General features: G+C 51.7%; 46 protein-coding genes and 2 pseudogenes (1 of these 48 cut by a window edge). 32 read left to right on the top strand and 16 right to left on the bottom strand.

What is annotated here, in order from left to right:
• The 4 genes from KP806_RS18000 to KP806_RS17985 all read left to right on the top strand — a co-directional run.
• A protein-coding gene (locus KP806_RS18000) for an immunoglobulin-like domain-containing protein (RefSeq protein ID WP_224725110.1) crosses the window boundary here: on the top strand, positions 1–2,817 show its final stretch. Its footprint begins 3,606 nt before the window's first position; only the last 2,817 of its 6,423 coding nucleotides appear in the window; its start codon lies beyond the left edge, outside the window; the stop codon is at positions 2,815–2,817.
• A gap of 123 nt (positions 2,818–2,940) precedes the next feature.
• A complete protein-coding gene (locus tag KP806_RS17995) occupies positions 2,941–6,003 on the top strand; it encodes a glycoside hydrolase family 2 TIM barrel-domain containing protein (protein WP_224725109.1) in 3,063 nt (1,020 codons plus the stop codon).
• A 685-nt stretch (positions 6,004–6,688) separates the two neighbouring features.
• Complete coding sequence (locus KP806_RS17990; RefSeq protein WP_224725108.1) at positions 6,689–8,326, top strand: AraC family transcriptional regulator; 1,638 nt, start codon at positions 6,689–6,691, stop codon at positions 8,324–8,326.
• Positions 8,327–8,632: 306 nt separating this feature from the next.
• Positions 8,633–9,586 carry an ABC transporter substrate-binding protein gene (locus KP806_RS17985; RefSeq protein WP_224725107.1) on the top strand — a complete coding sequence of 318 codons (954 nt, stop codon included), beginning with the start codon at positions 8,633–8,635 and terminating at the stop codon, positions 9,584–9,586.
• A gap of 83 nt (positions 9,587–9,669) precedes the next feature.
• On the opposite strand, the gene KP806_RS17980 is transcribed toward KP806_RS17985, so the two are convergent.
• Positions 9,670–10,056, bottom strand: a complete 387-nt coding sequence (locus KP806_RS17980) for a YmaF family protein (RefSeq protein WP_224725106.1) — start codon at positions 10,054–10,056, stop codon at positions 9,670–9,672.
• A gap of 215 nt (positions 10,057–10,271) precedes the next feature.
• Here KP806_RS17980 and KP806_RS17975 point away from each other — a divergent pair, with 215 nt between their 5' ends.
• From KP806_RS17975 to KP806_RS17925, 11 genes are all read left to right on the top strand, one after another.
• Positions 10,272–11,441, top strand: coding sequence for a styrene monooxygenase/indole monooxygenase family protein (locus KP806_RS17975; RefSeq protein WP_224725105.1), 1,170 nt, complete (start codon positions 10,272–10,274; stop codon positions 11,439–11,441).
• Positions 11,442–11,614: 173 nt separating this feature from the next.
• Positions 11,615–12,850, top strand: coding sequence for a molybdopterin-dependent oxidoreductase (locus tag KP806_RS17970; protein ID WP_224725104.1), 1,236 nt, complete (start codon positions 11,615–11,617; stop codon positions 12,848–12,850).
• Between the two features lie 121 nt (positions 12,851–12,971).
• On the top strand, positions 12,972–13,835 hold the full coding sequence (locus KP806_RS17965) for an alpha/beta hydrolase family protein (protein WP_224725103.1): 864 nt from the start codon (positions 12,972–12,974) through the stop codon (positions 13,833–13,835).
• A gap of 114 nt (positions 13,836–13,949) precedes the next feature.
• Complete coding sequence (locus tag KP806_RS17960) at positions 13,950–14,816, top strand: sulfurtransferase (RefSeq protein WP_224725102.1); 867 nt, start codon at positions 13,950–13,952, stop codon at positions 14,814–14,816.
• Between the two features lie 566 nt (positions 14,817–15,382).
• Entirely contained in the window at positions 15,383–16,414 is a 1,032-nt protein-coding gene (locus KP806_RS17955; RefSeq protein ID WP_263575761.1) for a ParA family protein, read from the top strand.
• Entirely contained in the window at positions 16,411–17,019 is a 609-nt protein-coding gene (locus KP806_RS17950; protein WP_224725100.1) for a HEPN domain-containing protein, read from the top strand. Before KP806_RS17955 ends, KP806_RS17950 begins: the two co-directional genes overlap by 4 nt.
• 1,519 nt (positions 17,020–18,538) lie before the next feature.
• A complete protein-coding gene (locus KP806_RS17945; protein WP_224725099.1) occupies positions 18,539–19,234 on the top strand; it encodes a response regulator transcription factor in 696 nt (231 codons plus the stop codon).
• Positions 19,224–20,681 (top strand): sensor histidine kinase, encoded by a 1,458-nt coding sequence (locus KP806_RS17940; RefSeq protein WP_224725098.1) that lies wholly within the window; start codon positions 19,224–19,226, stop codon positions 20,679–20,681. Before KP806_RS17945 ends, KP806_RS17940 begins: the two co-directional genes overlap by 11 nt.
• 80 nt (positions 20,682–20,761) lie before the next feature.
• Positions 20,762–21,877 (top strand): TolB family protein, encoded by a 1,116-nt coding sequence (locus KP806_RS17935; protein WP_224725097.1) that lies wholly within the window; start codon positions 20,762–20,764, stop codon positions 21,875–21,877.
• A 461-nt stretch (positions 21,878–22,338) separates the two neighbouring features.
• Entirely contained in the window at positions 22,339–22,563 is a 225-nt protein-coding gene (locus tag KP806_RS17930) for a hypothetical protein (protein ID WP_224725096.1), read from the top strand.
• A complete protein-coding gene (locus KP806_RS17925; protein ID WP_224725095.1) occupies positions 22,557–22,970 on the top strand; it encodes a PIN domain-containing protein in 414 nt (137 codons plus the stop codon). Before KP806_RS17930 ends, KP806_RS17925 begins: the two co-directional genes overlap by 7 nt.
• 155 nt (positions 22,971–23,125) lie before the next feature.
• Here KP806_RS17925 and KP806_RS17920 read toward each other — a convergent pair whose 3' ends face one another.
• Positions 23,126–24,037 carry an immunoglobulin-like domain-containing protein gene (locus KP806_RS17920; protein ID WP_224725094.1) on the bottom strand — a complete coding sequence of 304 codons (912 nt, stop codon included), beginning with the start codon at positions 24,035–24,037 and terminating at the stop codon, positions 23,126–23,128.
• Positions 24,038–24,298: 261 nt separating this feature from the next.
• On the opposite strand from KP806_RS17920, the gene KP806_RS17915 reads away from it, so the two are divergent.
• Together KP806_RS17915 and KP806_RS28020 are read left to right on the top strand one after the other, a co-directional pair.
• Positions 24,299–25,546 (top strand): MFS transporter, encoded by a 1,248-nt coding sequence (locus KP806_RS17915; RefSeq protein ID WP_224725093.1) that lies wholly within the window; start codon positions 24,299–24,301, stop codon positions 25,544–25,546.
• Positions 25,547–25,610: 64 nt separating this feature from the next.
• A pseudogene (locus KP806_RS28020) lies at positions 25,611–25,735 on the top strand (Crp/Fnr family transcriptional regulator); the annotation flags it as partial.
• A gap of 184 nt (positions 25,736–25,919) precedes the next feature.
• Here KP806_RS28020 and KP806_RS17910 read toward each other — a convergent pair.
• The 4 genes from KP806_RS17910 to KP806_RS17895 form a co-directional block, all read right to left on the bottom strand.
• Positions 25,920–26,225, bottom strand: a complete 306-nt coding sequence (locus KP806_RS17910; protein ID WP_224725092.1) for a hypothetical protein — start codon at positions 26,223–26,225, stop codon at positions 25,920–25,922.
• Positions 26,209–27,648: a radical SAM protein gene (locus KP806_RS17905; RefSeq protein ID WP_224725091.1), complete on the bottom strand. Its 1,440-nt coding sequence runs from the start codon at positions 27,646–27,648 to the stop codon at positions 26,209–26,211. Before KP806_RS17905 ends, KP806_RS17910 begins: the two co-directional genes overlap by 17 nt.
• Before the next feature lie 2 nt (positions 27,649–27,650).
• The gene (locus KP806_RS17900; protein WP_224725090.1) at positions 27,651–28,412 is read right to left on the bottom strand and encodes a prolipoprotein diacylglyceryl transferase; all 762 of its coding nucleotides are present in this window, start codon (positions 28,410–28,412) and stop codon (positions 27,651–27,653) included.
• Positions 28,413–28,560: 148 nt separating this feature from the next.
• Positions 28,561–29,574 carry a zinc-dependent alcohol dehydrogenase family protein gene (locus KP806_RS17895; protein WP_224725089.1) on the bottom strand — a complete coding sequence of 338 codons (1,014 nt, stop codon included), beginning with the start codon at positions 29,572–29,574 and terminating at the stop codon, positions 28,561–28,563.
• Between the two features lie 116 nt (positions 29,575–29,690).
• On the opposite strand from KP806_RS17895, the gene KP806_RS17890 reads away from it, so the two are divergent.
• A complete protein-coding gene (locus tag KP806_RS17890; protein ID WP_397376414.1) occupies positions 29,691–30,086 on the top strand; it encodes a winged helix-turn-helix transcriptional regulator in 396 nt (131 codons plus the stop codon).
• Positions 30,087–30,208: 122 nt separating this feature from the next.
• On the opposite strand, the gene KP806_RS17885 is transcribed toward KP806_RS17890, so the two are convergent.
• On the bottom strand, positions 30,209–30,754 hold the full coding sequence (locus KP806_RS17885; protein WP_224725087.1) for a DUF1697 domain-containing protein: 546 nt from the start codon (positions 30,752–30,754) through the stop codon (positions 30,209–30,211).
• 205 nt (positions 30,755–30,959) lie between these two features.
• Here KP806_RS17885 and KP806_RS17880 point away from each other — a divergent pair.
• Positions 30,960–31,133 (top strand): annotated as a pseudogene (locus KP806_RS17880) (small acid-soluble spore protein H); the annotation flags it as partial.
• A 388-nt stretch (positions 31,134–31,521) separates the two neighbouring features.
• Positions 31,522–31,857: an antibiotic biosynthesis monooxygenase family protein gene (locus KP806_RS17875; protein WP_224725086.1), complete on the top strand. Its 336-nt coding sequence runs from the start codon at positions 31,522–31,524 to the stop codon at positions 31,855–31,857.
• A 17-nt stretch (positions 31,858–31,874) separates the two neighbouring features.
• Here the strand turns inward: KP806_RS17875 and KP806_RS17870 are convergent, their stop codons facing one another.
• The 8 genes from KP806_RS17870 to KP806_RS17835 form a co-directional block, all read right to left on the bottom strand.
• Positions 31,875–32,579 (bottom strand): DUF4386 domain-containing protein, encoded by a 705-nt coding sequence (locus KP806_RS17870; RefSeq protein WP_224725085.1) that lies wholly within the window; start codon positions 32,577–32,579, stop codon positions 31,875–31,877.
• Entirely contained in the window at positions 32,576–32,797 is a 222-nt protein-coding gene (locus tag KP806_RS17865) for a helix-turn-helix transcriptional regulator (RefSeq protein WP_224725084.1), read from the bottom strand. The genes KP806_RS17870 and KP806_RS17865 overlap by 4 nt, the downstream gene beginning before the upstream one ends.
• A 1-nt stretch (position 32,798) precedes the next feature.
• Positions 32,799–33,245, bottom strand: a complete 447-nt coding sequence (locus KP806_RS17860) for a hypothetical protein (protein WP_224725083.1) — start codon at positions 33,243–33,245, stop codon at positions 32,799–32,801.
• A gap of 156 nt (positions 33,246–33,401) precedes the next feature.
• The gene (locus KP806_RS17855; protein ID WP_224725082.1) at positions 33,402–35,015 is read right to left on the bottom strand and encodes a glycoside hydrolase family 13 protein; all 1,614 of its coding nucleotides are present in this window, start codon (positions 35,013–35,015) and stop codon (positions 33,402–33,404) included.
• Positions 35,016–37,097, bottom strand: a complete 2,082-nt coding sequence (locus tag KP806_RS17850) for an amylo-alpha-1,6-glucosidase (RefSeq protein ID WP_224725081.1) — start codon at positions 37,095–37,097, stop codon at positions 35,016–35,018.
• Positions 37,098–37,113: 16 nt separating this feature from the next.
• The gene (locus KP806_RS17845; RefSeq protein ID WP_224725080.1) at positions 37,114–37,950 is read right to left on the bottom strand and encodes a carbohydrate ABC transporter permease; all 837 of its coding nucleotides are present in this window, start codon (positions 37,948–37,950) and stop codon (positions 37,114–37,116) included.
• Positions 37,950–38,825, bottom strand: a complete 876-nt coding sequence (locus tag KP806_RS17840; protein WP_224725079.1) for a carbohydrate ABC transporter permease — start codon at positions 38,823–38,825, stop codon at positions 37,950–37,952. Before KP806_RS17840 ends, KP806_RS17845 begins: the two co-directional genes overlap by 1 nt.
• A 113-nt stretch (positions 38,826–38,938) precedes the next feature.
• The gene (locus KP806_RS17835) at positions 38,939–40,198 is read right to left on the bottom strand and encodes an ABC transporter substrate-binding protein (RefSeq protein WP_224725078.1); all 1,260 of its coding nucleotides are present in this window, start codon (positions 40,196–40,198) and stop codon (positions 38,939–38,941) included.
• A gap of 301 nt (positions 40,199–40,499) precedes the next feature.
• Here KP806_RS17835 and KP806_RS17830 point away from each other — a divergent pair, with 301 nt between their 5' ends.
• A complete protein-coding gene (locus KP806_RS17830) occupies positions 40,500–41,471 on the top strand; it encodes a LacI family DNA-binding transcriptional regulator (RefSeq protein ID WP_224725077.1) in 972 nt (323 codons plus the stop codon).
• Between the two features lie 608 nt (positions 41,472–42,079).
• Here KP806_RS17830 and KP806_RS17825 read toward each other — a convergent pair.
• Entirely contained in the window at positions 42,080–42,916 is an 837-nt protein-coding gene (locus tag KP806_RS17825; protein ID WP_224725076.1) for an AraC family transcriptional regulator, read from the bottom strand.
• A gap of 195 nt (positions 42,917–43,111) precedes the next feature.
• On the opposite strand from KP806_RS17825, the gene KP806_RS17820 reads away from it, so the two are divergent.
• The 11 genes from KP806_RS17820 (at position 43,112) to garR (ending at position 57,562) form a co-directional block, all read left to right on the top strand.
• Positions 43,112–44,851 (top strand): glycoside hydrolase family 2 protein, encoded by a 1,740-nt coding sequence (locus tag KP806_RS17820; protein ID WP_224725075.1) that lies wholly within the window; start codon positions 43,112–43,114, stop codon positions 44,849–44,851.
• A gap of 100 nt (positions 44,852–44,951) precedes the next feature.
• Entirely contained in the window at positions 44,952–46,562 is a 1,611-nt protein-coding gene (locus KP806_RS17815; RefSeq protein WP_224725074.1) for an extracellular solute-binding protein, read from the top strand.
• A gap of 70 nt (positions 46,563–46,632) precedes the next feature.
• Entirely contained in the window at positions 46,633–47,595 is a 963-nt protein-coding gene (locus KP806_RS17810; RefSeq protein ID WP_224725073.1) for an ABC transporter permease, read from the top strand.
• A gap of 18 nt (positions 47,596–47,613) precedes the next feature.
• Positions 47,614–48,495: a carbohydrate ABC transporter permease gene (locus KP806_RS17805; RefSeq protein ID WP_224725072.1), complete on the top strand. Its 882-nt coding sequence runs from the start codon at positions 47,614–47,616 to the stop codon at positions 48,493–48,495.
• A 369-nt stretch (positions 48,496–48,864) separates the two neighbouring features.
• Positions 48,865–49,758, top strand: coding sequence for an ABC transporter permease (locus tag KP806_RS17800; protein ID WP_318153685.1), 894 nt, complete (start codon positions 48,865–48,867; stop codon positions 49,756–49,758).
• A gap of 20 nt (positions 49,759–49,778) precedes the next feature.
• Entirely contained in the window at positions 49,779–50,660 is an 882-nt protein-coding gene (locus tag KP806_RS17795) for a carbohydrate ABC transporter permease (RefSeq protein WP_224725070.1), read from the top strand.
• A gap of 56 nt (positions 50,661–50,716) precedes the next feature.
• The gene (locus KP806_RS17790; protein ID WP_224725069.1) at positions 50,717–52,252 is read left to right on the top strand and encodes an extracellular solute-binding protein; all 1,536 of its coding nucleotides are present in this window, start codon (positions 50,717–50,719) and stop codon (positions 52,250–52,252) included.
• 79 nt (positions 52,253–52,331) lie between these two features.
• Positions 52,332–54,578, top strand: a complete 2,247-nt coding sequence (locus KP806_RS17785) for an AraC family transcriptional regulator (protein WP_224725068.1) — start codon at positions 52,332–52,334, stop codon at positions 54,576–54,578.
• A 37-nt stretch (positions 54,579–54,615) separates the two neighbouring features.
• Positions 54,616–55,761, top strand: coding sequence for a glycoside hydrolase family 88/105 protein (locus KP806_RS17780; protein ID WP_224725067.1), 1,146 nt, complete (start codon positions 54,616–54,618; stop codon positions 55,759–55,761).
• A complete protein-coding gene (gene dapA, locus KP806_RS17775) occupies positions 55,742–56,632 on the top strand; it encodes a 4-hydroxy-tetrahydrodipicolinate synthase (protein ID WP_224725066.1) in 891 nt (296 codons plus the stop codon). The genes KP806_RS17780 and dapA overlap by 20 nt, the downstream gene beginning before the upstream one ends.
• Positions 56,633–56,677: 45 nt before the next feature.
• Entirely contained in the window at positions 56,678–57,562 is an 885-nt protein-coding gene (gene garR, locus KP806_RS17770; protein ID WP_224725065.1) for a 2-hydroxy-3-oxopropionate reductase, read from the top strand.
• The last annotated feature ends 109 nt before the right edge of the window (positions 57,563–57,671 follow it).

Raw genomic sequence — 57,671 nt, 5'->3', positions numbered from 1 at the left:
CGCTGGAATCCGACTGCGCTTATGAACTCGCAGTACATTTGGCTTCCGCTGCAATTGGACAACGGCGTTGCGGAAATTAGCTATGCAGGCGACTGGGACTTGAATGCGCAGACGGGCCGTTTCGAAACGTCGAAGGATTTGCTCGTATCGGAAGGCAAGCCGGTTGCCGCAAGCGCGGGAACGAATCCGGCGGCGGCTAACGACGGCAATTATTTGAATTATTACGAATTTGGCGGCACCTTCCCGGTTACATGGCGGGTTGACTTGGGCCGCGAATACGATTTGAGCCGCATCGATCTGAGCTGGCGGGAATGGAACGGCTCGGAAGTGTACGTTACGTACAAAATCGAAGGCAGCAACGACGATAAAAACTATGATCTGTTAATCGATCAGAGCGCCAACCGTACGACTTCCTTCAACAGCCATAAGCTGAAGGACAAATACCGTTACGTCCGTGTGACGATTCTCGGCCAATTCGGCCATACGAACAATGCGGACCGTCCGGTAACCTGGTATACGGGTCTTCATGAGGTGAAAATTTATTCGTCGGATATGAAGCTGGATACGCCGCAGGGCATTACGGCGATGCCGTTCGTCACGTCCGTGGGCGCCAAAGAGGCGACTAACGTGAACGTGAAGTGGAATGGCGTTCCGAATGCAGCGGGCTACATCCTGTACCGTTCGACGGAGGAAAACGGAACGTATGCCGAGGTATACAACGGCAGAGCAAACGAATTTGCCGATCACGGCTTGAAGGTTAATCAAACCTATTATTACAAAGTGAAGGCCGTGCATCCGGGCGGGGAATCCGAAATTTCGGTAACGGCTGCCGCTAAAACCTTTGCCGTGCCGGGCAATCTTGAGCTGTACGACAATACGGTTAAGATGAACTGGCTGGATGAAGAAGGAAACGCCCGGATTTTCCCTACACTGAAAGCGGGCTCGACTTATTACTATTATCAATACGAGAGCGATGCGAACGGCTTTAAGCAGATCAACGTTCAAACGTCGCAGGACGGAAAGACATGGTCGGAGAAAAAGGTCGTTCTGGACCGCACCTCGCATCCGGATCTGGCTGCCTGCAAATTCGAAGGGCTGTATTTTACCTACAACGAAGCAACGGGTAATGTCGTAGCGTGGATGCACTATGAGAACAACAAGGACTACTCGCTCGGAAGAGCGGCTTCGATGTCGGGAGATCCGGGCGAGGCGTTAACCTTCAACGGCAGCTTTAGGCCGGAAGGCAACGATTCAAGGGACATTACGTTCTTTAAAGACACGGACGGCAAAGCGTATATGATTTCGGCGGGCAATACGAACAGCGATTTGTTCATGTACGAGCTTAACGCCGAATATACCGACGTCGTAAGGCAAGTGGCCAAAATCCATGAAGGCCAGCACCGCGAGGCGCCGAGCATGATCGTGAAGGACGGCTACTACTACCTGTTCACTTCGGAAGCGGCCGGCTGGTATCCGAGCAAGGCGATGTATTCCTCCGCTCCGTCGGTGGAAGGACCGTGGTCGGAGCTGCGTCCGATCGGCAGCACCTCGACCTTCTCCGCGCAGTCGGGCGGAGTATGGACGATCGAAGGCACGGAAACAACCTCCTCCATGATGCATGCGAACCGATGGCTGCACGGGTGGGCGAGCGGCGCAACGGGCTCGACGCAGCGCTGGCTGCCGATTGCTTTTAACAACGGTTATGCTTCCTACGATTACTACAATAAAGTTCTCTTTAACAGAGAGACGGGAGTTGTCGTTCCGGTGCAGGACGGGCTGCTTTTGTCCGAAGGAAAACCTGCTTACGCGCAGGATTGGCTGGACAACGGCAAAGCCTCCAAAGTGAACGACGGGGATTACTATACAAACTGGGTGTCCGCTAATGCGACTTGGCCGAAGTGGTGGACCGTTGATCTTGGAGATGTCTATAACCTGAGCAATATCCAGATTTCCTGGTATCTGCATAAGGGCTCGGAAGGTTATCCGAAGTACAAAATCGAAACGAGCACGGACGGAGTCAGCTTTACGACGGCTTTGGACCGTACGGACAACCTGGATTACGGCTTCACAACGGACAAGCTGACCGGAGAGGCCAGATACGTTCGGGTCCAGCTGATCGATGCGAAGCTGCACAACAATCCGACGAACTGGTACACTCCTCAGCTGGGCGAGGTGAAGGTGTTCGGGACGCCGCTGGATAAAACGGCACCGGTTACGACGGCCGCAGCGGCCTCCGAGCATCCGGAAAACGGCAGCGGATGGTACAAATCCGATGTGACGCTGACGCTGAATGCGGCAGATGACGGCGCAGGCGTAAAGCTGACGGAGTACCGGTTGAATGGCGGCCAATGGAAGGTTTATGACGGGCCGTTCATTATCTCGGACGAAGGAAAATCGGTGATCGAGTTCCGGAGCACGGATTTGGCCGGCAATGTCGAAGCGGTCAAAACCTTTACGGTGAACATCGACAAGACGAAACCGGTGTTGAAGCTTAGTCCAAGCAAAACCGTACTCGGAACGCCGAATCACAAAATGATTCCGGTTCATATGTCGGTATCGGCGGAAGACGGCGGTTCCGGCGTGGCTGGGATCAAGCTTGTGTCCATCACCAGCAATGAACCGGACGATGGAGAGGACGACGGCAACACAACGGGCGATATTCAGGAAGCCGAGTCAGGTACGGACGATGTCGACTTTTTGCTCCGGGCAGAGCGCTCCGGCACAGGAAACGGAAGAGTGTATACGATCACTTATTCCGTTACCGACTTGGCAGGTCATGAAACGTTAGGCTCGGCAGAAGTGAAGGTAGCGAAATAACATGCTTGAAAAGCAGCGATCGCTTTCCGTCATTTGATGGGGAGCGGTCGCTGAGCTTTGTTTAACGATAAAAATTATAAGCTTCATATTTACAGAGATATGATTGGCATGGAGGAGAAGAGAATGGAAGCAAAGAAGCCGGAGCTGGCTTGGTTAAGCGACGTAAGCGTATTTAGGGTGAACAGGCTGGACGCCCATTCGGACCACCGGTATTACCGGACGATGGAGGAGGCCGAGGCCGGAGCTCCTATGGAGCTGCGGCAGGAGCTGAACGGCAGCTGGAAGTTTAGCTATGCGGGGACCTCGGAGGAACGTGAAGCGTTATTTTATGACATAAATTATGATTGCAGCGGTTGGGCGGACATTCAGGTGCCGGGCCATATTCAGCTGCAGGGCTTCGGCGCGCCGCAGTATGTGAACACAATGTATCCGTGGGACGGACTGGATCCGGTCCGGCCGCCGCATCTGCCGCAGGATAATCCCGTCGGCAGCTATGTGAAGCACTTCGAGCTGCCGGAGCTGATGCAGGGGAAGCCTGTCTACATTTCGTTCCAGGGAGTGGAGTCGGCCTTCTATGTATGGCTGAACGGTGAGTTCGTCGGTTATGCGGAGGATAGCTTTACGCCTTCCGAATTTGAGCTGACGCCATTTATCCGCGAAGGGGAGAACAAGCTGGCCGTCGAGGTGTATCAGCGGAGCACCGGAAGCTGGCTGGAGGATCAGGATTTTTGGCGGTTCTCGGGTATTTTTCGCGATGTGTATCTGTATACGGTGCCGGACCTTCATGTAAGGGATTTGCGGGTGCGGGCCGATCTCGACGATTCGTATTCGAAGGGAACGCTGACGGTCGATTTGGAGCTGCTGCAGCAGGAGCACCCGGGTGCCTTCGCACGGCTTGAGCTGAAGGATGCTTCGGGGCGGACGGTGATGATGGAGAGCGGCAGGTTCCAGGACGGGACATTACGCATGAGCGCTTCGGCGGGAGCGGTCAAGCTTTGGAGCGCGGAGCTCCCGTATTTGTACAAGGCGTACATCTCAATCATGAACGGTGACGGCGAGCTGGTTGAGGCGATCGTGCAGAAGATAGGTTTCCGCCGCTTCGAAATGAAAAACAAATTAATGTGCTTAAACGGCAAGCGGATCGTATTTAAGGGCGTTAACCGTCATGAGTTCAACTGCCGCAGCGGACGTACGATCACGAAAGAGGATATGCTTTGGGACATTGCGACGCTGAAGCGGAACAACATTAACGCGGTCCGGACCTCGCATTACCCGAACCAGACGCTGTGGTACCAGCTTTGCGACGAGTACGGCGTGTACGTGATCGACGAGATGAATCTGGAATCGCATGGCTCGTGGCAAAAGATGGGCGCGGTCGAGCCTTCCTGGAACGTTCCCGGGAATCTGCCGGAATGGCAGCCGATCGTTATGGACCGGGCGGTATCGATGCTGGAGCGGGATAAAAATCATCCGTCCATCCTGATCTGGTCGTGCGGCAACGAGTCGTACGCGGGAGAGGTGATCCTTAACGTGTCGAACTATTTCCGCAAGGCGGATCCGGGGCGTCTGGTCCATTACGAGGGTGTTTTCCACAACCGCGACTATAATGAGACGAGCGACATGGAAAGCCGGATGTACGCGAAGCCGGCGGATATTGAGGCATACCTGCAGGCGAACCCGGAGAAGCCGTACATCAGCTGCGAATATATGCATGCGATGGGCAACTCGGTCGGGGGGCTGCATAAGTACACGGAGCTTGAGGATCGTTATCCGATGTACCAGGGCGGCTTCATCTGGGATTATATCGATCAGTCGCTCGTGAAGCAAAACCGTGTCGGCCGCGAATATTTGGCTTACGGCGGCGACTTTGACGACCGTCCGACGGACTACAGCTTCTGCGGCAACGGCATTGTGTTCGCAGACCGCACGGTTACGCCGAAAATGCAGGAGGTCAAGTTCCTCTATCAGAACATCAAGCTTGTGCCGCAGCGAGACGGGGTACGGATTGTGAACGGAAATCTCTTTGAGGGAACGGACCGGCTGCTGCTTCAGGCAAGGCTGTACCGCGAAGGCGAAGAGGTGTTTGCTTGGCTGACGAAGGTGGATGTTCAGGCGCAGAGCGAAGGGTTCGTCAAGTTTATGCTGCCGAATCTGGAAGGCAAAGGCGGCGAGTATTGCCTGCATGCGGCGCTTGTGCTGAAGTCGGACGAGCTGTGGGCGGAAGCGGGCTTCGAGGTTGCTTTCGGACAGCATGTGTTCCGGCTTGAGGATGAGGCAAGCGGAGAGGACGCTGACGCATGCGCCGGACAAGTGAAGGTCGTCGAGGGAGACGTCAATATCGGCGTGACGGGCGAAGGTTTTGCGGCGATATTCTCCAAGCAGGCGGGTTCCTTGGTGTCGCTGCGCTACGGCAGCCGCGAGCTGATCGCCGCGCCGCCGACCCCGCTGTTCTGGCGGGCAACGACGGACAACGACAAGGGCTTTGCGCTTGGTTATGAGGCAGGTGCGTGGTACGCGGCAAGTCTGGCGCGCCGCTGCGTGGCGGCGGAGCTCAGCCGGAACGAGGCGGAGGGCAGTGCGACGGTCCGTTACGACTACTCGTTCAGCATCCACGCCGGAATCGGCGTCAGCATGACGTACACGGTGTATCCGGACGGGCGGATCCGGGTGCTTACGGAATACAAAGGGGCGCAGGGCTTGCCGGAGCTGCCGATTTTTGCGGTATCGTTTAAGCTTTCGGCCGATTACGCCTCGTCGGAATGGTATGCGATGGGACCCGAGGAGAACTATATCGACCGCGCATTCGGCGCACGTCTCGGCGTGTTCCAAAGGAAGGTTGCGGATCTGCCTTCGCCGTACCTCGTGCCGCAGGAGTCGGGCAACCGCACCGGCGTCCGCCGCGTGAGCCTGACGGAGAGCGGGGGCAGCGGTCTGCAGATTGCCGCGGCGCCGGATGCGCCTCTCGAGATGAACCTGTCGCCTTATACCGCGTTTGAGCTGGAGCATGCCGCACATGCCTGGGAGCTGCCGGAGGTGCATTACACGGTCGTCACCGTGGCCGGCAGACAGATGGGCGTCGGCGGCGACGACAGCTGGGGCGCTCCGGTGCATCCGGAATACCGGATCCCGTCCGATGCGGATATGGCGTTTGAGTTTTATTTGTCCGGTGTTCGCGGAAAGAAATAGATGGACTGTTCTTAAGCGAGTGAATGTCCCGTCATGACCGGTAAGGGAGAGTATCCTGACATCCTGTCATGCGTGACGGGCAAGGGAATATAATACGATCATGCGTGACAGGCAAGATATATCCGCAAGATACATCGCAGGGGACATCGGCAGGGGACATCGGCAGGGGAGAAGCGGCTCGAGGCATGGAGGCATGCCCGGAGCCGCTTCTTCTTTTTTTCAATTCTAAGAATTTATAAGTTCACACTTATATCGGCTTAGAATTCTCCGCGAAACGAAGCTTCGCCGCCAGAGGACGGCGAAGCCGTTTCCGCTTGTCCAACTGGAAAGACAATCGGCGGAATGGTAATCTGGATTATGAATACGGGGCGTTTATTGATCGCCATTTGGATCGGAGATATGGAAGCAGGTAGAAGACGGGACGGACGGCTTCCACTGCATTATTGCAGCAGGGAGCCGGAATCAGATTGGGCTCGGCGGCTTCCGATGCATATTTTACATCAGACTACGGGAGAATGCGGAAAGAATGCCTGGTTAGGCATGATTCTGATGTAAAGAGTACATTGGAGCAAGGATGTCGGAGATGGACGAGGGCGTTCTGAGGCACAAAGTGCATTGTAGATAGCTCGCGGAGTAGAACGTAGATATCTGAACAAGCAAAAAAGGGGCAAAGGAGGAATGAGGGATGAGCGGGCCGGCTGAAAGTAACGATTCGTGGGACAGCCTGATAGCGGAGGTTTATGAAGCGGCGCTGATGGAAGCGGACGGCAGTGAAGAATGTGCGCCTGCCTCGCCGCTGTCGTCGTTTATGCTGATTTATTGCGACAAAGGGCGTGGAGAGCTTCGTTTCGGGAATCAGACGGCCTCACTCACGCGTCATGCCTTGTATTTGCTGCATCCCGGCACCGCCTACCACATCAAGCCGGAGCAAGGAGCTTCGGTCAAATGGTATATGGTGCGCTTTGACCTGTACCGGGCGGTCGAGCGCAGCGAGCAGCGCCGCTTGTATGAGCGCCAGCTGCATTGGGCCGCGGAAGGCAGCTGCGGCGGGCCGCACAGCCGGATCAAGCAGCAGCTTGTCCTGCTCACGAGACAGGAGCGGGAGATGTCCGCGCCGATCCGGCGGCTGCAGCGGCAGCAGTATGTGATGGAGCTGCTCCAGCTGATCGAGCCCGCGGATACGGCAGGGGGCAGCGGCGAGCCGCAGGAGCTGTGGCTGCAGCAGGCGCTCCGCTACATTCAAGAGCATTACCACCGGGAGATCCGGGTGGAAGCGCTGGCGGAGATCGCCGGCCTGCATCCCGTTTATTTCTCCCAGCAGTTCAAGCGGCATATGCACAAATCCCCAAGCGCTTATATGACGGAGCTGCGGATCAACCGGGCCAAGGAGCTGCTGCTGGTCACGGACAAAAACATGCGCGAGGTCGCCCAGTTCGTCGGCTATCGCGATGAGTTTTATTTTAGCCGCCGGTTCAAGGAAAGCACGGGAGTTCCCCCGACGGCTTATGTCAAACAGGCAAGCCCCAGCGTCATTTCGCTTTCTTATCCGTGCACGGACCATCTCTACACGCTCGGGGTGCATCCCCGCGCCGCCCAGCTGCATGAAAGCTTTGACTTTCATACGGAGGAGCTCCGGCTCCCGATGCACGGCTCCGAAGCCTGGGAGGCCGGCCGCGACACGTTTCTGGCATTGCGCCCGGATCTGATCCTGTGCAAGGATAACCTGCTGAGAAAAGCTCGCGAGCACATTGGGGATATCGCGCCGATTTTGTCCATTCCGTGGGTGAACATGGATGTGTTCGGGCATTTGAAGCAAATTGCGCTTATGGTCGACCGCAAGCTGAACGCGCAGCTGTGGCTGGACCGTTTCAGGCAGCAGGAGGAGCAGGGACGCAAAGCGATCCGGCAGAAGGCGGGCGGCGCCGTGCTTGCCATCTGCGTGCTGAGGGAGAATGGCCTGCGGATGTACAGCACGCGCAATGTCGGCCACGTCTTTTACCGCTCGCTGCAGCTGCAGATGCCCGACCGGATCCGCCGGGAAACGGAGAAGCACGAGCCTGGCACCGGCTTCAACTGGTTGAAGCTTGAGCCGGAGGAGCTGACGGATTATGATGCGGATATTTTGCTGCTGCTGGTCCGTTCGGATGGCGAGAAAGCCCGGATGGAGCGGGTGCTGGCCGAGGATCCTGTGTGGCGGCGGCATACGGCGGTGCGCACGAAGCGTTATTTGATTCTGGATTGGAATCAATGGATGGTCTATGCGCCGAGCTCGCTTGAACGGCAGCTGGAATCGGCGGTCAGGCTGCTGACCGGCATGAGCTGAGGGGCTGAGGTGGCGAGCCTCCAAAGGACGGCACAGAACCGGGCTGCGCAAAGAGGTGATGCAGCTCACGGTTCGTGCGCAGCATCAGCCTTTTACGCTTGTCCGACGGTTCGGTCACCGCGGTTTCCGCCCACGCTTGAAAAGTCCAAATCAAAAATCTTGGATTCCGGCATGGACTCTCTGTATGCCTTCTTATACAATTGCTTTTATTGATAAAGATTATCATTATTAACGATTTTGGGGGACACGGAAATGAACGTTTATGCAACCAGACCAACACGATGGCTCAGACGCGGTGGAGCTCTTATGCTATTGTTGTTTCTCGTACTGGCAATAGCCGCTTGCTCGGCAAACGGGCAAACGCCTAAAGCCTCAGACGAAGCAGCGCCTCAGACGGAGGCGTCGCCTGAAGCCGCGAAATCGGGCGAGCGCGTCATTGAGCACGACGGAGGGAAAACGACGATTACCGGCGAGCCGCAAAAAATTGCCGTGCTGGATTACCGGCTCGCGGACACGTTGCTTGCGCTCGGGATCAAGCCGTATGCGATGGCTACTTATATGGGCAAAACCGATTTGCCTTATATCGACGGGGAGCAGCTCGCCGATGTCATCCCGCTGGGTGACGAGGTGAATCTGGAGGCGCTGGCGGCTGCCGGGCCGGATCTGATTATTGCCCGTTCAACGGATATGCTGGAAAATTTGGAGAAAATCGCGCCAACGATCGTAGCCGGCAAACAGGACGATTGGAAGGAAGGCTTGCGGGAGATGGGGCGATTCCTGAACCGGGAGGCCGAGGCGGAGGCATGGCTGGCCGAGTTTGACAAGAAGGCGGCGGAGCTGGGCAAGGAGATCGCCGACCGCTTAGGGCCGGACACTACTTACCTGTACCTTCGGGTAATGCCCAAGGAGGTTCGGGTGCATGGAACCGGGCAGGCGTTGTCGCAGACCTTGTTCGGAGAGCTGGGGCTGAAGCCGGTGGCCGGACTGGACAAGGTGAAGAAAATTGAAACGATTTCGGCGGAAGCTCTGCCTGATTTTGATGCGGACATCATTTTCATGGAGGTAGGGACACCGTCCGCAGACGGCGACAAGGATGCGAGGAAATACCTGAGCGGGCTGCAGGAGACGATGGTGTGGCAGGGTCTCAGCGCCGTTAAGAACGGCAAATTGTACGAGGTCCCGCAGTGGATCATCAGCGATTATCCGCATATCAAATGGAAGTCGCTGGATATTATCCGCGAGGCACTTTTGTCTGAGTAGGGACGATCAACGGAAAAGGAATAAAACGACGAGAAAGAGACCACAGGGTCTCTTTCTTTGTGCTTACTGATATAGGGCCGGTATTAAGAATTTATGGCATCTCCCGTTCTTCCGCTATAAGCATGGGAATGAGGACGTCTGCCGTTTACTGTCGTATAACCTTCAAATAAATGGTAATGTCCCCCTCCTGGAAGAGGAATGGAAGGGCCGGTCGTTCCCTGAATGAGGTGGGTGTGACCATCATCTACAGAGGTCACCGTATAATAATTGTGTACGTGAGGCACGCCGGTAGGAGCGGGAGCCGTCCAATTGACGTAATGATGGGAGTGGCCGTCGTTAACGGAAGTCATCCCTGCAAAAGAATGGATATGGACCTGCCTGCCGTTCCAATGGGTTAAATATAGTTTATGTGCATGATTGCCATCGTCGTCTTCAGAATACATAACGAATCCGGATACCGGAATGTTCATCTAAATCCCCTTTCCTAATGCCAATTCAAATACTGGATAGTCTATGTGGAGACTTATGAGACAGGAAACGGCCAATGCCCACCGTTAAAAAAATAAACCTCAAACGGCTTTTTACGGCACTTTAACCAACGTCGAAGGATAGGTAATTATTCCCTTTTTGCCCCGCGGCAATTTCGTTATTCTTAGAGGAGCTCTACAAAGGAGGAGATGACTTTATGAAAAAACGGATTGGAATTATCGGAGGCGGTACTGCGGGATTGCAGCTGGCCTATTCTTTGAAAAATGATTTTGACGTCACGCTGCATCATTACGAGGAAGCGGAAGAGCTTCGCCGCGGAAGAATTCAATCGACACAGGTACATTTTCGTCCGGCGCTGGACCGGGAGCAGCGATTTCAAATGCCGGCAGCGGATGCAGCCCCACCAATTAAAACGATCCACTTCACTTTGGGCCAGCAGAAGCTGTTTGTAGGGAGGCTGACAGGCGCGGCATCGTCTGTCGATCAGCGGATGGCCTACGCCGCGGCGTTGGAAGATTTGGCGCAGCAAGGTGTACGCTTGCACAAAGCCCGCGTATCGCGGAGCGAGATTCCGGCCTTGTCTGAAGCTTATGAGCTGTTGATCGACGCCACAGGAAAGACTGGCCCGCTCGTTGACTTCCCGGTGGAAGCCGAGCTGACGCCATTCCATTCTCCGCAGCGCAAATGCATCGTCGGTTATTTTAAAGGGGTAGCCCCGGTAGAGCCCGAGGGAGTTTCAATCACGGTGCTTCCCGGTACAGGTGAAATGTTTGAAATTCCCGCGTTAACGGAGCGGGGACCGGTCACCATTTTATTTATAGAAGCGGTGCCTGAGGGAATATTGGATGTGTTTAAAGGGGTACGAACCGCTCAAGAGTTCACGGAAAAAATGAAGAGCGTTGTGCAGCGCTATTTTCCGGAAATTGATGGGCGCGTCGATCCGGATCGGTTCTCTTTTGCGGACGAGGCGGCATATCTCCAGACGGCGATTACACCGGTTATTCGCCGGCCGTATCTGGTGCAAAGCGGTAAGTTAGTGCTGGGATGCGGGGACAGTGTTTTCCTTGCGGATCCGATTACCGGTCAAGGCTGCAATACGGCTTCCTATTGTGCGGAGCAGCTGTTTGAGACGCTTATCGCACATAAGGATTCCCCGTGGGATGAAATGGTCGGAATCGATTATTGGAACCGCACCCGCCCTTACATAACGGCAGTAACGGAATGGACCAATGCGATGACGGGGCCTCTGCCCGATCACGTAGCACAAGTCCTTATGCAGGCAGCTGCAGATCAGCAGACCGCCGACCGTGTAGCTCATTGGTTCGAGAACCCTCCGAAGGCGTATGAGGTATTTTTCAAGTCATAGATTCTTAAAGATTTTAACGAGGCTGTCAGTGATGATGCGTGGCGGCCTCTTTGTGCTGCTTGATGGGGGGGGGAGAATGGCTGCAGTCGAAACGGAACCGAATAACCATTATAATGAAGAAAAGGATGATAGAATCGCAGGATGGCTTGATCAATTTGAGGGGAGAGGGACGAATGAGCGGGATCTTCGAACGGCTGCGCAAGGGATACGGTAAAAAACTCGTTTCGCTGCATGCCTGGAACGGCTGGATTGTCGTCATTTTGGCATTGACCGGGTTAATCCTGATCGGCGGCTTCTGGCGGGGCTTTCTCGGCGAGGGGCGAGTGTGGATCAAGTGGGCGCATATCGTCGTCGGACTGGCTTCGATTTTGCCGGTTCTCTATTATTTGCTGCTCGCGGGCAAGCACTGGAAGCAGCTGAAGCAGAAGCCTTGGCAGCGCTTTAACGTGCTTGTTGTGCTCGGCCTGCTGCTTGGCTGGTTTGTATCGGGTGCGCTGCTGTGGCAGTTCAAGGCGGTCGGCCTGCGCGTATCGAATGCGGCGCTTGTCGCGCATGATTTGCTGACCTGGATCGGCCTTCCTTATATCATTTACCATTCCATCACCCGGGCAAAATGGCTCAAAGAGCCGGCCCGTCGCACCATTCGCGACGAACGGCAGGAGGAAAGCGTGCATCCGGCTGCCCCTCAGCCGGTATATACGCGGCGGGCGTTCATTCGCGGAGCGATTGGAGCCGGTCTTGCGGTGACGCTCGGGCCGTCTTTTCTGAAGTGGCTGGGCACTTCCCTCGGAAGCGCCGGCGGCAGCGAAACGATCGACAAGCTGATCGAAAACAATGCCAACGCTCTGACGCCCGACCCGCTGCCGCTTCCGGCATCCGCACCGCCTGTCGGCGGGGGAGCGCAGGGACAGTTTCGGGTGTACACGGTTACACCGATTCCAAGCTTCACGAATGAGACTTGGTCGTTTACGATTGACGGTCTCGTAGAGCGACCAGCGACCTGGAAATGGGAGAAGTTCCTGGAGCTCAGGCGCTCCGTGCAGGTGAGCGATTTCCACTGCGTGACGGGCTGGTCCGTCTACAAAAACACGTGGGAGGGCATCCCGCTGAAGGAGCTGCTGAAGATGGCCGGCGTGAAGGTGAACGCGAAGACGGTGAAATTTTATTCCGGGGACGGGGTTTATACCGATACGCTGACGCTGGAGCAGGCGGATATGGATGACGTGATGGTGGCGGTGCTGCATGACGGCAAGCCGATCCCGAGCGATCTCGGCGGCCCGGTCCGGCTCGTCGTTCCGAAAATGTACGCGTACAAGTCGGTCAAATGGCTGAACCGGATCGAGCTGATCGAGGGGGAGCATGTCGGGTATTGGGAGGCACGCGGATACTCGAACGATGCTTGGGTTTAGACGGTCAGACGCTTAGAAAGAGTGCGGCAGCAGGCGGATAGTAAAAGATGCGGAAACAGCCGGGCGGTTAGGAAGGTACTGGTTGTTTCCCTATTTTCGGAGCTGAAGGGTGGATGAGGGAATGGAAGAGCGGAAAGTACTGCAACAATCGTTCAGGCTGGAGCTGGAGGATGGCTTGTCGTTAAAGGGCGATGTCCGGGTACGGGAGGACGGGGGACGTAAGCCGGTTATTTTGTTCTCGCACGGCTTTAAGGGCTTTAAGGATTGGGGCTTTATGCCGTATGCGGCGGAGAAGCTGGCTTTGCAGGAATTTGCTGTCATTACGTTTAATTACTCCTGTAACGGTGTGGATGTGACCGACTTTGACGAGCTGGAGCGTTTCGCCCAAAATACGTATTCCCGTGAATTAGCCGATTTGGAAGCCGTGCTGTCGGCGGTGCTGGAGGAGCGGCTGCCGCTCGCAGGCTTGATGGATCGCGGGCAGGTGTTTTTGCTCGGCCACAGCCGGGGAGGCGGCAACAGCGTGCTGTTCGCGGCGGAGCACCCGGATCGGATTCATGGCGTCGTGACGTGGAACGGGATCGCCGATTGCGATTTGTTCACGGCCGAGTTTCGCGAGCAGGTGCTGCGGGAGGGTGTCGGGTATGTGGACAACGCCCGCACGAAGCAGAAAATGCCGATAGCCGCTTCGTTCTTCGAGGATCTCGACAGGAACCGGGAGCGGTTCGATATTAAGGCAAAGGCGGCGGTCATGGGGACGCCGGTGCTGTTCATCCAAGGCGACCGCGATTCGGAGCGGATTTGGACGGGCTTCGAGCAGCTGCGGGCGGCTGCGCCGCGGCACCGTTTTGCCGTGCTGGAGGGGGCGAACCACACGTTTGGGGCGGTGCATCCTTTTGCCGGAACGACGGAGGATTTGGAGCGGGCGATCGAAAGGACTGGAGCGTTCTTCGCGTCTTTGCGTGTGAAGTCGGAGGAATCTTAGAGGCAGGGGGAAATACCTGGCGGAGCGGGTTGCTCGAGGCGGCAATGCGGCTGAAAGGAAGAGCGGGCAAACGCTGCTGTGGCACTTACTATATGGATGAAGGAGCGATGGAGGATGTCATTTTATAAACCGGTTGAGTGGTTGGCGGAGCGTTTGGGACAGGAAGGGCTTGTCGTTGTAGATGCGAGGTATGCGTTAAACGATTCGGAGGCGGGCAGCAGGGCTTATGCGGAGGGACATATTCCAGGCGCGTACTATTTGAGCCTCAGCCATGATTTGTCCGGGCCGAAGCGCCCTGGAGGAGAGGGCGGACGCCATCCGCTGCCGGAGCCTGCCGCGCTGGCGGCTGTGCTTGGCCGCATCGGTATTGACCGCAGTACGACGGTCATCGCGTACGACGATCAGGGCGGTGCGATGGCTTCCCGTCTGCGCTGGCTGCTGCAGTGGACGGGACATGATGCCGATGTTTATGTGCTCGAAGGCGGTTTTGCCGCTTGGCTTGCGGCAGGATATGAGGTTAGCAAGGAAACGCCGGCTGAAGCTGCCGGAGTTGTGTACGAGCCGCAGGTGCAGGAGGGTATGCTCGTGAGCAGGGCGGAAGTGCTGGAGCGGCTGGGTCAGCCCGGCACGGTGCTGATCGACTCGCGCGAAGCGCCGCGCTACCGCGGCGAGGTCGAGCCGCTCGATCCCGCGGCCGGCCATATCCCAGGCGCGATCAACCGCTTCTGGGCCGAAGGCAAGCGCGCCGACGGCAGCTGGAAGTCGCCCACTGAGCAGGCGGAACGCTTCGCGGGCATTTCGCAGGACGATGAGATCATCGTCTACTGCGGCTCGGGCGTGACGGCCACGCCGAACGTTTTTGCGCTGCAGGATGCGGGTTTCCGCAATGTGAAGCTTTATGCGGGGAGCTGGAGTGATTGGAGTTCGGATAAGGGGAATCCGGTTGCTGTGGGGGACCAGCAAGAAACTAGAAGTGTATAACAGTACTTATTTAATGGATACATCGCCTTGTGGACTGAATGGTCAAGGCGATGTATTTTTTAGGTCGAAGTCAACGTGGGATTAACAATCGTATGCTGTAAGTAATCTCAGAAATTGCCGAGCTGAACACAAAATCGTAAACTTTTAATAGACACTATGATTTTCGGATGTCCATATCCGAGGGCTTTGTCCTCACGTTAATTCAACCCTTTGGCATCGAAGTCAACACTCTATGTGTGCGTGATTGAAATCAACATGGAGTCAACAAGTTTATTCGAATCGTAGAGAGTCATTGAAATTACAAATATTACTCATGTAGACGTTCTGACACTCAATAGGTACTGCCTGTTAGTAGTAATTTGAATAACGTCAGTTTAAAATCAATCGTGGGAAACTATACCACCAGTAACGGCGTATAATGTTAAACCAGATTAAAAAGTATTTGCAAGAAAGGGGTTATAATGGTATTTTAATCCTAATACTTTATAGTCCTAGTCTTAAAGCAAGATCAATAATTTGTTAAGATATGGATACGAAAAGGGACAGTACATAAAGGGGTGTTAGTGTTGAAGGCTAAAACTATTGTATTATTTAACCACAAGGGTGGAGTAAGTAAAACGACAACAACTTATAATTTAGGTTGGAAATTAAGCACACTTGGTAAGAATGTGCTTTTGGTTGATGCAGACCCTCAATGTAATTTGACTAGCCTATTATTAGGGGACGATTTCGATGACTTTTATACCAATGAACCTACTAACTCAGCGAATTTAAAGGATGCTGTGAAAGTAGCTTTTGAGGGTAAACCAAGACCTATCGCAGCTATTGATTGCTTTATTCCAAAACACAATCCTAATTTATTTCTTATTCCAGGTCATATGGATTTATCAGAATACGATCCATCATTGAGTCTAGCACTAAACAGCAACAATGCAATTTCAACTTTACAAAATCTACCAGGTGCTTTTTATGAACTTATTAGACTTTGCTCGGAAAAATATGATATTGACTACGTTCTCATTGACATGAACCCAGGTCTAAGTGCAATTAATCAAACGTTTTTCATGTCTTCTGATGCATTTATTATTCCTACAAATCCAGATCCATTTTCAATAATGGCACTAAAAACTCTAAAGACTGTGCTACCTCGGTGGAAGAGATGGTCACTTCAATCGAGGGAAATATTTAAAGATGCTTCCTATCCTTTACCTAGTACAGAAATGAAATTTATTGGTGAAATAGTGCAAAGGTTCAATTTGAGAAATAAAAGGGCCGCGAGACCTTATCAAGGTAAAATTGACGAGATAAAAACGTACGTTGAGGATGAGCTTGTGCCAGAACTCGAAAGACATTCAATGACGTACGATATCTCGGAACTGATACGTGGTGGCAGGCTCGAGAATCACTGCTTAGCTGAAATATCTGAATTTGGAGCATTATTACAAAAAGCAAATGTTGCAATGGTTCCAGTATTCGCTTTGACAGATCAGCAAATAGGAGAAACAGGCCCAGTTTTAGAACAGATGGCTGCTAATCGGGACAGATTTAATCAAATTTTCACTAGTATGGCTAATGTTGTTTTGGGGCTTGTAAAATGAATTCATCATTTGCGCTGTTTAAGTCACTTTTAGAAGACACAAAGAACTCAAGAGCATTGTATCAATTTTTGAAAAATGTAGTGAAGCCCCCGTATGATTATTCAGATCTATTGAGGTGGCAGTGGGCACAATCTGTCTCAGCGTTAGATAAGTTAATACATGATTTAGTTAGAGTAGGAATGGTTGAATCATTTTTAGGAACTCGCTCTCCAACCTCCAAATTTCTTGGATTTGGATTTACATTGGATACACACTTACAACTTACTCAAAATACAGCATCTGCAACATTTTTATTCGAACAAATGGTTACACAGAAGCATGGTTACCTATCTTTTCAAGAGCCCGACAAGATAGCAGATGCATTATCGAATATTTGGAATGAGCAACATAAATGGCAAAAGATTTCTTCAGAGCTTGGATTTAATGAGAACTATACGAAGACTATGTTGAAAAATATTACTATTCGCCGGAATCAAATTGTGCATGAAGGTGATTACTCAAACAGCCTTTTGCAACGACAACCTATTTCGGAAGAAGATGTTGAAATTACGCTTGATTTCATTGATAGACTAGGAGAAGTAATCTATAATTTGGTCAAGTTATAAATTAAGCAAAATAAAGATCTGAAGAATATTCAGTAACTACTCTAAAGTGCGCTCTGAGAAATAATTATGGTAATAATTATTCTTGTATTGATTGTCTTCATGGTGTAGACATTCATTGAAGAAATATTACAAGTGGTGTGCAATTTACTTATAGATTAGAAGATGTGAAGAAACGAATAGAGGAATTTAAAACTATATGGAAATGTCGAGTTATCTCTGGTTGTATTAATCAAGATATTACCGATATTCCAATTTTTAAGAGGCTTCTTCCTGAGTCAAGTATTATTTCAGGATTTTCACTTAGTAACAACACAAATCGACCCGAATTTTCTTTCTATGCTAAAGATATTAACCCAGATAAAATAGAGATTGACGGAGATACTATTACTATTTACTTGAAACCAGAAGGGAAGATTTTATTTTTCTGTACTTCACCATTTAGTTAATGCTCTACAGTACCCTATTATAGGGGTACAAAAAAGTTGGTTGAGGTAAGGATTGGCCGCAGAAGAGGCGCAACATAAACTGAAAGATAATAATCAAGTTAATTTAACAAATCGATAAGTCATTTAAAGAAGGAGTAGCCACGGTATGCTCCTTACGTGTTTTTGCCGATAGATCCTTTAAGCTGGTGCATATCACAAGTGAGGCGAAATTTTTTGGTGTCGAAGAGCAAGAAGTTTCGCCTTTACGACGATACGTAGAAACGTATCATAGTGATAGTAAAGGAATGAATTAGCCTCCGAAGGCTGAACATAATGACCACGATAGGCTAATAAAAATAGGTTCCTTAGCGCTTTCCCCAGATCAAGCCAATTGCTAGTGACACTCTCTAGTAGAATATAACAGTTGGAGCGATTGAATTTCTGAAAGCGAGAATCCGGTTGCGGTGGGGGACGAGGAAAAGGCTTAAACAGCATATTAGTATCGGCTTGAAGTACATCGCTCATCTGGCGATGTACTTCTTTGCGTTGTGCCTAGGGGCGTCGAAGTCAACACGGAGTCAACCTCAGCCTCCTGAAAATTCTTTCAGGAAGCTCTGAAGCGAGCGCTCTCTCGGCTGAAGGCAACTCCCTGCAAGCTTAAAGAAGATGTTGAGCCAACAACAAGAAACTTCTCGAAGCTTAATCAAAAGAGAATCAACCATCGATTACAGACTAGGTCGGGTCAGCAAACAAAGAAGTTTTCTGTGACTGCTTTATTATAACAGTTCTCTCTTCTCAACATACTCTGTGTAATTCTATTCTATTTTCCATTTAAGTAAGCTTATATGACGCATCTAGTACATGGCATCGAGGCGTAGTGGTGTCGCCCATCCGGTTCGTCAGCTCGTAGAATTCGCTGAAGTCGTGATACGGCACCGTCGCCGTGGCCATGGCTTCTGAAGCCGTTGTAAGCGTCTATTCTGCCGAACGTAATTACACACGTAACGATATTTTGCAAGATTGGATTTTGGTTCCAACCGGAAAGCGCTTATAATAGGAGCACACGATAACGACATGGGGCAGGTGTGAATGCCATGCAAGCAAAGATAATGGTCATCGAAGACGAAAAAGCGATCTCGGACGCGATCTCCTATGCTTTGAAGCGCGAAGGTTACGCAGTGGAGGTTATCGATCGCGGGGATACCGCCGCGAAGCGTCTTGTCGAGACTCGTCCCGACGCCATCATTCTCGATGTGATGCTGCCCGGCATGGACGGCTATGACGTGCTGAAGAAGCTGCATGACAAAGGCGGAATCGGCGTAATCATGCTGACGGCCAAGGAAGACATCGTAAATAAGGTGCTCGGGCTGGAGCTTGGGGCCGACGACTATATGACGAAGCCCTTCGACATGCGGGAGCTGCTCGCGCGGCTCAAGTCCTTGCTTAGAAGAATTCAGGCTGCCGGAGAGAAAAAAGACCCAATTGAGGTTCAGCTAGGCGGAGTGAAGGTGCACGTCGCTAGAAGAACGGTTATGGCGGGAGAACGCAAGCTGGAGCTTACGCCCAAGGAATTCGATCTGATGGCGCTGCTGGCAGCCAATCCCGACAGGGTGTACGAGAGAGAACAATTGCTGGACCTGGTGTGGGGGATGGATTATTACGGAGGTACGCGTACGGTAGACATTCATGTTCAGCGGCTGCGCAAGAAGCTGGGACCCGACTACGGCGACACCATCCAAACCGTCCATGGCATCGGCTACAGGGCGTCCGGAGGACACGGTGAGAATTAGCATCAAGCTGAAGTTCAGCCTGTTCCTCGCCGGCCTTCTGCTGCTCACGGTATTCGTTCTCAGCCTGTTAATCTTGCAGGGAATCGAGCGGAATCAGCGCGCGCAGTCGGAGGGGCTCCTCGCTCAGCAAGCCGACACGGCGAACGTTTATTTCGAGCAATCCATCATGGAGCAATCCAATAAAGTTCCCCAGACATTTTTGGAGAACAATGGTGTGGCATTCGGCAAGCAACTGGAACTGATTAGCGGGCAGCCTGTCGTCCTGTACGATTGGAGCGGCGCCGTCATAGGGAGGAGGGCCGCGGCTCCTCCATCCGGCAGTATCAAGCGGACGCTGGCGTATGCGCTGGAGAACAAGATCGCTTATTTGGTGGAAGGGGAGTCTATGTATTATTTAACCCCGCTGCGCGCGGGGGGCGAGCAGGTCGGCGTTGTTCAGTTCTATTATTCCCTTCGTGACCATAAAGACTTTTACAAGGAGATCAAGCGATTGTTCATCTACATCGGAGCGGGCGTGTTCGTGCTCAGCTTCCTTTTGGCCTACTTGTTTTTCAACTCCTTTGCTCTCAGCATCATTAAACTGAACGATACGGTAAGCCGTATCCGGGAGGGACAGTTTGCGGCGCCGGACATGAAGCGGAGGGACGAGATCGGGGAGCTCGGCGCAGGCATTGCCGCGATGAGCGAACGTATCATGGCCACGATGCGTGATAAGGACGAGGAGCGGGAAAAGCTGGCGCTTGCGGTTCGCAAGTTATCTGAGCTGGATCGGCAGCAGAAGGAGTTTATCGGCAATGTCACTCATGAGTTCAAGACGCCGCTCACTTCCATTAAAGCCTACCTTGATCTGCTCGATATGTATCCTGATGACGAGGAGTTGCTGGCCACGGCCAAAACCCATATCGCCGGAGAGACGCAGAGGCTCTACGAAATGGTGGAGAAGGTGTTGCAGTTGTCCGCGATGGAGAAATACGATTTTGAGTATAACAAGGAAAAGCTCGAGGTACGGGGTACAATTGAATCGGTGCTGCACAGCTTAAAGGGGAAAATGGAGAAGTTTGGCCTCGTCTTGGAGACGGATTTGCACGAAGCCTACATCGAAGCCGATAAGGATTATATGAATATCGTGCTTGCGAACCTGCTGGACAACGCCATCAAATACAACAAGACGGACGGCCGCATCTGCATAAGCAACTTCGTCAGGGACAATGAGGTCGTCATCGAAATATCCGACACAGGGATCGGCGTTCCTGACGAGGTCGCGGATAAAATTTTTGAAGCTTTCTACACGGTGGATAGGAACAGAGCCAGGGAGCATGGCGGTGCCGGCCTTGGGCTGTCGCTGGCGAAGCGGTATGCCGAGACGCAGGGGGGCAGCATCTCCATTGTGAAGTCGGATAACAACGGCACGACGTTCCGAATGACGTTCCGGGCTCAATCTCGATAAGATTGTTTACAACTTGGAAACAACTCTTCGTTCATTCGCAACATTCGGTTGGTATTGTAAGCATCAAGGAGGCGAACACATTGAACAGAACAAAAGTAGTAGCCATTATGGCATGCGTCCCCGCATTGCTGCTTACCATCACCGCTTGCAGCGGAGATAACGGAGAAAATCGCGAGGTCATTCGGGAGCCGGGGAAAACCATCACCGTCATTGATAAGAAGCCGGCAACCGGACCGGCCATTACGGTGGGGGGCATCAAGCGGTACGAGAAGATGGAGATATTCGGCTGGCTGGACGAGGATACGGTCATTGTATCCAAGGAGAACGAATCGTTGACGAAGATGAAGCTGGAGGAACTGGCGGATTCCTTTCCGCGCAGCTTGTACCGAGTCAATCTGAAGACGGGTGAGCTCGTGCCGCTGAAGGAACAGGAGAACGTGTTCTTGGGAGGCGCCAGCTTGTCTCCCGACAAAAAACATCTCATCTATCAGGAGTATACGCTCGGCGATCCCGCTTATTATGTCATGAATCTGGAAACGCTGAAGTCGTTCGGTCTGGCTAGTGAATCCATCGGGGGAGCCATGAGCGCTGGATGGGCGGATGATGGTAACATCATCGGTGCTTCTTATGCAGGCGGAGCTTACACGGCAACCACGAATGGCGATATCGCCGCGCTTGACGAATTGAACGAAGGCGCACTGATTATCGTAGCCAAGCTCGGCAACAGCGTCTACTACAACTCCAATGCGGATGAAGCGCTGAAGGTGCTCAATCTGGATACCAAGAAGCCCAAAGATATGGGGCTCGATTCCGTGGGCAGCGTCATTCCTTCGCCTGACGGCAATCAGCTGCTGGTGAAGCAATACGAAGGTACCAGGGTGAAGCTTGTACTTTGCGACATGGATGGAGGGAACGCGAAGACGATCGCGGAAGGAGCGGAGCTTGGCGGAATTTCCTGGTCCGCGAATCAGCGGCTGATCGCGTACAGTATGCAAGCGGAGGTTAGCGGCGCGACGGTAAAAGGCTTGTACGTCCACGATCTTCTGTCCGGTGAAGCGACCCGTATCGCAACCGACGTTGAGAACGCCGTGAGTTCCTCGTGGAGTCTTTCAGGCAACAAACTGTCCTACTCGGTATGGAACGGCAGCAGCTACGACAGCAGCATCGTCGAGATTCATACTTCCTTACAACCATAATATTACATCGTTAGGGCAATGGTGGTGGCGGTGTGGGCGGTTTTATTTGAATACAAGCCCTTGCAGGGGATTCTGGTTGGACAGGGCATATCTTTCCTTACTGTAAATAAGGTGAATCCGGTTGCGGTGGGGGAAGAGTAAAAGCCGAGAGGCATATAACAGGAATTAAGATCTGTACATCGCTTTGTGGGCCGCGCGCCCTGGGCGATGTTTTTTATGCTCCGAGACACACTCTAAAGAAAACGCTTATAAAAATCCCTGCATCGAGCGTTTGCTCGAATGGTTTCAATACATCGAACAGTGCCATGTACGCGCACAAAGATGGCCGACAGTATCCACACTTGAAGCGCAATAAAGACGCTTCTTGTACTTATTGCTTAAACGGCATTAGTGTTATAATCAAAAGAGCAGATACTGAACGAAAAAAGGAAATGATATTAAAATGGAAGGGGAAATAAGCAATGGCCAAAAAAATCGATAAGAGTACAGTAGATGCAATTAGAGATTTGCTGCGGCAGTACGATGTTAAAGAAGGCGATCGTATTGTTATCGATCTTAAAAATAACATGATCAGTGAATATGAGGAAGCCGGCATTTCTGATTTAATGAGCATTCGTGGTACCATTTCGGATGAGCGAGCTCAAGAATGGCTAAAGGAAAATGAAGACATGAGGCGAGAATGGTAAAGAGTGGAGTCATTCTCGATACCAACATCGCCATCGGCTTACTGAATGATAACCACTCGATTGTCCAGACGATTCAAAATCTTCAAGATCGCGGGTATGATTTTTATTTCTCGGTTATAACGAAATGTGAACTGCTTAGCGGTGTTAAAAATGATTCCGAGTGGCAGGCCGTTCAAAGTATTGGTTATAACCGATTCATCGATGTAGACAATGCGATTGCGACAATTGCCGGAAAAATCAGATTAGAGCAACGAAAAGAAGCAAATCGAAAAGTGAAAGCTCCTGATTCCCTAATCGTTGCTACGGCCATACATAATCAGTATGATCTTCTAACCCTTGATAAGGGGATGTGGTTTGCTGAACAGTATGGTATCAAAATAATTAAGGTTGTTAAAGAGAACGAGTAACAAATCGAAATTTTTATAATGATTATAAGTAAATGGGATGCGCTCACCTATTCGTGATGAGATGCATCCCGTTTTCATTCTGCGGCTTTTGACCTCTGGCTTCTAAGACCTGAATACATTGCCATGTGGGCCGCATGCCTTGGGCCATGTATTTTTTATTTCACCTCGAAAGTAACTGATAACTCTGTGCCGTAATCCGCAAGATCTGCACCTACACTTTTGACGATGCGGTAGGTTCCGGGCTTGAGGTCATCGGGGAGCTTGATGTTTTGCGTATAGTCGCCGACGGTAATCGGGGAGTAGCCCTCTAGCGTCATCGACGTTCCAGGTTTCCTTTCGTTAAGCAGCTCCCAACCATCTTTGTTTTTCTTCTCTAAGTCGTACCTTTTCCCGTTATGAGTCAAGTTCGTCGGTCCTAGGTTCGTAATCATTAATTGAAGCTCGTCGCCGGGTGTGTAAACTGTCTTATCCGTCGAAATCTCCGCGTGAATGACCTTGCCTGGAATGTAATAGATCTGCACGATCGAATCGGATACGGACCCGTCCTTCTCGACGAGCTCCGTTAGCAATATATACAGCGCGTCAGTTTTCTCGGGCATGACCGCGTCCACACGAAAAGGGAACTTATGCACGATATCCTTGTTGCCCCTCGGATCAGCCGACAACGTATGCACGTTCGGTGAAAGAGTATTGTGTGGGTTGAGCTGCGCGTCAACCTCGATCAGTGTTGTCCGGATCTGTTTGTCCGTAGGGAAATGCTGAAAGTACAGTCCCTGGTCTTCGCTCGGTTCCGTATGAAACGCGTAAGTGATCTCCGGTGAATTTCTTTGGAACTGATCGGGGAAAAGCGCCCTTAGCTTATCGCCCGACTGGAACGGATGTCCGATTTTCTCGAAAACGTCGCGGGTAGGCCATTTCAGTTCATAGTTCCCTTCGGGCGATTGTACAAGATGCAGTGAAACGCCATCGGCAGTGGACGCTTCGGAGGGCGTGTGAACAGCGTTTTCGTTCGCCAAACAACCGGTGGTTAATACCGCAAGCAGAAGAGTTGCAAATATCTTTCTCATAAGATCAGCTCGCAGTCTAAGTGAAGTTACCCATTAGACGCGGACCAGGAGGCAAAAGTTACTTTTCACAAGTTGGAGAATTAGTTTTGTAAACCCAGCAATCCATAAGAAACCTACCGCTCTAGTTCCTGTCATAATTAGAGTGGGGCGAACCATTTTTGATTGGAAGGAGGAGTGAGATTCATAGAAAGTGGTAATGACTTACTAGTAGGAAGCCAAGAAATCAAGAATGAATCCATTGGCTCCAGAAAGGTGTAAGAGATGACTCATTCTGAAGAAAAGAAGCACTGGAAAAGGGATATTATTCTCTTTTTGAGCAGTCAAACCGTTTCGTTGTTTGGTTCCGCTTTGGTTCAATATGCGATTATGTGGTACGTGACGCTTACTACAAAATCAGGTCTTATGATGACGATCTTTATTATCTGCGGGTTCATCCCTACGTTTCTATTATCGCCGTTTGCCGGTGTGTGGGCGGACCGCTTCAACCGAAAATATCTGATTATTATAGCGGATGCGATGATCGGTTTTGTAACGCTGCTGCTCGCCATCACGTTTTTACTGGGATATGATGCGCCATGGCTATTGTTTGTCATAGCCGCTGTCCGCGCACTCGGAGCAGGCATTCAGACTCCCGCCGTGGGAGCGATTTTGCCGCAAATTGTGCCGGAGGATAAGCTGACGAAGGTTAACGGAATAAATGGAACTCTGCAGGCGCTTATGATGTTCGTTGCGCCGATTGTCAGTGCGACTCTGCTTTCTGTGTCAACCATTGAAATCATCTTCTTTATCGATGTTGTCACCGCGGCGATCGCGATCTTCGCGTTATTTTTCTTTCTGAAAATACCTTTGCACCAGAAGGCGTCGGAGCAACAAAGGACAAGCTATTTGGACGACTTTAAGCAGGGATTAGTTTATATTAAGAATCATAGCTTTCTGAAACCGTTTTTTATTTTTTTTGCCTTTTTCTTTGTATTATTGGCGCCGGCCGCATTTTTAACGCCGCTGCAAGTCACACGCAGCTTCGGAGATGATTATTGGCGGTTGACGGCCATCGAAATTGCTTTTTCAACCGGTATGATGGCTGGCGGAGCCATCATCGCATCATGGGGCGGCTTCCGCAACAAAATATACACGATGTTTTTCGCTAACCTGATTATGGGTGTCTGCACATTTGTTTTGGGCGTTGTTCCGGTCTTCTGGATTTACTTAGTGGTGATGGCCGTATTCGGTGTTGCCTTACCAATGGCGAATACGCCGACGACCGTTCTGCTGCAGGAAAGAGTGGATCCGAATTTTATGGGGCGCATTTTCGGCGTATTCGGGATGATATCGACTTCGATGATGCCGATTGGAATGCTGATTTTTGGCCCGCTTGCGGATGTGATTGAGATTGAATGGCTGCTGGTTGGAACCGGGGTGTTAATCGTCATTTTGGCCATCTTCTTCGTTGGCAACAAACGTTTAATTGAAGCGGGAATGCCTGTAGCCAAGGAAGCTGCACAGGAGTGAATATTTGAATCCATCGCCGCTAGAGAACGGGAAGCAATCGCTTACTGGTCTCTTTTTTTTCTAGTCCAGATTAACTACTCTTACCCAAGAAGAGCAGCAGGCGATCGCCGATGAGATTGTGTTTGAACAATTCAAAAAAGGAACGGTGCTCCTCAGACAAGGAGACGTTCCTGCAAATGCTACTTCGTGCAATACGAAAAAAACGCGGCAAACGCCATGATGATCAACAATATTCCAGCTGTCAAAGCAGCTTTTCGCTGATCCGTCCGTTCCTGTACGGAGCCATCCATTCAAAATCCCCCCGAAAACGTTGATGGTTTCATTGTAATCGGGGGGTGATGGCTGTTCATTGACTAAGTCAATGTTAACGGCATTAAAGAGAAAAAGTGCCGCTAACCACGAGCCCGAAGCAGGCTGCGTTCAGCAGAATAGTAACACCGGCGCCGATCAGCAGCCCTTGGAGAATCCCGCTTTTTTTACGGAAAATAATAATAGCGGGAATCAGGTATACGATTTGTACGACGCTGATAAAGAAAAAGGCGATCGGAAACAGGAAAAGCAGCAAATGCAGCGCGGCGAGCAGGCCGATTCCGAGCCATACCTGCTTGGTATGGCCTGGCTCTTTGCCGGAAGGCTTCGCGCCTGACTGCTGATTGTCCCCATCATTCATTCCACTCATCGATTTTACCTCCCGGACGCAAGTCGTATTCTTTTCTCAGCTCGGCCAGCTTCTGCTCCTGATCACCGCGATAGAACATATTGTACGTATCAAAAGGAATAATTCGTCCGTCGGGGTGTACGATGTGAACGCAGGATTTTTTGACCGAGCGTACATCAAAATTATAGGGATCCAAAAACTGCATAATGATGACCCGGAAGACGTTTTCATAGCTGATGTTGTCAGGCACGGCGACCATCGGCAGGCAGCACAGCAGGTTTTTCAACGAAAGTGCTGAAGAAGAAGGAGAGTGAGCCCTCGAGAACAGCTCGAAAATTTTGGACTTCAGCGTCTGATCCTGCTCGAACACGATCGTGTTGCGGCCGCCCTCCAGTAAGATCTGAGGGTCCATTAATCCGGTAAGCGGCAGCACGTCCCCGCCAAGCTTTAAGGCGTAGCCCATCGCCAGGCAGTCGGGGTGGCACGGCACCGGAATGATATCCTCCGCGCGGAACACGCCCGATTGGTCAATGATCCCTTGCCGCACCTCGCTAAGGGTCAGTCGATCCTTGGCCGGATCAAAATCCTCCAGTCTGCCCGCCGCCTGGATCGGTTGAAAGGTCACGCCGCGTACGGCGGGCTGCTTCAAGCCGAACTGAATGATGTCGCCGATCTCATGATCGTTCAGTCCTTTTTTTAGCGTAACGACCAGCGTGGTCGAAATATTAAATTCGTTCAAATGCTCCAAGGCGCGGCGGCGAACGTCGCGCAGATCAACGCCGCGGAGCTCCCGCAGCGCCTTCTCCTCGAAGCTGTCGAACTGCAAGTAAATTTCAAAGCCCGGCATATATTCGGCTAACCGCTTTGCAAAGTTACGGTCTTGTGCAATGCGGAGGCCGTTGGTGTTCACCATAATGTGCTTGATGGGCTTGCTTTTGGCGAGATCCAGTATTTCAAAAAATTGCGGATGAATCGTAGGTTCACCGCCGCTAATTTGCACGATGTCGGGCTCGCCCTCGTTGCGGACGATGGCGTCCAGCATACTTTCGATCTGCTCCAGCGAGCGCCACGATTCCTTGTGCGGGGAAGACTCCGCATAGCAAATCGGACATTGCAGATTACAGCGGTCGGTGACCTCGAGCAGCGTCAGACAGCTGTGCTGTTCATGGTCGGGACATAGGCCGCAATCATAGGGGCAGCCGTAGCGGATCGGGGTGTTCCACTGCTGCGGCATTTCCGCTGGCTTCAGAAATTCGCGGCATTTCTTATAATAGGCGGCGTCGCTTGCAATCAGTACCTTTTCCCGGCCGTGCTGTCCGCAATATTTGAGCAGAAACACTTGATTGTCTTCAATAATGACTTTAGCCTCGACCTTGCGCAGGCATTTTGAACAGATACTGTTCGTAAGCTCGTAGAAAATATAAGGTCTGTTCTTAGTTGTCATCGTTAAAGCTCCTTTCGATGTGAACGCATCGGCTGCCCCAGCCACTTATAGATCAACGCAAAGTAATAGAGTAAGCCGGCGAGGCAGGCCAGCTGGATGTTATTAAGGCCGAAATATGGATGAGGAGTCGGCTTGATGAAATCGACGGACAAGCGGAACAAGAGATACCCTGCCATAAAAAGCTGGAAAATCGCTCCGTCGGGCAGCGCGGCTCTTTGTTTCCACCGGTAGAGCATCCCGCCGAGCAAAAGCAGGAAAGCTATTTCATAGAGCTGTGTCGGGTGTCTGAGAATGCCGTCGCCGAAATCGACGCCTGTGATCCAGGTTGTCTGCGTGCCGTAGGTATGGTCGTCAAGCCCGGTCATAAAGCAGCCGATGCGCCCGATCACCATGCCTACTACAATCGGCAGCGCCATGTCGTCGCCGGTGGAGCGGGTAATCCCGACGCGTTTCTTCATCCATTCCACGCCGATCAGTCCGCCAAGCAATCCGCCGACGATCGTTTTCCCCTCCATTAAATAGGTGTAGCTGCGCCAGTTGTCGATCGTCCGCATGGGATCCTCCAGCCAATACAGCACTTTTGACCCGACGGCGGCTCCCAGGATGGCCCCGACAATGACCCACATGCCCTGCGCAATCGGAAGCTTCTCTTTGCTGCGGGTGTAGAGGTACACCCGGAAGCCGATAAAATAGGCAAGCGCTTCAAAAACCGCATGCGGATGCAGCTTGATAAAGCCAAGATCGATCCAGATAGGGAAGGTCATCATATTCTCCCGTTTCGTTGTAAGTTCACTTTCTAAAGATTCGCTAGCGGAAAACGATAATCCTTTTTATCCGGCAGAGTCCACAAATAAGGCCGGCAGTCCCACTCCTTCGAGCGGCTGTCCGGCCTTATTTATAAAGATTACTCCGTTAAAATACGATAGTAACTTTCCCAAAAGAGGAGCCCTTCGCCAAATACCGGAAAGCATCGAGAGATTGGGCAAAAGGGAACGATTTGTCGATGACCGGATGCAGGGCATGCTGTTCAAGCGCAGCGTTCATTCTTTCGAACATCTCCCTGCTGCCGACGTTAATCGCTTGAAGCTTTGCTTTGCGGATGATGGCAGGGATCAGGTTGAAATTCTCGACGCCGGCGCCCGTCAGGATCCCGATAATGCTGATCTGGCCGCCGACCTTCAATGCCGAAAGCGAGCGATTAAGCGTAGCGGCGCCGCCGAGATCGACGATATGGTCCGCACCTTGACCTTCTGTATAAGCCAGAACAGCCTGATCCCACTCGGGATTCGTTGCATAGTTAATGCCGTAATCGGCGCCGAGTGCTTTCGCGCGTTCCAGCTTTTCGTCACTGCTTGAAGTAACGATCACTTTGGCTCCCAGCAGCTTGGCGAACTGCAGAGCGAATAGAGATACGCCGCCTGTGCCTTGAACGACCACCGTATCGCCGGCTTTTAAGCGTCCTTCCTCCGAGAGAGCATGCCAAGCGGTGACGCCCGCGCAAGCTAAAGTTGCCGCTTCTTCGTCGGTCAGATGCTCCGGCACGCGGACTAATCCTTCTTCAGGAAGCACGACGTATTCGGCGAGCATCCCGTCGAGAGGGCTTCCAAGTGTAGATATCCAGTTTTGTTGCGTCGGTTCTCCCGTTGTCCAGCTCTGTGCGAAAATCCCGCTTACGCGATCTCCGATCTGGAACCTGGATGCGCGATCCCCCAAAGCAATGACCTCGCCGACTCCATCAGAGACCGGAATAAGAGGGGCTGTCCGGTTGGGCTCGTAAAATCCGTCAATCACTCCCATATCGCGGGCGTTCAGGGAAACAGCCTTTATTCGAATCAGGACTTGACCGGGGCCGGGGGAAGGGATCGGCATGTCGGTCTCCTTCAGGTAATCGAGTCCAAAGCCGCCATGCAGCACAAATGCTTTCATATCCAAACTCACTCCTTCGTATGGTATAGACATACTATAGGTTACATACTAAAATTTAGTAAGAAGGCACTTTATGGTGGGATACGAACTTTAAGGTGCGTACGAGGGGAGGAACCGTGTTGAAAGCACAGCCGAATATCTCCATGGAATCATGCAGCTATAGACATGTACTCGAGATCATTTCGAATAAATGGACGGCGCTCGCCATCTATGCGATGGAGGATGGAACGATTCGTTACGGGGAAATGATGAGGCGGATCGAAGGCGTCTCGCAGAAAATGCTGACCCAAACCCTGAAGCAATTGGAACGGGACGGAGTGGTCAATCGCAAGCTCATCCCTTCGGTGCCTCCGGTCACGGAATATTCGCTATCTCCACTCGGCGAGTCACTCATTCCCATTATGCGGATGTTAAAGGTTTGGGCCGCGGACAATTATGACAGCGTTCTGGAGGCCAGAGAAGAATATGACAGCCAAAGAGTTAGAGTAAAAAATGAGGTATCTTCTAAATAAAGTTAATGACACGAAGCAAGCAAACAGCGGCAATCCTGGACAGGAGCATAAGTCCGGGATTGCCGCTGTTTAATGGAATTAACTTTCGCCATTACACGCAAAGTAAATTTACGGTTCAACTTTTAGCGCTGAGCCGCCTGCATCAGCCCGTATATTTTGCGGGCCGTATTTACGTTCCGGACGGTCACCCGCTGGTAGAGCTTGGTGCCGATCAATTTGTTCATGCCGCTTTTGCCGGCGTGCTCCCTGTCGTAAGACCATAGAATTGCGCCTTTGACGTAAAGGACGCGGTCGACCTCCGGTTTCATGACCAGCTTCTCGAGCACGGACTCCTCATCGACATCATCCCATAGGTAGAGCACGTCGCTTCTCATGGTTTGGTCATTCGACCAGTGCTCAGGCAGGTTGTCCATAATTGTTTTAATCTCGTCCAGTGTACGGATCATCACTTTAATAGAAAGGCCAAAATCCTTGAGAATAGCCTCTTCCAGCATGCCGGACAGCTCCTGCGCGGAATGGGCGCCGTCCGTGAAAATAATATTTCCTGTATTGATATACGTAACGACATCGGTTAAGCCGAGCTCTTCAAAAGTTAGCTTGAGCTGCTTCATATCGATCTTATTATTGCCGCCAACATTAATGCCACGCAATAAGGCCACAAAAACCATCGTCTACCCCCATAACCTCAAGAAAATGGTAAAGCTATGGAATTATTATACTGGGGAAGGAGGGGCAAAACAATTAATCGGATGGCTTTGGCAAAGAAGCGATGACGATGCCGGGAATTACCGGAGCTTGAATTGAGAATAGATCTAGCCTCACTCGCGCATAATAAAGTGTCAACAAGAAGCATAGGAGGCTTAGGTTAAGATGATGAATATCCAAAGAGCTCGGGAAATTTCAGAATCGCCGGTCATGGAGAATGTAGAGTATAACGGGGTTCGCATCTATATCCAGCATGTAAACGAACAGAACGAGACGGTCAGAATCTATCCTCTCGGCCAACCGGATCAAGAGCAGGAGGTTCCGGTGCGCAGCCTCGTCGAGCGTTCGTCGCAGGTGGCGATGGAAGTCGAACAAATGGCTTGCAGGGTTGACAATAGCGATACATAAGTCGAATTCAGTTTTGATGACGTAACTATAGGGCTGTCCCGGAAGGGGCAGCCCTTTTTAATGCGGTTGCCACGAAATTATTTACAGAAAGGAATATGAGACATTAAGTGGTTAACGGCATTACCTATTATTTTTATGCTAAAATAGAACCGATATTTGAAGAGAATAGGAGCCCAGCCAATAACAGCCCCATACACGATGCTGACAAATCCGCCTCAAGCAATTGCACAGGAAATTATAAGACATTCCCTAAAAGATTAAACGAAAGTTACTTGTAAAATTTTGTTACGAAAAACATTTCGTCTACGGATGGAGGATTTATATGAGCGATATTGCTAAAACGCCACAGCCGCCTTATTATGCGGTCATTTTCACTTCTGAACGAACGGAAGGAGACCATGGTTATGCTGAAACGGCAGATGAAATGGTGGAGCTTGCATCTATTCAGCCTGGATTTTTGGGAGTAGAAAGTGCGCGAGAAGGTGTAGGCATCACGGTGTCTTATTGGGATTCTCTTGAAGCTATACAAAACTGGAAACAAAACGAAAGACATCTAATTGCACAGCGTAAAGGAATGTCGGAATGGTATCTCAGATACAAAACTAGAGTTTGCAGGGTTGAACGAGATTACGGATTTGAAGCAGAAAGTAAAAATTGAATGTTTGAGCCCGGAAGCTACTGCTTTTTTGCAAAAAGCGAGGCTAGGGCAGATTTATTGAAGCCTTTCACGATAAGCCAAACGGCCAAGGTCATTTCATTCGCTGCTACAGGCAGTGACAAAATCGCGCCCCAAACGGAAAGCTGAGGAAATACGCCGAACATTTCGAACAAGGCGGCGCTAAATACGAGAGCTGCCCCGGTCATCCCCAAGATGGATATAAAGCGTGGAACGAGCCTGGTTTTATAAAAAATATAACTGTACATCATCGTATTGATCCCCAGCATGAAATTGGGACCAAGCATAAAAGTCCAGTCATGTACGGCTTTTAACAATGTGCCGGACGCTTGATAAGAGGCTGTTTCCGGCGCTCCCGCCGCTGCAAACGATTGGCTTAAGGTCAGAAGCGTTAGCACGCTGACTACGCCAACGGTTATGATGACGGCTTCAAGAAACCTGAAGCAAACATGACCGAGGGCTATGCTTTCATTGTACCTTCTCAAGTAAGGAAACATCGTAATGGAAGTACCGACCGCTGAAGCGACAAGAATTAACTCCATCAGCGCTCCCAGGATCACCCGGTTGGCGTGTTCGGCGCCGTTCGTCAGATAATCGGGACCGTTCAGGATGGGGTCATATAATAGAAGCCCCGCTACTGACGAAACCGCTGCAAGGATAAAGAGAATTCCCACCGCTTTTGATGCTTTTTTGGCCGAATTCATGTTTGACCTCCCTCATAAAAGAATACTTCTTCCAAAGGCAAATTAAAGGCATGCGCAATTCGAAAAGCCAGCTCCAGAGACGGAGAGTAGTTGCCCTTTTCCAGAGCCACGATCGTTTGCCTTGTGACGCCCGCCTTGTCAGCCAACTGCTGCTGGGTCATTTCATTATGATTGAACCGTAGTTTCCGGATGTGATTGCCGACAAGATTTTTTCCCATCTTAAACTCCTCTCCGATAATGATAAAGTTTCGTAACTGAGCCGGTGACATCGGAAATGAATCCCGAGGCGATCAGGATCACGAACATCACTTGTGACGGCTGATTGGCGGCCAGCGAGCCCATGGCAAGAAGAAAGCCGAGAATAAAGACAAAAAAAGAATTCCGGTTCGCTTTCAAGTCAATGAGTTTATCCAGTTCATCGGCAAATGCCGGTTCTTTCTCCCCGGTCGTCATCCTGAAGACGATGTTAAACATAATGCTGATCAAAATATGCGCGATGATGGAAACCAAAGTCAAGGTGAGGACGAAGGAGCCCCAGTAACGAAAGGCCTCCGCCGGCTCCAGCCCATCCTCCGGATACTGCAGGTACATGTACGCACAATAAGATACGAAAATAATTATGGCGCTGATTAACGTCACGATGCTTTTCTTTTCTTGATAGGTCATGCTTTGCACCTCCTGTTTATGATTAACTTAGTCAAATTCTATATACAAAATGTAATTTAAACCAATCACGATGTCAAGTTTATTTTACATCAAAAAGCCCGCAAGCGGTCACTTCATCCGAAGTGTCCGGCTTGCGGGCTGTTAAATATGCGTTTCTTACACCCGAAATACAACGGCCTCGTAAGGCAGCAAATCGATCGCCGTTTTCTGATTGGTTCGTTCAGGGTTATTGCCGATGACGATGTCGCCCAGCTTCTGTACGCCGAAGTCGGAGACGCTGCAGGTCGCCGGGTGCGACGAGATGTTCAGCAGCACCAGCCAGGCTTCCTCGCCGAGCGTTCTTGTATAAGCGTAAATCTGCTCGTGCTCATCCAGATAAGTCTTGAACTCTCCGTATACCATGACTTCGCTGCTTTTTCGTAAAGCGATAAGCTGCTTATAGTAATGATAAACGGAATTTTCGTCAGCCAAAGCTTGCTCGACATTAATGTCCTTGTAATTCGGATTGACGGCGATCCAAGGCTGTCCTTCCGTGAAGCCGCCTTGCGGTCCGGCATTCCACTGCATAGGGGTACGGGAATTATCGCGCGACAAATGCTGCAGCTCCTTCAGCACCGCTTCCGGATCGCGGCCTTTGCCGACTTCTTCTTTATATTTGTTTTTCATCGCAATATCGTTGTATTCATCGATAGAATCGAAGCGGATGCCCGTCATCCCGATTTCTTCGCCTTGATAAATATAAGGCATGCCCGGCAGGGTGTGGATGAGGGTGGCGAAGCATTTTGCCGACTGCTCCCGGTATTCGGTATCGTTGCCGAAGCGCGATACGACCCGTGTATGGTCATGGTTGTTCAAAAACTGGGAGTTCCAGCCTTTACCCCACAAGCCCTTGTGCCAGCGATCCTGAATTTGCTTGAAGCGGGGCAGATCCCAATGGGCCATATAGTCGCATACTTCAAAGTGGAACAGCGTATTTAATTCGCCGCGGTCCTCGCCGACGTAGAGCACGCCGTCTTCGGGAGTCACGAACGGAATCTCGCCGACCGTAAACACATCGTAATGCTTTAGCACTTTGTCGTACATTTCCTGCAAATACTCGTGAATGCCGGGATTGTTGCCCAAATACGAAATATCCTCAGGCCGCTCGGCGTCCGGGAAACCCGGGATTTTGGCAAGCAGATTGATGACATCCATCCGGAAGCCGTCGATCCCTTTGTCCAGCCAAAAACGCATCAAAGCATAAACTTCCTCCCGAACCTTCTCGTTCTCCCAGTTCAAATCCGGCTGCTCGGCCGCGAAGGAATGGAAGTAATATTCGCCCGTTGTTTCATCATAGGTCCAAGTGGAGGGGGCGAAGTAGGAACGCCAATTGTTCGGCTGCTTGCGCCAAATGTAATAATCGCGCTTCGGATGATCGATGCTGGAGCGCGATTCCTGGAACCAGGCATGCTGATTGGAGGTGTGGTTCACGACCAAATCCATAATAAGCTTCATTCCGCGGTCATGGACGGCAGCCAGCAGCTTCTCGAACGTGGCCATTGTGCCTGCCTTCGGCATGACCGAACGGTAATCCGCAATGTCGTAGCCGTTGTCGACGTCGGGCGAATCGTAGCACGGATTAAGCCAGATGACGTCCACGCCCAGGCTTTGAATATAATCCAGCTTGCTGAATACCCCCTCAAGATCCCCATAGCCATCACCATTGCTGTCATAAAAGCTGCGCCAATACACTTGATAGACAACCGCTTCTTTCCACCATGTTTTGTTCATTTAGTCACTTCCCTTTCCCACTTCAACCGCATAGCCCGTCGTATTGCGGAGCACCTTCACATGCAGGTCATGATTCGTCTTTTGTATTTCAACGCTTAAATGGCCTTCGCCAATCCGGATTCGTTCGATCTTCATTGTGTTCATTCCGCTTGGCAAAGCCGGATGAAGCCGAATCGTTCCCGATAGAGAGTCCGGGAAAAGCCCCAAAGCCGATTGCGCGAGCACGACCGATACGGCCGCCGACCAGGCCTGCGGCGAGCAGGTCGTCGGATAAGGGACGACGCCTTCGCCTTCGCTCGCATAGCCGCAGAACAGTTCGGGAAACCTTGCGTCACCAAATGAAAGAGAGGCTTCCAGCAAGCTATCCATCAGCTGCACCGCTTCCTCCCGGCAGCCGAGCCGGCTTAAGCCAAGCAAAATAAATCCATTGTCATGCGGCCATACGCTTCCGTTGTGATAGCTCATCGGATAATAACCGGCCGCTTGCTCGCTCATCGTCCGGATGCCGAAGCCGCCGTTCATGTCCGCCGAGCTCAACCGCTCCGCTACCTTTGCGGTGCGGCCGGTGTCCGGCAGCCCGCAGAACAGCAGATGGCCGGGATTGGAGGTGACGGAGCGCACCGCCACGGTGCCGCGTTCAAGCGCAACGGCATAATATTGATCGTCATCCATCCAATACGAGGCTTCGAACCGTTCGCGAAGCAGATCCGTCTCTTGGCGAAGTCTCGTTCCGAGCTCCGAATCTCCTAAACGATCGAATATAGCTGCGAGCTGCTGCTTGGCATAATAGACATAACCTTGCACCTCGCTCAACGCGATAGGAGAGGAGGCGAGGCGCCCGTCCGGATGAACGAGGCAGTTCGGCGAATCTTTCCATCCTTGGTTCGGGAAGCCGAGCTCGGCTTCCTGATGATAGGAGAGGAAGCCGCCGTATTTGCCAGCGGTTTCGTCTATCCACGCCAGAGCTTTCATGACGGCAGGAGTCAGCTCCCGCACCAGCTCCAGATCGCCTGTCCACTTGACGTATTCGGCAAGGACGACGAGGAACAGCGGCGTGGCATCGACGGTGCCGAAGTAGGGCCCGAACGGGGATTGTCCCGTGGCGACCAGCTCGCCGAAGCGCATTTCATGCATGATTTTGCCCGGCTGCTCATCCCGCTCGGTGTCGTGCTTTGTTCCTTGCCAAGCCGCCAAAGTGCGCAGAGTCGCCTTCGCCGTCTCCGGCCGCAGCATCAGCATGTAAAGGGAGGTAATCAAGCTGTCTCTGCCGAAGGGCGCGGCAAACCACGGCAAACCTGCCGCAGGCATCTCGCCGAACCCGTAGTCGGACAGCAGCATTTTCAGATCCTGCACGCTTCGGTTGTACACCCGATTAAACGGAGCGTGATCGGTTTCGATCGTCATCGTGTCCTCCGTCCAGGCACGGTAGCTTTCGGACAGCGCCGCGAATCCTTCTTTGAAGGCGAGGATACCGGTTTTGTTCAAGCGCTCCCACTGCGGGGTGATCATAAAATGGACCGAAGCCGACTCGCGCGGCTGCAGCAGACGGGAGAACCGGGCTTTGCCGTTTTCGCTTACCTCTACAGGCTCTGAATCCCACTGAATGTGAAGGAAGCGCCGGACGTCGTCTTTGCCCGAGTATTGCAAAGTAATACCTTCCGGACTGTAGTCCGCAAGGAGGATATATCCGACTTCACCTGTCCGGTATTTGCGTACAAGAAACATGTCCTGAAAGTCTGCACCGAACTTCATCGCGATCTCGGCCGGTCTTGCGTCAGGGTAATAATTCGTTACCGTGATCCGCTCGTGCAGCGAGCCCGCATAAATATACCGTTCCCGGACAATTTCCATCGCGCCTTCGTCCTTCGTCTGGTTCATGAGACGAAGCTTGGTGAACCAGCTCCGGTCCTGATTAGCGGATAGCAGCTGAGGCCGCTCGCCGTTCACTTCTAATTCCAGCTCGTTCAGGAAACGGGTATCTTGGGCATAGAGGCCGTACCCGCTGTCCGAGTCTCCGCTCATATCCCCGCCGGGACCCGTAAGACAGAACAGATCTCCTTCTTTGATCACGCAATTTATCATGTTCATTTCCTCCTGCTTATTTCACAGCGCCTTCGGCGACCCCTTTGATGATGTGCTTTTGCGCCACGAAATAGAAGATAACGACAGGAATAATAGACAGCGTCAAGCCGGCCATCGCCAGATTCCACACAATCGTAAATTCACCGAAGAAATAGAAGGTGGAAAGCGGGATGGTACGCAGGCTTTTATCCGAAAGAGTCAGCGACGGGAGCAAGTAGTCGTTCCACATCATAATGACATCCAGGATCGCAATGGTGATCGTAATCGTCTTCAGCATAGGAAATACAATGCGCCAGAACACGCCGAATTTCGTGCAGCCGTCCAGCGTAGCGGCCTCTTCGAGCGCAACGGGAACGGATTTAATAAAGCCGTGGTACAGAAATACCGCCATGCTCGCATGGAAGCCGATGTTCATAAAGATCAATCCGCCATGCGTATTGAGCATCGGAATGCGAAGCGTATCGCCGATCCAGCCCATAACCTGCATAAGGGGCATCATCAAGGTTTGAAACGGGATCAGCATCGTCGATACGAGAACCATAAAGATGATTTGGCTGAGCTTGTTGTCCGTGCGAACCAGCATCCATGCCGTCATAGCTGCCAGCACGACGATAAAAACCAGAGACACCAGCGTCACAAACAGCGAGTTGCCGAAGGCCGTCAGGAAATTCATCTTGTCCATCGCTTCGCTGTAATACTCGAAGGTGATGGAGGACGGGAGCGCCAAGGCATTCTCGTAAAGCTCCGAACGGGTTTTGAAGGAGTTTACGAGCATGATATAGATCGGCGACAAAAACAGAAGGGCAAAGAGGACAAGCAACGCTTCCAAAATCCATTTGCTTGTTGTTTTCATTACATTTGCACCTCTTTTTTCTTCGTGATATACACTTGGACCAAGGTTACGGCGGCGACGAGAACAAAGAAAATAATCGCTTTCGCTTGTCCGATGCCGTAACGGCTGTAGCCGAAGATTTCATTGAAAATGTTCATCGCGAACATTTCGGTGGAGTTGATCGGTCCGCCGCCGGTGAGCGACAGGTTCACATCGAATATTTTGAATGCGCCGGATAGCGTCAAGAATAAGCAAATGGTAAAGGAGGGCATAAGCAGCGGGAACACAATTTTGGTCAATTTGTGCCATGCGTTCGCGCCGTCGACCTTCGCCGCCTCCATTAAGTCGTCGGGAATGCCTTGAATGCCCGCGATATAAATAATCATCGTATAACCGGCCATTTGCCAGGCGAAAACGACGACGATCGCATACAAGGCGTATTCGGGATTAAGCAGCCAGTTGAAAAAAACATTGTCTATGCCGGCATTTTGTCCGACATATTTGAACACATCCGTAAAAATAAATTTCCAAATATAACCCAAAATCAAGCCGCCGATCAGGTTCGGCATAAAAAACAGCGTCCTGGCTAAATTGCTGGTGCGAAGCTTGGACGTCACGAGCAGCGACAAAGCAAGCCCCAACACATTAACGATAATGAGAGCAAAAAAAGTAAATTTAATTGTCAGCCAAGCCGACTTCAAGAAGCGGTCGTCCTGGAAAATCTGAACGTAGTTATCGAAGCCTACAAATACTTTCGGGTTGGCAGGGATGCCGTCCCAGCTAATAAAGGAATACCAGATGCCGATCGCAAAGGGGATGAGGACGACAGTGGAAAAGATAAGCAGAAGCGGCAGCGTAAATAGAGCGTACCAGCCTCTATTTTTGATCGCTTTCATGTATATTCACTCATTTCGGAGTAATTTCGGTTCAAACGGAAGTTCAAAAGGAGGGAAAACTAACCCGGACGGTCCAGGTTAGTTTTCCGCGTTTGGTTATGGGGCCGCAAGGCTCACTTCGGAGCTTTCGCCCAAACCTCGTCAAGCTTCTGCAGATATTGCTCCCCGGTCATGGAAGGAGTTAAGAAAAACTGTTGGGTGACAGGCGCCAAATCGTTGACGATAATGCCTTGAGGGAAGTACGTCAGCGCCCATGGGATGGTGTTGCCGCTGTTCGTAGCTTCGGATACCGCTTGGGACAGAGGGTCCAGGCTGCTTGTCTCGATATTCGTCATAGCAGGAATGAATTTAAACTCATTAACAATGATGTTTTTGCCGGATTCGCTGTTATACAGCCATTCAAAGAACGCGTTGGCCGCTTTGATCTCTTCGGCATTCGCTTTATTGTTGATGACCCAGATCGCAGGGATATCTACAGCAAGTTTCTGATTTCCAGAAAGCGGGAAGGGCATCATGCCAACTTCGATATCGTCGTAGTCGGCCAGCATGCCGTAGCTCCAGTTGCCTTGGTGGACGATCGCCGTTTTGCCTGTCGCGAAGTCGCCCATCTGCGAATCGTAGGTGGTCTCAAGCGGGTTCGAGGCAAGCTCGCGGATCGCTTCCATGTACTCGGCGAATTCCTTGAATTCTTTGGTGTCCGCCATTTTTACCTCGCCTTTGTTCAATTGTTCAACGAATTGAACCGGATCCTGCTGCAGCGCGAATGGCGTGTTGATGATATGACCGATCAGGAAGTAAGCTTCCTGAGAAAGGCTGAAGCCGTTAATGTCCTTGGCTTTCATGTCCTGCAGGAAGGTTCTGAAGGATGCAAGATCCGTTATTTTGGCAGGGTCGACCAGCTTTTTGTTATAAACGAGGCCAAAGCCTTCAACGCCGGTTGGTACGCCGACCAATTTGCCGTCGATCTTCACTTCCATATTCGGTGCGATGTTCTTTGCGTAAGACTCATTGCTCATATCGTAGTAGTACGATTTGAACTTCTCTGTCTCCGCGCCTGTTTGCACGCCGAAAATCGTCGGGCCTTCGCCGGCATTCAGCTTCGCTTGCAGCTGTGTCAAATAGTTGTCGCCTGCGGAGCCCCAGACGTCGATTTCATTTCCCGTTTCTTCTTTATACTTTTCGGTCATCGTTTCCAGCTGATCCGCGATTTCAACTTTGGATTGGAATAACGAAATTTTGGGCAGCTTAGCGGAAGCTTCGCCGTCCGTGGATTCTGTCCCGTTATCGGTATTGCCGCTGCCGCATGCGGAAAGCATGGTCACCAGTAAAACCGCGCTGGATGCAATGGAAATAAAGCGCTTTACTTTTGTCACTTCTATAGTCCCCCTTTAGTTGGATGTACCCTTGATTATAAACTGACAAGTAAAGAAGTCAATAAAAAACTTATAAAAATAAGATATTTTACTTAGTATAAAACAGTATACTTAAGTAAAATAGGTGGTATAATTACAAGTAAAATTAGGCATCGTTTTACTTGCCATAAGTTTTTCCACCTGCAAACGTCCTGTCATATCAACGGTTTTTGTATTTTTAACGCCTTAAAATATGTAGGTAAAATGCTTGTAAAGTGGTATAATAGGTTTTACTTAGGGGAATTGACGAGGAGGTTGCCGGATGAGCAGTTTGAAAGAGATCGCCGAAATGACGGGCGTCTCCATTTCGACCGTATCCAATGTCCTGAACGGACGGAAAAATGTATCGCAGGAAACGAGAGACCGGATCTTGCGATGCTGCGAAGAGCAGGGCTACGTGCATGACGCCGCGCCAAAGAAATCCAAATCGGATAAAGATAAACGGATCGTATTTATTTTCAGCGATTTTGATCGCGAGTTTTACTTGAAGATTATCGAAGGGATCAGCACGTTTCTGAATGAAAACGGTTATGATCTCATTATTTGCACGAATAAATCAAGCGAAAACTTCTTGAGAAGCAGCTTCGCCCGGGGCACGATCAGCCTGGACGGAAGCTTGACGGACGAGTTTTTCCGGTCGGTGGCCAAACCCGAATTCCCGGTTGTGCTTATGGATAGAGTGTTCGATTACGATAATAAAAATACAAAAAGCGTCGTCGTCGACAACTATCCGGTCATGAGCCAGCTTGTGCAGTCATTGGTGGATAAAGGCTTTCAGCGCTTCGGCTTTTTGGGCGGACAAGCGTCCTCGCTGGACAATAAGGAGAGATTTTCCGCTTTTGCCGATACGCTGGAGAAGAACGGTATCGCTTTTGACCAGACGTATTATTATCACGGCAATTACCGGGAGCAAAGCGGCTATCAGGCGGCCAAGCTGATGATTCTCAGCAATGAATATCCGGAGGTGCTCGTGTGCGCTAACGACAATATGGCGATCGGAGCGATGAAGGCGTTCGAGGAGCATCAAATTTCCGTGCCGCATAACATTTCCATTACGGGCTTCGACGATTCGGACGCGGCAGCGCTGGCGGGACTGACGACGATCAAAATTCCGCGTTACGAAAGCGGTTATCTGGCGGCCAAGGAGCTGCTGGAGCTGATTAAAGGCAACGTCAACCGCGATACCGTCAAAATCGGGGCTTCCATCGTCTGGCGCCAGTCGGTGCGTTCTTAGTTTTTATTTAATGCTCGCGTAATGCTCGCGCACTCACGAACTCCACAGTCTCTATAGCGTTGATTTGGCCGGCTTTACAAAGCTAACGAACTCCACTATTGGTATTGAGGTGCTAAACTGACGAAAAACCCTGATTTTCGAGGAATAACATATTCTCAGTTCGTTAGAAATCGAAACCGGTCCATTTTGAGCAAATAACGATTCTAGTGTTCGTTACCTTATGGACAAAAGCTTGTACCGCCGCATTATGTATTATGCCAGGCAGTATGGGTTAAAGAGATGGGGAATTGGAGGAGAAGCAGGCTGCTCGTTGAGGACAGCCTGCTTCTTTCTGCTGTACAAAGTGCATCAGAAACCTTACATGAAGGAGCTTTGGAGATACTAGCCTGCACTTTTGCATTAGAATCAGCCTGACGGTTCTCGAAAGGATCTAACTTGGGGGATTCTGCTGTAAAAAGTACAGCGGAGTGGCGGCTGGTTGTGGAAGAAGGTTGTTCTGCTGTATAAAGTGCAGCAGAAACCATCCTGCTAAAAAGACGAATCCAGCGGCCTTGAGAGACTTAAAGCAGCCTTTCTCTGGATCGGCAAGGGGAGGAATCCAGGCGATATCAGTCCCCATGCTTTCTGCGGTATTCGGTCGGCGATAAACCGTTGCGTTTCTTGAACGCCTTGCTGAACTGGTAGACGTCAGAATACCCGCACGCTCTCGCTATATCCGTGATGGAATCGCCTGTGAAACGGAGCCGGCGGACCGCATGCTCATTGCGAAGCTGATCCAGATACTCCTTGGGACTGCACCCGTATCGGGCTGCGAAGGTTCTGCGCAAATAGACGGGGGAGAAACCGGTCTGCTCCGCCAATTCGGTGATTCGAAACTCCGTGGCAAATCCCGTGTCCAGTTTCTCTTTGAACCTGCGAAGCGCCGCTGCTATTCCTTCCTCATCGCTGTGCCTTCCGCCTGCTTCTGCCGCCTCGTGCACCTCCTGCACCAAGCGATACCAAACGGATTTCACTCGTGCCTCCCGCACGAGATCCCCAGGCACCCATTCTCTCTCCGCTTCCCGGAGAAGTCCCCCGATCTTTCCCATATACTCACTCTGTAAAGGCAAAAGAAAGGGCAGCCGCAGCCGTTCAATGGGCTCCGGGGCATCCCATCCATCCTCACTTTTCCTTAGCGAAGCGCAATCGAAGAGCAGCATCGTCATTCGAAGAGGATGTGCCTCCGAGGACTTCATGTAGAGAGGCAATCCGGGCCAAAGGTACACCAATGTGCCTGCTTCTACTTCCTGGTCCCCTTCCTCGCAACGGAAAATTCCCTTGCCGCTATAAATGTAGTAAAAGGTATGCCCGGATACGGTCTGCCGAATATCCTCCCAGCCTGGCTGCGCCGGCTTGTCGAGTACCCAATGTATATGCACCACCATATTTCCCAAAGCATATTCCATAGGTCTGCCTCCTATAAACCTTTGTATCATTTATGATAAACGAACAGGATTGTTTTTGCCATTGTTCTCTTTTGTATCGTTTATGATAAATGAATAGGATTGTTTTTACCATTGTCGCTCCATTGCGACCGATGCTACACTCCGAACATAAAGAACAAAAATTATAGATGATTCGCAGAAAAAATATTGGAGATGATGATTGTGATCCGAACGTTTCAGCAGCATCGACTTCGGGAATGCCAATTGCTTGACGGATTATGGGATTTCGTTTTTGACAAGGACAACATCGGGTTGTCAGAAGGGTGGCACACAAATTTTCCTTCCGGCCACGATCGTGTGCCGGTGCCGGCCTGCTGGAATAACGAGCTCGGCAAGTTTGACTACGAAGGGGTGGCCTGGTACCGCACTCGGGTAACGCTCGAGGAAAGCAGCCATCTGCGTCTCCTGTTCCACGCCGTGCTGGGTCATGCCGATGTGTACTGGGACGGAAACCATCTGGGATACCATTACGGCGGATATACTCCTTTTGACTTTATGATCCCTCACGCCACTGCCGGGGTTCACGAGCTCGTCATCCGCACGGACAGCACGCTGGAGAGCAATACGATACCCTACCACATTGTGGATTGGTTTCATTACGGCGGAATTATCCGGCCCGTGGAGCTTCAGCTCCTGCCTGATGTCTCGATCGAGGGTATGCGGATCACTTATGACATGACAGGAGATTCCAGCGCTGACATTCGGGTTAAACTCAAGCTCCGCTCCCTGTCGGATACACCTGTTGAAGTGCCCGTGTCCCTCTATCGGAACGGGGAGGTATTTCATGCTGAAACCGTTTACCTTCATGCTAACGGAAGCTTGGAACTGAACGTGGAACAAGCCTGGGCGGGCCTCCGGCGATGGGAACAAGAGGATCCCGCTCTCTACGTGATCAGAGCCGCAGCCGGCCGGGATGACCTTGCAGACCGCATCGGATTCCGTACGGTAGAGACCCGAAACAAAAAGATTCTGCTGAACGGCAAGGAGCTTTATCTTCAGGGAGTTAACCGCCACGAGGAGCACCCGGAATGGGGCTTTGCTTTCCCCAACAAATTGATGACCAAGGATCTTGATATTATCCTGCAGATGGGATGCAACACCGTACGCGGGTCACATTACCCCCAAAGCGAATACTGGCTGGATTTGCTGGATGAGCGAGGCGTGCTCTTCTGGGGCGAGATTCCGATTTGGGGCGCCGCATTCCCGGCGGAGGCCACGGACGACCCTCTCTTCGTACAACGCGCGTTAACGATGATGGACGAGATGATCGAACGGGATTTTCATCATCCCTCGATCCTGTTCTGGTCTGTCCATAATGAAATCGATACGCGCTCCAAGCAGGCCTATGAATTGTCCGTCAAAATGACAGAACTCGTTCGGGGCAAGGACCAGTCAAGGCTTGTGGCTTATGCCACCATGCACCCCATGAAAGACATCTGCCTCGGACTATTCGACGTGATCGGAATTAACTACTATGGCGGATGGTATTTCGGTCATGCCACGTTCGAGGAGATGCTTGAAACCTTCCATGAGCGCTGTAAGGAATATGGAGCCGAGAACACTCCGGTGCTTATGACCGAATTTGGAGGAGCAGGCGTATATGGCGACTCCGGCTGGGAACCCCGCCTATTCAGCGAGGACTACCAAGCCGAATTGCTCAGCAAGTCCCTGAAGCTTTTCCGGGACGACCCGAAGATTAGCGGCACTTACGTTTGGCAGTTTGCAGATACCAGGGCCGACCTGCAGAGTCGCCGCCCCCACTTTAGGGACCGCGCACGCTCCTTCAACAACAAGGGGCTGGTCAACGAATATCGCAAACCAAAGCTCGCTTATCGCGTGGTTAAGGGCATATACACGGACCAGCACGATCCCTACGTCTGGGGCTCCACGCTGTAATGACCGCATAAGGGCTGTCCCAAGAGGGATGGCCCCTCCAAATTAAGATCGTCATTCCAAATGGATTCCTATTATTTAGAATGGGGTGGGTAATTTGTTCATGTCGATGAAGAGAAAGACGAGTAGGTTTGCAGTTGTACTCATTATTTTGGCATTGTTCGCGACTGCTTTAGCCGCGTGCAGCGGAGGGGAATCAACAGGGTCAACGGGATCGACATCAGAAGAACGTGATTCAACGGAGCAGACTGAACCATTAACGAAATTAACGTATTGGGTGGAATTGTTTCCGGATGCTGCCGCCATTATGAAGAGTTATGGAGAGGTAACCGCTTGGAAGGAGATAGAGGCCAAAACCGGCGTCCAAGTTGAATTCCAGCACCCGGCACAAGGTCAGCTCGGAGAACAATTCAACTTGATGGTCGCATCGAATAAGCTGCCGGATGTTGTTGATTTTGCATGGAACAACTACCCTGGAGGAGCTCAGAAAGCGATCAGGGATAAGAAGATCATCCCATTAAATGATTATTTGGACGATGCCCCCAACCTGAAAAAGCTGTTTGACGCTCATCCGGAATGGAGAAAAATGGCTTCTACGGACGATGGCGATATGATTGGCTTCCCGTTCATTCGTGAGGATGTCACCCAGCAAGTCTTCCTGGGACCTGCAATCCGAAAGGACTGGCTGGATAAATTAAATTTAGCCGTACCGACAACAATTGACGAATGGCACACTGTTTTGAAAGCGTTTAAAGAACAGGACCCTAACGGCAATGGCGAAGCGGACGAAATTCCGATTCTAATTCCTGCAGGGGAACTAGCTTTCGCTGGTGCCTTCGGGACGCCAAACGATTTTTACCAGGAGAATAATACCGTCAAATACGGTCCGATTGAACCCGGGTTCAAGGAATACCTGGCCACAATGAACCAATGGTATAAGGAAGGATTGCTTGACAAGGACTTCGCTACAACCGATAGCAAAATGAAAGATGCAAAAATGACCGGTAATCAGGTCGGTTCGACGGTTTTGTTTCTCAATGGCGGAATCGGAAAATACTTGGACTTAATGGCGAAAAGCCAACCAGAGTTCAAGATTGTCGGGACTCCCTATCCGACATTAGCTTCTGGCGAAAAGCCGGTATTCGGATATCTTGACAATCCCGTTACAGGCATCTTCGCAGCGATAACCGGAAGTAACAAAAACGTCGTCGGAACCGTAAAATTCCTGGATGACTTGTACAGTGAAGAAGGGAAGCTCATCATGAACTTCGGAAAAGAAGGAGAAACGTACACTTTAGTTGACGGCCAGCCAAAGTATACGGACGCTGTATTGGATAATCCGGACGGACTGCCGATTTCCCAAGCCTTTAGAAAGCATATCATGGGCGCTACATCGGGTCCTTTTGTGCAGGATGTACGTCACACGGAGCAGTATACGACCAAGCCTGAACAACAAGAAGCCATGAAGCTGTGGTCCGCCCCTACACATGAAAAAAGAATGCCTCCGGTTAGTATCGCTGTGGAAGACAGCAGCCGGTACGCCTCGATCATGACCGACGCCAATACGTTTAAAGATGAAATGATTTTGAAATTTATTATGGGTTCGGAGCCGCTGGATAAATTCGATGAATATGCAGAAACGCTAAAAGGCTTAGGAATCGAAGAAGCGATCCAAATTCAGCAGGCAGCATTAGAACGCTACAACAATAGATAAGCATTTCCAATTTCGGAATATGGCGGGCCGCCGGCTTGTCATATTCCGGGAATCCGGGAGGGATCATTCCGTGCCTGATTTAGACAATAATTTGGTACAAGCAACAGCCGGCATACCTGTGGAAAGCAAAAGGAGTATCATAAAAAAGGACTTGATCCGGAATCGCTACATTTATCTTATGCTTCTTCCCGTTATTGCCTATTACGGCCTTTTTCATTACGGACCCATGTATGGTCTGCTCATCGCTTTTAAAGATTATGGGATAGCAGATGGAGTTTGGCAAAGTCCTTGGGTCGGTTTTACCCACTTTCAACATTTTTTTGAGAACCCTTACTTTTGGCGTCTTATTCGAAATACCCTCATGATCAACATCTATGAATTGTTGTTTGCGTTTCCCGCCCCTATTATCCTGGCTCTATTGCTTAATGAGCTTCGTCTCATTCTCTTCAAACGGGTCGTCCAGACGATTAGTTATCTCCCGCACTTTATTTCAATCGTCGTTGTAGCGGGGATGCTTGTCGATTTTGCTGCGCGCGACGGACTGATTAATAACATCCTCGGCGTGTTCGGAATGGAGCCGGTCGCTTTCCTGCAGGAGCCGGGATGGTTTCGCTTCATCTATGTATCCTCCGGTGTCTGGCAAGGAATCGGCTGGGGTTCTATCATTTACCTCGCCGCTATGTCCACGATTGATCCGACCCTGTACGATGCGGCTCGAATGGATGGTGCAGGCCGTTGGAAGCAAACCCTGCATGTAACCATTCCAGACATTATGCCGACGATCGTCATCTTGTTTATCCTTAGCATAGGGTCCATGCTTTCCGTTGGAAGCGAAAAAATAATTTTGCTGTACAACCCGCTGACCTATGAAACGGCTGACGTCATTTCAACCTATGTATACAGAAAAGGGATTCTTGGAGCCGACTTCGGATACTCCGCAGCCGTAGGTTTGTTCAATTCGGTCATCAGCTTCGTTTTGCTTACTCTCGCCAATACGATCAGCAAGCGGGTAAGCGAACACAGGTTATGGTAAAGGGGGGGGAGAGAAAAAATGACTTATAAACGTTCTCCGGGTGAAACCGTTTTTTCATGGTTTAATATCGGTTTTATGCTATCGCTTTGTTTCGTTACGCTTTATCCGTTTATTTATATCCTCTTCGCATCTATTAGCGATCCTGCGGAAATGGCGCGGTTTCGCGGCATGCTGTTCTACCCGCAGGGGTTTAGCCTGGATGCCTATAAAGCGGTACTGGAAAATCCCATGGTTGCGACCGGCTACCGGAATACGCTTTTTTATGTGACAGCAGGTACAATCATCAACCTGATTATGACTACTCTCGGTGCATATGCTCTCTCCCGCCGTAACGTTTATTTCAAAAACTCCATCATGCTCATTATCGTGATCACAATGGTGTTCAACGGGGGACTTATTCCGTCTTTCCTGCTGGTTAACAATCTGGGCATGTTAAATACGCCTTGGGCGCTTCTCTTGCCTGGGGCAATCAGCTCGTTTAACTTAATCATTATGCGAACCGCCTTTCAAGGCATTCCCGTAAGCTTGGAGGAATCCGCACGCATCGACGGAGCGAATGACTGGATTATTTTGAGCAGGATTATTATCCCTCTTTCTATGCCTGTGATTGCCGTAATGATACTATGGTACGCAGTCGGGCATTGGAATTCGTATTTCCATGCATTGGTCTATCTGCGTGATCGGGAATTGTTCCCTCTTCAGCTGGTGCTCAGGGAAATTCTTATTTCAAACAGCACAGATAATATGATGACCGGAGCAGCGGCCGGCGACCGTATGGATATTGGGTTAACGATTAAGTACGCGACGATTGTTGTCTCTACATTGCCGATTTTGGTGCTGTATCCGTTTCTGCAAAAATACTTTGTGCACGGCGTTTTGATCGGTGCGCTAAAAGAGTAATGAATTGAAACTTAATCTTTCAAAAGGCTGAGCGATTTCGCTCGGCTTTTTTGTTTTTTATGGGAAACCTATTGGAGAATGAAGCGGGTCGAAAGGCGGTTAAGCGAGTACGATTCCCCTGAAAAAAATGATCATGCACGGATATCCAAGAAGTCCGCAGCCCGTAATTTGTAAGCGCTATCCCAGGCGCGGCGCGGGATATCAGATGGTTTGATCAGTACGATTGCCTGTTGCAGCCCCGGCATATATAGTTGGGGTGTGATCGATCCACACAGGAATACAAGCGGAGGAGGGGAACGGATGAAGGGGCAGCAGGCAGTCCGGTTGCATCCCGATCATAAGCTGAAGTCGGTAAAACAATCGCTGCTTATGAAGGATATAATCCGGGATCGATGGCTGTATTTGATTCTTTTGCCGGGCATGTTGTACTTTGTTGTTTTCAAATATGTACCGATGCTCGGGCTGATGATGGCGTTCGAAAATTACCAGCCGCATTTGGGGTTTTTGAACAGCCCCTGGGCGGGATTCAAGCATTTTGAACGCTTTTTTACCGAGCCGCAGTTTTGGACGCTGTTCCGCAATACGATTTTGTTAGCGATTTATAATTTGGTATTTTTCTTCCCGCTGCCCATTATATTGGCGCTGATGCTGAACGAAGTCCGCCAAAAGCTGTTCAAGCGGTTCGCTCAGACGTTGCTTTATTTGCCGCATTTTGTATCATGGGTTGTAGCGGTCGGCATTTTCTACATTTTGTTTACAACCGAAGGCGGCATCGTAAACGAGTTTATTGCGAAGCTGGGCTTCGAGAAAATTCCGTTTATGCTCAGCGAAGACTGGTTCCGGACGATGATTGTCAGCCAGTCGATCTGGAAGGAAGCGGGCTGGGGCACGATTATTTTCCTCGCGGCGCTTGCCGGCGTCGACCTTCAGCTTTACGAGGCGGCACGCATGGACGGGGCGGGGCGCTGGCGCCAGCTTTGGCATATTACGCTTCCGGCCATTCGCAGCACAATCGTCATTTTGTTTATTTTGCGGCTGGGCTCTTTTCTGGATACGGGGTTTGAGCACATCTTCCTGATGCTGAATTCGATGAACCGGGAAGTCGGCGAAGTGTTCGATACGTACGTTTACATGAAGGGCTTGACGCAGGGGCAATACAGCTACAGCGCCGCAGTCGGGCTGTTCAAATCGCTCGTCGGGCTCGTGCTGGTGCTCGGGGCCAACTGGGCGGCGAAGAAGTTCGGCGAAGAAGGCATTTACTAGAAGCGTCAGGAGGTGCCGCTATGCTCGCGGAACAGAAGCATTGGAGCAACCGGCTGTTTAATACGATTAATTATTCGCTGCTGATTCTTGTTTCGGTCGTTACGATCGTTCCGTTTCTTTATATCGTGGCCGTATCGTTCGCCGCCCCTGCGGAGGTTGCGAAAGGCGGGCTGCTCTTATTCCCGACTGAATTTACCCTCGGAGCCTATAAATACATTTTCTCGACGGATACGATGTTCAAAGGGATCGGCATTTCGATTTATGTAACCGTTGTCGGCACGTTTATTAACCTGGTCTTGACCTCGCTTACCGCGTACCCGCTGGCCAAGCCGGGACTTCGAGGAAGACGTCTGTTTATGCTGATGATCCTGGTGACGATGCTGTTCAGCGGCGGCATTATCCCGACTTATTTTGTCGTGAAGGCGTTTGGCATGATCAATACGTATTGGTCGCTCATGGTTCCGACGGCGATCAGCGCGTTTAACCTGATTGTCCTCAAAAACTTCTTTCAGCAAATTCCGGACAGTCTGGAGGATTCTGCGAAAATCGATGGCGCAGGCGATCTGGGCGTCCTGTTCCGTATCGTTCTGCCCTTGTCGATGCCGGCGATGGCGACATTCGGGCTTTTCTACGCCGTCGGCCATTGGAATACGTTCTTTAACGCCGTTATGTACATCAACGATTCGGAGAAGTTTCCGGTTCAGGTTATCTTGAGGCAAATCGTGCTGCTGTCGCAGGACCAGATCGGCGATACGACTTCGCAGCAGGATCCGACCGACTATTTGCCGCAGACGATCCGGATGGCTTCGATTGTGGTGGCGACGCTGCCGATCGTGCTGGTATATCCGTTTCTGCAAAAGCATTTCGCCAAAGGCGTGCTGCTCGGCTCCGTGAAGGGCTGACGGCTGCTTGAACAATGGGAAGCCTGTTTTTCAACTAATCGGAGGGGGAATTCGCTATGTTTCGTAAGCGCTTTATGAAGGGGTCCGTTTCCTTGCTGACAGCTGCAGTTGTTCTGACGGGATGCGCAGGTGGAGGCAGCCCGGAGACGGGGACAGGGACGGACGAGCCGGCACAGCAGGACGGCAATAAGCCTCTCACCGTTACGATCGCCACGCCTCAGGTCGGCGAAGCACCGAAGAAGGACAGCGAGGTGGAGCTTGCCATTGAGAAATATACGAATTCCAAGATCGACATTCAATGGATTCCGGCCGCCGCTTTCGAAGATAAGAAAAATATTATGATCGCTTCGAGCGATATGCCCAAAGCCTTCAAAATCACGTCAAACGCGACGACGCTGGCCGCCATCCAATCCGGCCTGTTCTGGGAAATCGGGCCGCTGCTGGACGACTACAAAAATCTGTCGGCGCTCGACGATTACTATTATGACAACATCAAAGTGGACGGCAAATTGTACGGGCTGCCGCTGTACCGGGATACGGGGCGTGCAGGGCTTGTCTACCGGAAGGACTGGTTCGACGAGCTGGGCCTGAAGCTGCCGGTGACGCTGGATGACTGGTACAACGTGATGAAGACGATCGCCGAGAAGGACCCGGACAAAAATGGCGCTCAGGACACATACGGCATGTTTTTGGACAAATCCTTTAACGACCCCGCCGCCAGCAATACGTTTCTGACCCGGCTTGCCGTGTCGCAGGGGGCGCCGAATAAATGGGGCGAGGAGAACGGCAAGCTGACTCCGGAATTTATGACGACGCCTTATTTGAACGCAATGAAGCTGCTTCGCCAATTGTACGCGGAGAAACTGATCAACCAGGATTTTTCCGTCGTCCAGAGTGCGGATGCGGACAATAAATGGAATGCGGGCCAGGCGGGCATCCGCGTGAATACGGTAGCTTCGGCCGCCGCCACCTCCCACGACAACCTGAAAAAAGCGGTGCCCGACTCCATTGTCGATGTGGAGCCGTATATCGGACCGTTCGGCAACCGCGTGCCGGCGGAGCCTGGAAACAACGGCTTTTTCGTCTTCCCGAAATCGAGCGTGGCGTCGGAGGAAGAGCTTAAGCAGCTGCTGGGCTTCTTCGACAAGCTGCTCGATCCGGAAATGTCCACCTTGCTGACACGCGGCTTTGAGGGCAAGCATCATAAGAAGACGGACGACGGAAAAGCCGAATTTATCGATTTGTCGGTCTTTAATCTGGAGGTCAAGCCATATCGCGACAGTCTGCCTTCGTTCGAGGTAACCGGACAGGGCTTGCCGCTGAAATTATCGCCGCTGCAGGAGAAGGGCTGGAAGGTTGTCGCCGGCAATTTGCCGAATGTCGTGCCGAATATCGCGCTGACGCTAAGCTCCCCTACTTATCTGGAGAGGGGCGGAGAGCTGGATACGCTCATTCGCGACGCCCAAACGAAGTTTATTATGGGCAAAATCGATGAAGCCGGCTGGCAGGCCGAGGTCGAGAACTGGAAAAAGGCGGGCGGCGATAAGGTAATTGAGGAGTATACGGCCGCTTACGCGAAGCAAAAGCAATAAATTCACCCGCACACAACCGGGCGGCGGCGATAACCGGGCAAGCTCTGATATAATGGTAATTAGGAAGGAGAGGTCGACGTTGCCTAAATACTTGTATCGATTGCTTGTGTTCTCGCTGCTGCTAACCACCGTTTCGGTTGCTTCCATCGGTCTCATTTCCTACTATATTGCCTCACGGGACATCGGGGAGAAGGTCAATGACGGAAATGCCCAAATTTTGATGCAAAACCAGATGAGAATAGAGCAGGTGTTAAAAAATGCAGAGATGGGGGCTGTGCAATACAGCAGCTCGTCGCTTGTAAGCGATAATTTGTACGACGATTTGGATAATGAGGATTTTCAGGTAATCAATTCGCTCTCGAAGGGCTTGTACAATCTTCATTCCCTGGAAGGCGTGGCCGAAACGAGGCTTATCAATCTGGACCATAACTGGATGATCAGCAGCTTGGGCTTTGCGAAAGGGAAAGAGCTCATCAGTCCGGAGCTTGTTGGAGAATACGCCAATCAGCCTCAGCATTTGTTCTGGACGGCCGGCGGCGGCTTAGGCGGGCAGGACACGATTCAGCTTGTTATCAAGCTGCCGATGATTGCTTCGGGCACAAGGCATAAAGCGCTGCTCCTGATCGACCTGTCGAAGGATGCGCTGCTGACGAATTTGACGCAAAATGCGCAGCTCGGCAGCATCTACGTGCTGAACCGGAAGGGAGAGCCGTTCCTGTCCAGCGCCGGCACGGAGCCGGTGCAGCCGGCCGTCGTCAGCAAGCTGCAGACGGAGGCGGAAGGGACAGGCCGCTTCGAAGCGGCGGGGATGGCCGTCAATTACCGGGCGTCGGCTTATAACGGATGGACCTACGCATCTACCGTCTCTTTGAAAGCGATTACAAAGGAAACGAAGAAGATTGCATTTATTACGCTGAATGCCTGCATCATTATTTTGGTGCTCCTGGCTTGCGTCGCCTTTTACGGAACACGACGGATGTACAGGCCGATTCACAAGCTGTTTAATATGACGAAGCAGCTGGGCATTGAAGGTGCCGGAGGCCAAAAAAGCGATGAATTTGCGATGATAGAGGAACGTTTCTCTTCGCTGTTCAGCACGAGCAACGAGCTTCAGCGGCAGCTGAAGGCGCAGCGCGGCCAGGTGAAGGACTTTTTCCTGATGAAGCTGCTGATGGGACAGGTGTCGGAGAGCGAATTTGCCTACAAGTACGAAACGTACGGCTTCGGAGAGAAAGGCAAGGCGCTTGGCGTACTCGCCCTGCAAATCGATTCGCTGGAGGGCACCCGCTACGATGACGACGAGAAGGAGCTGCTGCTGTTCGCGATCAATAACATCGTAGGCGAGCTGCTTCCCCGCGACAGCATGCTGGGCCATCTGCTGCTGGACCAGTCGCAGGTGACGCTGCTGCTTGGCCAGTCGGACGATCCGGACGAGCTGAAAAGCTATTTTTACGAAATGGCTGAGCTGATCGAGTCGAAGGTGAAGGAGCTGCTGCAGCTGAAAATCAGCATCGGCATCAGCCGTCCCTTCCACAAATATACGGATGCGATGGATGCGTATTCGGAAGCGCTGGAAGCGCTTAAACGGAGAATCAGCCTTGGCTTCCAGCTTCTGCTCCATTACGAGGACATTGATACGGCAGGCCGGAGCAGCGTTCAGCCCGCCGCCTCCTGGCAGCATTTCGAGGACTGTTTGCTGGAAGGGCTCAAAACGGGCGAAGCCGCCTCGACCTATGACTATTTCAACCAGTATACGGCGGCTCTTTTGCAAAAAAACGTTTCGTTTAACGATTTTCAAATTTTGATGCTGCAGCTCGTCTCGAAAATTTATCAGCTGGTGCAGCAGCAGGGCGGAACGCTGGACGGGCTGGTCGGAAGCAAATCGGTTGCGCTGCGCTTCATGAAGCTGCATACGGCCGAGGAAATTTTGGCATGGTTCAAGACGCAGCTGCTGCCGCCCGCGCTGGCTTTTCTGCAAAGCCGGATCGATTCGCAGTACATTAACATCGCCCAGTCGATGGTCGAGCTGATTCAGGAGAAATACGACCAGGACATTACGCTCGAAATGTGCGCGGAGCAGTTCCGCTTCCATCCGGTTTACTTGAGCCGGGTGTTCAAAAAAGAGATGGGCATGACGTTTATCGATTATTTGACGAACTATCGCATGAATATGGCCAAGCTGTGGCTTCGGGACAGCAACCTGAAAATTACGGAAATTGCGGAGCGGCTCAACTATACGAATTCAACCGGATTTATCCGCACGTTCCGCAAAGCGGAGGGCATGACGCCGGGACAATACCGGGAGGCGCACGCCCGTGCGCAATAGCTGCAATACAACGAACGGAAACGGGGAGATGCTGAGCATGAGCATGGAGCTGGCAGGAAAGTTGAAGGAGCAGTACAGAACGGACACGAAGTGGTTCTCGGCCAGGTGGCACTATATCGAGGGCTGTATTTTGAAGGCGTATCTGGACAGCTGCGAGCAAAGCGGAGACGAGCGGGAATACGGCTTCGTCAAGTCGTTTATCGACCGGCTGTTCGACGCGAACGGCGACATTCCAGGCATTCGGCTCGAAAGCTTCAACATCGATCAAATCCGGATGGCGGCCTGCCTGTTCCCGCTGTGGCAGAGAGAGCGGGATCCGCGGTACCAAAAAATACTCGACAGCCTCTACGGGCAGCTGTCTGTGTATCCGCGGACGAATGCCGGCTCGTTCTGGCATAAGGAGAACTATCCTTCCCAGGTGTGGCTGGACGGCTTATATATGGGGCAGCCGTTTCTGGTACAGTATGTCAAGCAATTCGCAGAGCATAAGGATTATTCCGATACGCTGCAGCAGTTCCGCAATGTCCGCGAGTTTATTTATCATGAGGAAAAGCGGCTGTACAGCCACGCTTACGACGAGAGCCGCGCAATCTTCTGGAGCGACAGCAGGACGGGGCAGTCGCCGAACGTATGGCTGCGGGCGGTCGGCTGGTTCGCCATGGCGCTTGTCGACGTGCTGGAGCTGCTGGAAGGAGAGCCGGCAGACGCCGGCGAGCTGCGCGTCTATCTCAAGGAGCTTGCCGACGACATGCTGCCGCACAGGCACAGCTCCGGGATGTGGTATCAAGTCGTCGACGAGCCGGACGTTCCGGGCAACTACCTGGAGACAAGCGGGACGCTTATGCTGGCCTATTCGATCTTAAAGGGCGTGCGGCTGGGGTATCTGCCTTCAGAATATAGAACGTACGGCATCGATGCTTTTAACGGCACGATAGCCCGTTATTTGCGCGAAGAGGATGGAGAGGTGCTGCTCGGCGGCATTTGCCGCAGCGCCGGTCTCGGGAGGAAGCCGGAAACGGGCGAAATGCGCGACGGCAGCCTGGTTTATTATCTATTCGGAGAGGCTGTCGTGGACAATAACGGGCATGGCGTCGCTCCGCTAATTATGGCTTTAAATGAAATCGGATTATTGTCGGAATCGTTGACGGGAGGGAGCGCTGCAAATGGACGCAAGCTGGATTAACGGGGTCATTCCGCCGCTGGTGACGCCGGTGGACGCGGAGGAAAACGTGGATGAGCAGGGGCTGCGCACGGTCGTCGATTACGTGCTTGCCGGCGGGGTGCACGGTCTGCTGTCGCTTGGCAGCAACGGGGAATTTTACGGACTGGATCATGAGCGGCAGGAGCGGGCCGTTGCCATCACGCTTGATCAGACGGCCGGCCGGGTGCCCGTCTATATGGGGATCGGCGCGATTACGACGAAGGAATGCGTGAAGCTGGCCCGGATGGGGGAGCGGCTTGGCGTACAGGCGCTGACGGTGCTGCCGCCGATGTTTCTGACGCCCTCGGAGGAGGAGCTATACCGCCATTTCGCGGCGATAGCCGAGGCAACCTCGCTGCCGGTTCTGCTCTATAATAACCCGGACCGGGTCGGCAACAACATTTCGGTCAGGCTGCTCGGGCGGCTCAGCGATATTCCGAACATCGCCGGGATTAAGGACAGCAGCGGGGATTTGACCTTGACCGCGGAATATATCCGGACCACTAGACATAAGAATTTCCGCGTTATGGCGGGGCGGGATGTTATGATTTTGGGCTCTCTTGCCTACGGCGCGGCCGGCTGCGTCGCATCCACCGCGAATATTGTGCCGTCGCTTGTCGTGGACATCTACAACAAGTTCAAAGCAGGGGATTTGGCGGGCGCGCTGGAGGCGCAGTTTACGCTGGCTCCGCTCCGCATGGCGTTTAATTTGGCGAGCTTTCCCGTCGTGACCAAGGAAGCGATGCAGCTTATGGGGCTGCCTGTCGGCGAGCCGATTTTGCCGAACACGGCTTGTACCGGCGAGAACCGCGGCAAGCTGAAAGGGATTTTGCAGGAGATGGGCGTTCTTTGAGGGCTGCGGTCCGGATGATGTGAGATAAGGGCAGGAGGCGCAAGGATGAAAAAAATCGGTTTTATCGGACTAGGCATTATGGGCAAGCCGATGAGCAAAAATCTGCTGAAGGCGGGTTACGAGCTCATTGTTTTGTCGACGAGCAAAAGCTCGGGTGAGCTGGCGGCGGCCGGCGCCGCGCTGGCCGATACGCCCAAAGCGGTTGCGGAGCAGGCGGATCTGATCATTACGATGCTGCCCGACTCTCCGCAGGTGAAGGAAGTTATTCTGGGGAAGGACGGCGTCATAGAGGGGGCAAAAGCGGGCTCCATCGTGATCGACATGAGCTCGATTGCGCCGCTCGCCAGTCAGGAGGTCGCGCGCACGCTGGCCGAGAAGGGCGTTCGCATGCTGGACGCTCCGGTCAGCGGCGGGGAGCCGAAAGCGATTGCGGGCACGTTGTCCGTCATGGTCGGAGGGGAGCAGGACATTTTCGAACAATGCCGCGACGTGCTGCTGGCGATGGCTTCATCCGTCGTACGGACAGGCGGCATCGGGGCCGGCAACGTGACGAAGCTGGCCAATCAGATTATCGTGGGCATTAACCTGGCGGCGATGTCGGAGGCTATGGTACTGGCGGCCAAGGCGGGCGTGGAGCCGGAGCTGGTGTACGAAGCGATCCGCGGCGGCCTGGCCGGAAGCGCCGTGCTGGATGCGAAGGTCCCGCTCGTGCTGGACCGCAGGTTCGAGCCCGGCTTCCGGATCGAGCTGCACAAGAAGGATCTCGGTAACGTGCTGGCTACATCGCAGCAATATGACATCCCGCTTCCGCTGACCTCCACTGTCTTGGAGATGATGCGGAAGCTTGAGGAAGACGGGCTGGGAGCCAGCGACCATGGGGGCCTGATCCGCTACTATGAGCAGCTGGCCCGGGTAGAAGTGAGCAGATGACGCTGGGGCGTTACTCTCAAAATCGCGAAACGGCTTTTGCCGCCAAAGGACGTCATAGCACCGAGCTGCGCAAAGACGCAGCTAACGGTTCGTGCACAGCGGCAGCCGT

Origin of the sequence: Paenibacillus vietnamensis, assembly GCF_020169515.1 — a bacterium.
GTDB lineage: Bacteria > Bacillota > Bacilli > Paenibacillales > Paenibacillaceae > Pristimantibacillus > Pristimantibacillus vietnamensis.
This window is presented reverse-complemented; position numbering and strand designations above follow the sequence as displayed.

Excerpts from the sequence above, each read along its gene's own strand:
- KP806_RS17995 (WP_224725109.1), top strand. The coding sequence starts at position 2,941 with ATGGAAGCAAAGAAGCCGGAGCTGGCTTGGTTAAGCGACGTAAGCGTA.
- KP806_RS17990 (WP_224725108.1), top strand. The coding sequence starts at position 6,689 with ATGAGCGGGCCGGCTGAAAGTAACGATTCGTGGGACAGCCTGATAGCG.
- KP806_RS17985 (WP_224725107.1), top strand. The coding sequence starts at position 8,633 with ATGCTATTGTTGTTTCTCGTACTGGCAATAGCCGCTTGCTCGGCAAAC.
- KP806_RS17980 (WP_224725106.1), bottom strand. The coding sequence starts at position 10,056 with ATGAACATTCCGGTATCCGGATTCGTTATGTATTCTGAAGACGACGAT.
- KP806_RS17975 (WP_224725105.1), top strand. The coding sequence starts at position 10,272 with ATGAAAAAACGGATTGGAATTATCGGAGGCGGTACTGCGGGATTGCAG.
- KP806_RS17970 (WP_224725104.1), top strand. The coding sequence starts at position 11,615 with ATGAGCGGGATCTTCGAACGGCTGCGCAAGGGATACGGTAAAAAACTC.
- KP806_RS17965 (WP_224725103.1), top strand. The coding sequence starts at position 12,972 with ATGGAAGAGCGGAAAGTACTGCAACAATCGTTCAGGCTGGAGCTGGAG.
- KP806_RS17960 (WP_224725102.1), top strand. The coding sequence starts at position 13,950 with ATGTCATTTTATAAACCGGTTGAGTGGTTGGCGGAGCGTTTGGGACAG.
- KP806_RS17950 (WP_224725100.1), top strand. The coding sequence starts at position 16,411 with ATGAATTCATCATTTGCGCTGTTTAAGTCACTTTTAGAAGACACAAAG.
- KP806_RS17945 (WP_224725099.1), top strand. The coding sequence starts at position 18,539 with ATGCAAGCAAAGATAATGGTCATCGAAGACGAAAAAGCGATCTCGGAC.
- KP806_RS17930 (WP_224725096.1), top strand. The coding sequence starts at position 22,339 with ATGGCCAAAAAAATCGATAAGAGTACAGTAGATGCAATTAGAGATTTG.
- KP806_RS17925 (WP_224725095.1), top strand. The coding sequence starts at position 22,557 with ATGGTAAAGAGTGGAGTCATTCTCGATACCAACATCGCCATCGGCTTA.
- KP806_RS17920 (WP_224725094.1), bottom strand. The coding sequence starts at position 24,037 with ATGAGAAAGATATTTGCAACTCTTCTGCTTGCGGTATTAACCACCGGT.
- KP806_RS17915 (WP_224725093.1), top strand. The coding sequence starts at position 24,299 with ATGACTCATTCTGAAGAAAAGAAGCACTGGAAAAGGGATATTATTCTC.
- KP806_RS17910 (WP_224725092.1), bottom strand. The coding sequence starts at position 26,225 with ATGAGTGGAATGAATGATGGGGACAATCAGCAGTCAGGCGCGAAGCCT.
- KP806_RS17905 (WP_224725091.1), bottom strand. The coding sequence starts at position 27,648 with ATGACAACTAAGAACAGACCTTATATTTTCTACGAGCTTACGAACAGT.
- KP806_RS17900 (WP_224725090.1), bottom strand. The coding sequence starts at position 28,412 with ATGACCTTCCCTATCTGGATCGATCTTGGCTTTATCAAGCTGCATCCG.
- KP806_RS17895 (WP_224725089.1), bottom strand. The coding sequence starts at position 29,574 with ATGAAAGCATTTGTGCTGCATGGCGGCTTTGGACTCGATTACCTGAAG.
- KP806_RS17885 (WP_224725087.1), bottom strand. The coding sequence starts at position 30,754 with ATGGTTTTTGTGGCCTTATTGCGTGGCATTAATGTTGGCGGCAATAAT.
- KP806_RS17875 (WP_224725086.1), top strand. The coding sequence starts at position 31,522 with ATGAGCGATATTGCTAAAACGCCACAGCCGCCTTATTATGCGGTCATT.
- KP806_RS17870 (WP_224725085.1), bottom strand. The coding sequence starts at position 32,579 with ATGAATTCGGCCAAAAAAGCATCAAAAGCGGTGGGAATTCTCTTTATC.
- KP806_RS17865 (WP_224725084.1), bottom strand. The coding sequence starts at position 32,797 with ATGGGAAAAAATCTTGTCGGCAATCACATCCGGAAACTACGGTTCAAT.
- KP806_RS17860 (WP_224725083.1), bottom strand. The coding sequence starts at position 33,245 with ATGACCTATCAAGAAAAGAAAAGCATCGTGACGTTAATCAGCGCCATA.
- KP806_RS17855 (WP_224725082.1), bottom strand. The coding sequence starts at position 35,015 with ATGAACAAAACATGGTGGAAAGAAGCGGTTGTCTATCAAGTGTATTGG.
- KP806_RS17850 (WP_224725081.1), bottom strand. The coding sequence starts at position 37,097 with ATGATAAATTGCGTGATCAAAGAAGGAGATCTGTTCTGTCTTACGGGT.
- KP806_RS17845 (WP_224725080.1), bottom strand. The coding sequence starts at position 37,950 with ATGAAAACAACAAGCAAATGGATTTTGGAAGCGTTGCTTGTCCTCTTT.
- KP806_RS17840 (WP_224725079.1), bottom strand. The coding sequence starts at position 38,825 with ATGAAAGCGATCAAAAATAGAGGCTGGTACGCTCTATTTACGCTGCCG.
- KP806_RS17830 (WP_224725077.1), top strand. The coding sequence starts at position 40,500 with ATGAGCAGTTTGAAAGAGATCGCCGAAATGACGGGCGTCTCCATTTCG.
- KP806_RS17825 (WP_224725076.1), bottom strand. The coding sequence starts at position 42,916 with ATGGAATATGCTTTGGGAAATATGGTGGTGCATATACATTGGGTACTC.
- KP806_RS17820 (WP_224725075.1), top strand. The coding sequence starts at position 43,112 with ATGATTGTGATCCGAACGTTTCAGCAGCATCGACTTCGGGAATGCCAA.
- KP806_RS17815 (WP_224725074.1), top strand. The coding sequence starts at position 44,952 with ATGTCGATGAAGAGAAAGACGAGTAGGTTTGCAGTTGTACTCATTATT.
- KP806_RS17805 (WP_224725072.1), top strand. The coding sequence starts at position 47,614 with ATGACTTATAAACGTTCTCCGGGTGAAACCGTTTTTTCATGGTTTAAT.
- KP806_RS17800 (WP_318153685.1), top strand. The coding sequence starts at position 48,865 with ATGAAGGATATAATCCGGGATCGATGGCTGTATTTGATTCTTTTGCCG.
- KP806_RS17795 (WP_224725070.1), top strand. The coding sequence starts at position 49,779 with ATGCTCGCGGAACAGAAGCATTGGAGCAACCGGCTGTTTAATACGATT.
- KP806_RS17790 (WP_224725069.1), top strand. The coding sequence starts at position 50,717 with ATGTTTCGTAAGCGCTTTATGAAGGGGTCCGTTTCCTTGCTGACAGCT.
- KP806_RS17780 (WP_224725067.1), top strand. The coding sequence starts at position 54,616 with ATGAGCATGGAGCTGGCAGGAAAGTTGAAGGAGCAGTACAGAACGGAC.
- dapA (WP_224725066.1), top strand. The coding sequence starts at position 55,742 with ATGGACGCAAGCTGGATTAACGGGGTCATTCCGCCGCTGGTGACGCCG.
- garR (WP_224725065.1), top strand. The coding sequence starts at position 56,678 with ATGAAAAAAATCGGTTTTATCGGACTAGGCATTATGGGCAAGCCGATG.